Source organism: Microlunatus spumicola (genome assembly GCF_039536445.1).
Lineage (GTDB): Bacteria > Actinomycetota > Actinomycetes > Propionibacteriales > Propionibacteriaceae > Microlunatus > Microlunatus spumicola.
Window position 1 is genome coordinate 470529 of the sequence record NZ_BAAAYR010000001.1, and the last position, 57671, is coordinate 528199.

Annotated in this window: 51 protein-coding genes, 3 pseudogenes and 1 riboswitch (2 of these 55 cut by a window edge); of the genes and pseudogenes, 28 read left to right on the top strand and 26 right to left on the bottom strand. The window is 72.7% G+C overall.

Going from position 1 to position 57671, the window contains the following annotated elements; genetic code table 11:
* Positions 1-921, top strand: partial view of a substrate-binding domain-containing protein gene (locus tag ABD665_RS02135; RefSeq protein ID WP_204912452.1) — the 3' portion only. 285 nt of this gene lie to the left of the window's left edge; the window shows 921 of its 1206 coding nt (coding positions 286-1206); its start codon lies off the left edge, out of view; its stop codon occupies positions 919-921.
* 110 nt (positions 922-1031) lie between these two features.
* On the opposite strand, the gene ABD665_RS02140 is transcribed toward ABD665_RS02135, so the two are convergent.
* Positions 1032-2081 carry an SDR family oxidoreductase gene (locus ABD665_RS02140; protein WP_344740877.1) on the bottom strand — a complete coding sequence of 350 codons (1050 nt, stop codon included), beginning with the start codon at positions 2079-2081 and terminating at the stop codon, positions 1032-1034.
* A 99-nt stretch (positions 2082-2180) separates the two neighbouring features.
* Between ABD665_RS02140 and ABD665_RS02145 the strand changes: the two genes are divergently transcribed.
* Together ABD665_RS02145 and ABD665_RS02150 are read left to right on the top strand one after the other, a co-directional pair.
* On the top strand, positions 2181-2492 hold the full coding sequence (locus ABD665_RS02145) for an ArsR/SmtB family transcription factor (protein ID WP_344740879.1): 312 nt from the start codon (positions 2181-2183) through the stop codon (positions 2490-2492).
* A gap of 348 nt (positions 2493-2840) precedes the next feature.
* Positions 2841-4313, top strand: a complete 1473-nt coding sequence (locus ABD665_RS02150; RefSeq protein WP_204912449.1) for an FG-GAP repeat protein — start codon at positions 2841-2843, stop codon at positions 4311-4313.
* Positions 4314-4390: 77 nt separating this feature from the next.
* Here ABD665_RS02150 and ABD665_RS02155 read toward each other — a convergent pair whose 3' ends face one another.
* The 3 genes from ABD665_RS02155 to ABD665_RS02165 are packed head-to-tail and all read right to left on the bottom strand — an operon-like array spanning position 4391 to position 7052.
* Positions 4391-5266, bottom strand: a complete 876-nt coding sequence (locus ABD665_RS02155) for an MBL fold metallo-hydrolase (protein ID WP_204912448.1) — start codon at positions 5264-5266, stop codon at positions 4391-4393.
* A gap of 47 nt (positions 5267-5313) precedes the next feature.
* On the bottom strand, positions 5314-6567 hold the full coding sequence (locus ABD665_RS02160) for an MFS transporter (RefSeq protein WP_204912447.1): 1254 nt from the start codon (positions 6565-6567) through the stop codon (positions 5314-5316).
* Positions 6564-7052, bottom strand: coding sequence for a nuclear transport factor 2 family protein (locus ABD665_RS02165; RefSeq protein WP_204912446.1), 489 nt, complete (start codon positions 7050-7052; stop codon positions 6564-6566). Before ABD665_RS02165 ends, ABD665_RS02160 begins: the two co-directional genes overlap by 4 nt.
* Positions 7053-7268: 216 nt before the next feature.
* On the opposite strand from ABD665_RS02165, the gene ABD665_RS02170 reads away from it, so the two are divergent.
* The gene (locus ABD665_RS02170; RefSeq protein ID WP_204912445.1) at positions 7269-8297 is read left to right on the top strand and encodes an Atu2307/SP_0267 family LLM class monooxygenase; all 1029 of its coding nucleotides are present in this window, start codon (positions 7269-7271) and stop codon (positions 8295-8297) included.
* Positions 8298-8351: 54 nt separating this feature from the next.
* On the opposite strand, the gene ABD665_RS02175 is transcribed toward ABD665_RS02170, so the two are convergent.
* From ABD665_RS02175 to ABD665_RS02190, 4 genes are all read right to left on the bottom strand, one after another.
* Complete coding sequence (locus tag ABD665_RS02175; protein WP_204912444.1) at positions 8352-8951, bottom strand: hypothetical protein; 600 nt, start codon at positions 8949-8951, stop codon at positions 8352-8354.
* Entirely contained in the window at positions 8948-9853 is a 906-nt protein-coding gene (locus ABD665_RS02180) for an ANTAR domain-containing protein (RefSeq protein ID WP_204912443.1), read from the bottom strand. The genes ABD665_RS02175 and ABD665_RS02180 overlap by 4 nt, the downstream gene beginning before the upstream one ends.
* A gap of 97 nt (positions 9854-9950) precedes the next feature.
* A complete protein-coding gene (locus ABD665_RS02185; protein WP_204912442.1) occupies positions 9951-10376 on the bottom strand; it encodes a BLUF domain-containing protein in 426 nt (141 codons plus the stop codon).
* 87 nt (positions 10377-10463) lie between these two features.
* A complete protein-coding gene (locus tag ABD665_RS02190) occupies positions 10464-10868 on the bottom strand; it encodes a nuclear transport factor 2 family protein (protein WP_204912441.1) in 405 nt (134 codons plus the stop codon).
* Between the two features lie 106 nt (positions 10869-10974).
* On the opposite strand from ABD665_RS02190, the gene ABD665_RS02195 reads away from it, so the two are divergent.
* The 4 genes from ABD665_RS02195 to ABD665_RS02210 all read left to right on the top strand — a co-directional run bounded on the left by ABD665_RS02195 (position 10975) and on the right by ABD665_RS02210 (position 16910).
* Entirely contained in the window at positions 10975-11589 is a 615-nt protein-coding gene (locus tag ABD665_RS02195) for a TetR family transcriptional regulator (RefSeq protein ID WP_204912440.1), read from the top strand.
* 199 nt (positions 11590-11788) lie between these two features.
* On the top strand, positions 11789-13333 hold the full coding sequence (locus ABD665_RS02200; protein WP_204912439.1) for a GMC family oxidoreductase N-terminal domain-containing protein: 1545 nt from the start codon (positions 11789-11791) through the stop codon (positions 13331-13333).
* Positions 13330-14103, top strand: coding sequence for an alpha/beta fold hydrolase (locus tag ABD665_RS02205; protein WP_204912438.1), 774 nt, complete (start codon positions 13330-13332; stop codon positions 14101-14103). Before ABD665_RS02200 ends, ABD665_RS02205 begins: the two co-directional genes overlap by 4 nt.
* Positions 14104-14216: 113 nt before the next feature.
* Entirely contained in the window at positions 14217-16910 is a 2694-nt protein-coding gene (locus ABD665_RS02210; protein WP_204912437.1) for an AAA family ATPase, read from the top strand.
* Between the two features lie 97 nt (positions 16911-17007).
* Here the strand turns inward: ABD665_RS02210 and ABD665_RS02215 are convergent, their stop codons facing one another.
* Positions 17008-17550 (bottom strand): helix-turn-helix domain-containing protein, encoded by a 543-nt coding sequence (locus ABD665_RS02215; protein ID WP_204912436.1) that lies wholly within the window; start codon positions 17548-17550, stop codon positions 17008-17010.
* 46 nt (positions 17551-17596) lie between these two features.
* On the opposite strand from ABD665_RS02215, the gene ABD665_RS02220 reads away from it, so the two are divergent.
* The 5 genes from ABD665_RS02220 (at position 17597) to ABD665_RS02240 (ending at position 23919) form a co-directional block, all read left to right on the top strand.
* Positions 17597-18844, top strand: a complete 1248-nt coding sequence (locus ABD665_RS02220) for a benzoate/H(+) symporter BenE family transporter (RefSeq protein ID WP_204912435.1) — start codon at positions 17597-17599, stop codon at positions 18842-18844.
* A 104-nt stretch (positions 18845-18948) separates the two neighbouring features.
* Positions 18949-19887, top strand: a complete 939-nt coding sequence (locus tag ABD665_RS02225; protein ID WP_204912434.1) for an alpha/beta fold hydrolase — start codon at positions 18949-18951, stop codon at positions 19885-19887.
* A 146-nt stretch (positions 19888-20033) separates the two neighbouring features.
* Positions 20034-21278: a sensor domain-containing protein gene (locus tag ABD665_RS02230; protein ID WP_204912433.1), complete on the top strand. Its 1245-nt coding sequence runs from the start codon at positions 20034-20036 to the stop codon at positions 21276-21278.
* Between the two features lie 4 nt (positions 21279-21282).
* Positions 21283-21927: a response regulator gene (locus tag ABD665_RS02235; protein WP_204912432.1), complete on the top strand. Its 645-nt coding sequence runs from the start codon at positions 21283-21285 to the stop codon at positions 21925-21927.
* 318 nt (positions 21928-22245) lie between these two features.
* On the top strand, positions 22246-23919 hold the full coding sequence (locus ABD665_RS02240) for a ribonuclease J (RefSeq protein WP_344740890.1): 1674 nt from the start codon (positions 22246-22248) through the stop codon (positions 23917-23919).
* Positions 23920-24030: 111 nt separating this feature from the next.
* On the opposite strand, the gene ABD665_RS02245 is transcribed toward ABD665_RS02240, so the two are convergent.
* Positions 24031-24345 carry an SMR family transporter gene (locus ABD665_RS02245; protein WP_204912431.1) on the bottom strand — a complete coding sequence of 105 codons (315 nt, stop codon included), beginning with the start codon at positions 24343-24345 and terminating at the stop codon, positions 24031-24033.
* A gap of 10 nt (positions 24346-24355) precedes the next feature.
* Positions 24356-24420: riboswitch (guanidine-III (ykkC-III) riboswitch) on the bottom strand.
* A 170-nt stretch (positions 24421-24590) separates the two neighbouring features.
* A pseudogene (locus tag ABD665_RS02250) lies at positions 24591-24929 on the bottom strand (DsbA family oxidoreductase); the annotation flags it as partial.
* 50 nt (positions 24930-24979) lie between these two features.
* Between ABD665_RS02250 and ABD665_RS02255 the strand changes: the two are divergent.
* Positions 24980-26428, top strand: coding sequence for a GDSL-type esterase/lipase family protein (locus tag ABD665_RS02255; RefSeq protein ID WP_204912430.1), 1449 nt, complete (start codon positions 24980-24982; stop codon positions 26426-26428).
* A gap of 28 nt (positions 26429-26456) precedes the next feature.
* Here the strand turns inward: ABD665_RS02255 and ABD665_RS02260 are convergent, their stop codons facing one another.
* The gene (locus tag ABD665_RS02260; RefSeq protein ID WP_344741898.1) at positions 26457-27440 is read right to left on the bottom strand and encodes an AraC family transcriptional regulator; all 984 of its coding nucleotides are present in this window, start codon (positions 27438-27440) and stop codon (positions 26457-26459) included.
* Between the two features lie 40 nt (positions 27441-27480).
* Between ABD665_RS02260 and ABD665_RS02265 the strand changes: the two genes are divergently transcribed.
* Positions 27481-28215 (top strand): SDR family NAD(P)-dependent oxidoreductase, encoded by a 735-nt coding sequence (locus ABD665_RS02265; protein ID WP_204912429.1) that lies wholly within the window; start codon positions 27481-27483, stop codon positions 28213-28215.
* 560 nt (positions 28216-28775) lie between these two features.
* Here the strand turns inward: ABD665_RS02265 and ABD665_RS02270 are convergent.
* Both ABD665_RS02270 and ABD665_RS02275 read right to left on the bottom strand, forming a co-directional pair.
* Positions 28776-29441, bottom strand: a pseudogene (locus ABD665_RS02270) (NADPH-dependent F420 reductase); the annotation flags it as partial.
* Positions 29442-29683: 242 nt separating this feature from the next.
* Positions 29684-30907 (bottom strand): MFS transporter, encoded by a 1224-nt coding sequence (locus ABD665_RS02275; RefSeq protein WP_204912427.1) that lies wholly within the window; start codon positions 30905-30907, stop codon positions 29684-29686.
* 63 nt (positions 30908-30970) lie between these two features.
* Between ABD665_RS02275 and ABD665_RS02280 the strand changes: the two genes are divergently transcribed.
* Positions 30971-31345 carry a MerR family transcriptional regulator gene (locus ABD665_RS02280; RefSeq protein ID WP_204912426.1) on the top strand — a complete coding sequence of 125 codons (375 nt, stop codon included), beginning with the start codon at positions 30971-30973 and terminating at the stop codon, positions 31343-31345.
* A gap of 491 nt (positions 31346-31836) precedes the next feature.
* On the top strand, positions 31837-32148 hold the full coding sequence (locus ABD665_RS02285) for a hypothetical protein (protein WP_204912425.1): 312 nt from the start codon (positions 31837-31839) through the stop codon (positions 32146-32148).
* A gap of 78 nt (positions 32149-32226) precedes the next feature.
* On the opposite strand, the gene ABD665_RS02290 is transcribed toward ABD665_RS02285, so the two are convergent.
* Both ABD665_RS02290 and ABD665_RS02295 read right to left on the bottom strand, forming a co-directional pair.
* Positions 32227-32814 (bottom strand): hypothetical protein, encoded by a 588-nt coding sequence (locus ABD665_RS02290; RefSeq protein ID WP_204912424.1) that lies wholly within the window; start codon positions 32812-32814, stop codon positions 32227-32229.
* A 74-nt stretch (positions 32815-32888) separates the two neighbouring features.
* On the bottom strand, positions 32889-36617 hold the full coding sequence (locus ABD665_RS02295; protein ID WP_344740898.1) for an efflux RND transporter permease subunit: 3729 nt from the start codon (positions 36615-36617) through the stop codon (positions 32889-32891).
* Between the two features lie 238 nt (positions 36618-36855).
* On the opposite strand from ABD665_RS02295, the gene ABD665_RS02300 reads away from it, so the two are divergent.
* Both ABD665_RS02300 and ABD665_RS02305 read left to right on the top strand, forming a co-directional pair.
* On the top strand, positions 36856-37638 hold the full coding sequence (locus ABD665_RS02300) for a polysaccharide deacetylase family protein (RefSeq protein ID WP_204912423.1): 783 nt from the start codon (positions 36856-36858) through the stop codon (positions 37636-37638).
* Between the two features lie 48 nt (positions 37639-37686).
* Positions 37687-38082 (top strand): universal stress protein, encoded by a 396-nt coding sequence (locus ABD665_RS02305; protein WP_204912422.1) that lies wholly within the window; start codon positions 37687-37689, stop codon positions 38080-38082.
* Here ABD665_RS02305 and ABD665_RS02310 read toward each other — a convergent pair.
* Positions 38066-39283, bottom strand: coding sequence for an MFS transporter (locus ABD665_RS02310; RefSeq protein WP_204912421.1), 1218 nt, complete (start codon positions 39281-39283; stop codon positions 38066-38068). The two genes, ABD665_RS02305 and ABD665_RS02310, sit on opposite strands and share 17 nt — an antisense overlap.
* 45 nt (positions 39284-39328) lie before the next feature.
* Here ABD665_RS02310 and ABD665_RS02315 point away from each other — a divergent pair, with 45 nt between their 5' ends.
* Positions 39329-39880 (top strand): ABATE domain-containing protein, encoded by a 552-nt coding sequence (locus tag ABD665_RS02315; protein WP_204912420.1) that lies wholly within the window; start codon positions 39329-39331, stop codon positions 39878-39880.
* 21 nt (positions 39881-39901) lie between these two features.
* Here ABD665_RS02315 and ABD665_RS02320 read toward each other — a convergent pair whose 3' ends face one another.
* On the bottom strand, positions 39902-42820 hold the full coding sequence (locus ABD665_RS02320) for an AAA family ATPase (protein ID WP_204912419.1): 2919 nt from the start codon (positions 42818-42820) through the stop codon (positions 39902-39904).
* A 232-nt stretch (positions 42821-43052) separates the two neighbouring features.
* On the opposite strand from ABD665_RS02320, the gene ABD665_RS02325 reads away from it, so the two are divergent.
* Positions 43053-43229: a hypothetical protein gene (locus tag ABD665_RS02325; protein WP_204912418.1), complete on the top strand. Its 177-nt coding sequence runs from the start codon at positions 43053-43055 to the stop codon at positions 43227-43229.
* A gap of 163 nt (positions 43230-43392) precedes the next feature.
* On the opposite strand, the gene lpdA is transcribed toward ABD665_RS02325, so the two are convergent.
* Positions 43393-44793, bottom strand: a complete 1401-nt coding sequence (gene lpdA, locus ABD665_RS02330; RefSeq protein ID WP_204912417.1) for a dihydrolipoyl dehydrogenase — start codon at positions 44791-44793, stop codon at positions 43393-43395.
* Positions 44794-44931: 138 nt separating this feature from the next.
* On the opposite strand from lpdA, the gene ABD665_RS02335 reads away from it, so the two are divergent.
* Complete coding sequence (locus tag ABD665_RS02335; protein ID WP_204912416.1) at positions 44932-46455, top strand: UDP-N-acetylglucosamine 1-carboxyvinyltransferase; 1524 nt, start codon at positions 44932-44934, stop codon at positions 46453-46455.
* 159 nt (positions 46456-46614) lie between these two features.
* Here the strand turns inward: ABD665_RS02335 and pdxY are convergent, their stop codons facing one another.
* Together pdxY and ABD665_RS02345 are read right to left on the bottom strand one after the other, a co-directional pair.
* Positions 46615-47469 (bottom strand): pyridoxal kinase PdxY, encoded by an 855-nt coding sequence (gene pdxY / locus ABD665_RS02340; RefSeq protein WP_204912415.1) that lies wholly within the window; start codon positions 47467-47469, stop codon positions 46615-46617.
* 10 nt (positions 47470-47479) lie between these two features.
* Complete coding sequence (locus tag ABD665_RS02345; RefSeq protein ID WP_204912414.1) at positions 47480-47791, bottom strand: antibiotic biosynthesis monooxygenase; 312 nt, start codon at positions 47789-47791, stop codon at positions 47480-47482.
* Positions 47792-47982: 191 nt separating this feature from the next.
* Between ABD665_RS02345 and ABD665_RS02350 the strand changes: the two genes are divergently transcribed.
* Genes ABD665_RS02350 through ABD665_RS02365 form a run of 4 tightly spaced genes read left to right on the top strand, consistent with a single transcriptional unit; the run spans position 47983 to position 51012 of the window.
* Positions 47983-48426: a PGPGW domain-containing protein gene (locus tag ABD665_RS02350; RefSeq protein ID WP_204912413.1), complete on the top strand. Its 444-nt coding sequence runs from the start codon at positions 47983-47985 to the stop codon at positions 48424-48426.
* Positions 48427-48462: 36 nt separating this feature from the next.
* On the top strand, positions 48463-49245 hold the full coding sequence (locus ABD665_RS02355) for a glycerophosphodiester phosphodiesterase family protein (protein WP_204912412.1): 783 nt from the start codon (positions 48463-48465) through the stop codon (positions 49243-49245).
* Positions 49242-50582: an MFS transporter gene (locus ABD665_RS02360; protein WP_344740909.1), complete on the top strand. Its 1341-nt coding sequence runs from the start codon at positions 49242-49244 to the stop codon at positions 50580-50582. Before ABD665_RS02355 ends, ABD665_RS02360 begins: the two co-directional genes overlap by 4 nt.
* A gap of 46 nt (positions 50583-50628) precedes the next feature.
* Positions 50629-51012, top strand: a complete 384-nt coding sequence (locus tag ABD665_RS02365; RefSeq protein ID WP_183338155.1) for an RNA polymerase-binding protein RbpA — start codon at positions 50629-50631, stop codon at positions 51010-51012.
* A 289-nt stretch (positions 51013-51301) separates the two neighbouring features.
* Here ABD665_RS02365 and ABD665_RS02370 read toward each other — a convergent pair whose 3' ends face one another.
* The 5 genes and pseudogenes from ABD665_RS02370 to ABD665_RS02390 form a co-directional block, all read right to left on the bottom strand.
* Positions 51302-51814 (bottom strand): FxsA family protein, encoded by a 513-nt coding sequence (locus ABD665_RS02370; protein WP_344740915.1) that lies wholly within the window; start codon positions 51812-51814, stop codon positions 51302-51304.
* Positions 51811-52640 (bottom strand): annotated as a pseudogene (locus tag ABD665_RS02375) (polyprenol monophosphomannose synthase). Before ABD665_RS02375 ends, ABD665_RS02370 begins: the two are co-directional and overlap by 4 nt.
* On the bottom strand, positions 52637-54223 hold the full coding sequence (gene lnt / locus ABD665_RS02380; RefSeq protein WP_344740917.1) for an apolipoprotein N-acyltransferase: 1587 nt from the start codon (positions 54221-54223) through the stop codon (positions 52637-52639). The pseudogene ABD665_RS02375 and the gene lnt overlap by 4 nt, the downstream one beginning before the upstream one ends.
* A gap of 35 nt (positions 54224-54258) precedes the next feature.
* Positions 54259-55812: an amidohydrolase family protein gene (locus tag ABD665_RS02385; RefSeq protein WP_204912410.1), complete on the bottom strand. Its 1554-nt coding sequence runs from the start codon at positions 55810-55812 to the stop codon at positions 54259-54261.
* Between the two features lie 382 nt (positions 55813-56194).
* Positions 56195-56632 (bottom strand): AsnC family transcriptional regulator, encoded by a 438-nt coding sequence (locus ABD665_RS02390; protein ID WP_204912409.1) that lies wholly within the window; start codon positions 56630-56632, stop codon positions 56195-56197.
* Positions 56633-56676: 44 nt separating this feature from the next.
* Here ABD665_RS02390 and ABD665_RS02395 point away from each other — a divergent pair, with 44 nt between their 5' ends.
* Together ABD665_RS02395 and ABD665_RS02400 are read left to right on the top strand one after the other, a co-directional pair.
* Entirely contained in the window at positions 56677-57633 is a 957-nt protein-coding gene (locus ABD665_RS02395) for a 5'-3' exonuclease H3TH domain-containing protein (protein ID WP_204912408.1), read from the top strand.
* Positions 57634-57667: 34 nt separating this feature from the next.
* Positions 57668-57671, top strand: partial view of an SDR family NAD(P)-dependent oxidoreductase gene (locus ABD665_RS02400; protein WP_204912407.1) — the 5' end (the start) only. It continues 1403 nt past the right edge of the window; 4 of the gene's 1407 nt are visible here — the first part of the coding sequence; its start codon is at positions 57668-57670; its stop codon lies beyond the right edge, outside the window.

Here is a 57671-nt window from a genome sequence, read left to right on the forward strand (position 1 = left end):
CCCGGGGCGACCATCGCCTTCGTGGCCGGCGACCTGTCCAACGGCGGCCACAACTCGACGTCCAAGGCCGTGACCGAGGCCGCGACGGTGATCGGCTGGAAGGTCTCGGTCTACGACGGCAAGGGCAACGCGCAGGGCAACTCCGACGCGATGAACCAGGCGATCACGGCCAAGCCCGCGGCGATCATCCTCGGCGGGCTCGACCCGACGGAGCAGGCCCCCGCGATCAAGCAGGCGACCGAGGCGGGCATCCCCGTCATCGGCTGGCACGCCGGTGTGCTCACCGGCCCCGGCAACGGCATGGTCACCAACGTCTCCACCGACCCGCTGAAGGTCTCCCAGCTGGCGGCGGCGTACGCGGTGGCCGACTCGAACGGGACCGCCGGCGTCGCCATCTTCACCGACGGCCAGTACGAGCTGGCGGTCACCAAGGCCCGCGCGCTCGAGGCCTACGTCCAGGCCTGCACCGGCTGCTCGGTGCTGACCTTCGAGGACTCGCCGATCGCGACCGCCGACCAGCGCATGCCCGGCCTGGTGTCGAACCTGCTGCAGCAGAACGGGGACAAGCTGAGCTATCTCCTCGCCATCAACGGCAACTACTTCGGCGGCGCGGCCCGCGCCCTGGAGGACGCGGGGAAGCCCAAGGACGGTCCGCCCAAGTCGGTGGCCGCCGGTGATGGCGACGCCGCGGAGCTGCAGCGGATCCGCACGAGCAACTACCAGGCCGCCACCGTCGCGGAGCCGATCACCCTGCAGGGCTGGCAGCTGGTCGACGAGGTGAACCGCAAGCTGGCGGGGGAGGACCCGTCCGGCTTCGTGGCCGCACCGGGCCTGATCACCAAGGAGAACGTCCCCAGCGGCGACGTCTTCGACCCGTCGAGCGGGTTCCGCGACGTCTACAAGCAGGTCTGGGGCAAGTAGCCGCACTCCTGCACGAAGGGCCCGGTCGGACGAACGACCGGGCCCTTCGTCGTGCCCGCCCCGCGCTGCGCGTGATCGATCCGTGCGCGCTCCGAGGGGCGCCCGACCGCTCAGGGGATCAGGCGCGCGTCGCGGAGCTGCTGGAAGATCGACAGGAACATCGCGTCGGTCTGTACGTACGCGTGGAACCCGGCCCGGCGGGACTTGGACGTGTCGGCGATGACGTCGTAGTCCCAGCGGAAGACGAAGTCGCCGAAGGCCCAGGACGAGACCTCCTCGTACGTCGTGGGGACGAGGTCGTGCTGCCGGACCATCTGCTCCCACAGCACGGCCTTGTCCGCCATCACCTCGGTCAGGCTCATCGTGAGGGGCGGGGCGACGGGGAGGTCGAAGAAGGCCGCGATCCTGGGCCACATGGCCGACCAGCGGAACAGGTCGCCGTTGGTGATGTTGTAGGCCTGGTTCGCGCTCGCCGGGTCGGTGGCGGCCCAGACCGTCGCCTCGGCGAGCAGGCCGGCGTCGGTCATCTCGATCAGCGAGTGGTAGGCGCCCGGTGACCCCGGGAAGCGCAGCGGGACCCCCAGCTGCTTGCTGATCGAGGCGTAGACGGCGATCACCATGGCCAGGTTCATGGGGTTGCCGAGCCCGACGCCGGCGACCACGGACGGACGGATCGCCGACCAGGTCCAGCCGGCGCCGACCTGGCGGGCCTCCAGGAAGGCCTGCTGGTCGACGTTGAACTCGGGCGGCATGTGCGGCGGGTCGTCCTCCCGGGCCGGGGTGGCGAACGGTCCGAGGTGGGCCCCGTAGACCTTGTAGCCCTGCATCAGGCTGATGTGCTGCAACCCGGGGGACACCGGCTCGATCGCGTCGACGACGTTGGTCAGCATCGCGAGGTTCGGGGCGACGAGCTCGGCCCAGCGGGGCCGGTCCTGGTACGCGGCGTAGAAGAGGTGGGTCACCCCGTCCAGGTCCGCCAGCCGTTCCCTGGTCTGCTCGCGGTCGAGCAGGTCGACCGAGCGGTGCCGGACGACCCCGTGGTCCTCGCCCCCGCGGCGGGACAGCCCGATCACGTCCCAGTCGCCGCTCTGCACCAGGTGCTCCACGAGGTTGCCCCCGATCACCCCGCGAGCACCCACGACCACCGCTGTCTTCCGCATCTCCACCTCATCCTCCTAGATCGGCTTTTGCCGATGAATGGCACCGTATCCCAACATCGGCATATGGCGATGAGCCGATGCACCAGTAGGCTGCTGCGCGTGGAGCTGACGGCGGAGAACCTGACGAGAGCGTTCAAGGCACTTGGGCACCCCACCCGGCTCGCGATCCTGGAGTGGCTGAAGGAGCCCACGTCCTTCCCGCCCCAGGACCAGCCGGCCGAGCAGGTCGGGGTCTGCCTCAAGCACATCCAGGCGCGGGCGGGCGTGTCCCAGTCGACCGCGTCGCAGCTGATGGCGACGCTGCAGCAGGCCGGTCTCGTGACCTGCACGCGGGTGGGGCAGTGGTCGCACTACCGCCGCGACGAGGCCGGCATCGCCGCCGTGGCCGAGGCCGTCCAGCTCCGCGTGTAGGCCGCGGATGAGCCGCAGACCACCCCGGGTGGCGGTCGGCGACGTGCCGGGCGTGGTTGGCAGGACGACGCGCTACGCGCCGCGGGGCCGAGGAGGGCTGCCCGGAGACGTCCGCGGGTGCCTCCGACGCTGGTCGACCGAGATCGTGAACGTCCCTGTGCCGTCAGCCAGGCAGTTTGCTCCCGAGCCTGCAGCGGTCAGGAAGGACCGACCACCGCTCGCCAGCACGTGCTCGGCGTACGTGTCCCCTCGGACGTCGTCCGTACGGGTGACAGGGTGTGCCGATGCGACAGCGGCACCGTCCGGTGTGTGACGTTGTCCACCTGTCTCCTGGATGGTGAGGTGCTCGTGAAGGTTCGTGCCGGTCTCCCGCTCGTCGTCGCCGTGGCGGCGGGCCTCGTGGTCTCGGGCCTGGCGGCACCGTCGGCCCTGGCCTCGACCGACTGCGCCTTCGACGCCGCCGCGGGCACCACCGCGGACGTGCAGGTCTTCGGCCTGCCCCGTACGGCCACCGGTGCGGTCGAGGTCCGGGCGCACGCAGGGGTTCCCGCGCAGCGGATCCCGGGCACGGCAGGGACGGGGTTCGGCACGTCCCTGGCGACGGCGTTCGTCGACTCGGACCACTGCGCCGACCTGGCCGTCGGTGCTCCGACGGCACCCGGCGGCGGAGCGGTCCAGGTGTTCCTGGGCGCAGCGGACGGCTACGCGACGACACCCGCCCTCACCCTGCGCGCCTCGTCGGCCGCCGACCGGTTCGGGTCGGACCTCGCGCTCCGCGAGCGCAGCACGGGTGGGGTGGACGTCTGGGTGGGCGCCCCGGGACGGACCGTGGCCGGCCACGCGCGTGCGGGAGCCGTGGACCACTTCCTCATCACCGCTGACGGCGGGGCCCGGCGGCTCGAGACGATCACGGCGGCGGACGCCCGCCACGGGCAGGTCCAGTCGTCGACCGGGTTCGGTGGCGTGCTCGCCGCGTCCGGCGAGGGGCTGCTCGTCGGCGTGCCCGGCCACGACGTCGGCCGCAAGAAGGACGCCGGTGCCGCGTACTGGTACCCCCTCGACACCTCCACGGGCTCCACGCGCGGCGGGACGATGTGGACGCAGTCGAGTGCCAAGGTGCCCGGCTCGCCCGAGGGTGGTGACCACTTCGGTGCGGCCGTCGCCGTCTCTCGCGCCGGCAGCCCGCGCTGGGTGCTGGTCGGTGTGCCGGACGAGGACCTCGGCAAGAAGAAGGACACCGGTTCGGTGCAGACGTTCGCCCTCGACCCTGTGCAGCGGGCGTTGATCCCCAGGTCGGCGGTCGACGAGACGCACGCGGACGCCGCGACGCGCAACACCGCGGGCGACCGTTTCGGGGCTGCGGTGGCCGTCGACGACGGGACGTGCCTCGGCGGGGGCTGGCTGGTCGGCGCCCCCGGGCGCAACGCCGGGAAGAAGGCGGACTCGGGCGCCTTCTTCAGCGTCCGCGTGCCCGGCAGCAGCTGCACCTCGGTGCGCTACACCCAGCGCGACCTGTCACAGCACGACGAGAAGGGCGACCGCTTCGGCAGCGCGATCGCCCTGCTCGGGCGACCCGCCCCCGACCTCGACCCGGTCCCGGTGTCGCAGACGGTGCTCGTCGGCACCCCGGGGGAGGACAGCGCGTCGGGCGTGAGCAACAGCGGCAGCGTCACGAGCTGGGCGCTCGCGGAGCAGCGCGACGAGGACGGCAGGCCCGCGCTCGCGCCCTTCTACCAGTTCTTCTCCGCCTCGGGTGCCGCCACCCGTAGCCTCGCGTTCGGCAGCGTCCTGCCCGACGCCGACACCTTCGTCCGCCACTGACCCGCGGGCGTCCCCGGCTTCTCATGTGAGGGTTTGCCAGGGCCACGGCGAGCCGGGGTCCTGCCCCGGCCGAGGCGTCAGCGACCGCGTACGGGGATCAGGGACGGCGTCGCGGACGGGTCGTACCGGCGGAAGACGACGTCGGGGAAGTGCGGACCGACGAGCACGGTCCCGTCGCGACCGGCACGGTCGGCCAGGCCGGTCCGGGTGCGGACGGCCGCCGTCGGGTCGTGGTCGCCCACCCACTCCAGCTCCGGGTGCAGGATCTCGGCCGGGCAGTGCACGGCGTCCCCCACGACGAGCGCCCGCCGGTCGGTCCCGCGGACCGAGAAGGCGACGTGCCCGGGGGTGTGCCCCGCGGTTGCGACGGCCTTCACGCCGGGCACCGGCTCGGAGCCCTCGACGAGCCGACGCCGGCGTCCGTCGATGATCGCGAGCTCGTGCGGGCGGGGCCCGACGACGTCGCCGCGGTGCTCGGGGCGCGCCCAGAAGTCCCACTCCTCGTCGCTGACCCAGTAGTCGGCGTTCGGGAACGTGGGGACGCCGCCGGCGGACTCGTCGCCGATCCAGCCCACGTGGTCGGCGTGCAGGTGCGTGAGCAGGACGGCGTCGATCCGGTCGGGCTCGACCCCCTGCTGCCGGAGACTCTCGAGCAGCGTCCCGCCGCGCATGTACGCGTCGCGAGTCGTCCCCGGTCGGACGAGGGGGATGGTCCGGGCGCCGATGCCGGCGTCGACCAGGACGCGGTGGTCGCCGCTGACGAGTAGGAGCGCACCGACGCTGAGGACGACCATGCCGTCCTCGTCGACGACGTCGAGGCCGTCGCCGAACAGCCGGTCGTGACCGTGCGGGTACGCCACGGCGGGCTCGGCGCGGAACTCGCCGTCCGGCAGGTAGGTGAGGGTGACGCCCCCGAGCTCGAGGGTCGCGGTGGGGGCGGGCGAGGCGGTCACAGCTCTCCGGACAGGTTCGGGGCCAGCGGCCAGGGGGGACGGCGGCATCAGGCGAGCGGCGTCGCGGTCGCGACGCTCTCCCGGTCCGGCGAGGCGTCCGGCGTGCTCACCGCGGAAGCCGTCGCCCTGCGCCGGGAGCCCAGCGCGACGAGCACGACGGCGCCGACGAGGGCGAGCGCGCCCGCGAGCCGGAAGTCCGTGGCGATCCCGAACGAGCTCACCACGGCGCCGCCGAGGACGGAGCCGATCGCGAGGGCGAGCTGGATCGTCGTGACGAACAGGGCGAGCCCCGTCTCCACGCCGGCCGGCGAGGCCGTGGACATCCACGTCTGCAGGGCCAGGGGGAGGCCGCCCCACGCGAAGCCCCACACCGCGACGAGCACCAGGACGGCGGGGGTCGGGTGCACCAGCGAGGGCAGCAGCACGACGGCCGCCGCGAGCACGACCTGGGCCGTTGCCGCGGTGCCCAGCACGCTGCGCCCGAGCGTCCGGCCGGCCACGAAGTTCCCCGCGATCCCGGCGACGCCGAACAGCAGGAGCGCCAGGGTCACGGTCGCCGGACCGGCGGCGACCAGGTCCTGCAGATAAGGGGTGACGTACGTCGACGCGGCGAACTGCGCGGCAAAGAGGATGCCGGCGCCGACGAGGCCGACGCGGGCGCGCGGCACCCGGAGCAGGGCTCCGAGCGTCGAGAACCGTACGCGGCCCGCAGCCGGGACCCGCGGGAGCGCCACCAGCTGCAGGGCGAGGGCGACCAGTCCGACCAGGCCACCGATGACGAACGCGACCCGCCAGGTCGTCAGCGCGGACACCGCGGCGCCCAGCGGCAGGCTGACCACGGTGGCGACCGAGATCCCCGCGGTGATGAGCGCCGTCGCACGGATGGTGTCCGCCGGCGGTACGAGCCGCCCGGCGATCCCGGCGCCGATGGCCCAGAACCCGCCGAGGCTGAGGCCGAGGAGCACCCGGGCCAGCAGCAGGACGGGAAAGGTCGGCGCCGCGGCGGCGAGGGCGTCGGAGACGACCAGCAGCCCGCTGAGACCGACGAGCACGACCCGACGGTCGAGACGGGCGGCGGCCACCGTGATGGCCGGCGCGGCGACCGCGGCGAAGAGCCCGGTGACGACGACCATCAGGCCGGCCGTCCCGACCCGGACGTCGAGGTCGGAGGCGATCGCTGGGAGGAGCCCGACGGGCAGGAACTCCGAGAGGACGATCGCGAACGACCCCAGGGCGACGGAGGAGACGCTGAGCCGGCCCCGGCCCGCCGGACCGGTCTCCGGCTGGTGCGGCCCGGTCATGCGAGGGCGGCCAGGAGGACGGACGGGTCGCCGTCGATCCAGCGACAGTCCATGGTGAACCGCGCGACCCGCGGTCCCGCCGGGGTGGGGCGCACCCGGAAGGTCCAGGTGTTGCCCATCAGGCAGTGCCTCGTCCTGGTGCTGTCGGGACCCTCTCCGGGGAGGAAGTGCTGCGCCAGCGCGTACGCCGCGACGAGCCAGCCGTCGCCGTCGGCGCGGTAGGTCACGTTGGTGACCATGTGCGTGGTGTCGAGCGGACCGACCGCGCCGATCATCGTCGGGACGACGGTGTCGCGGCCGGTCAGGACCGGGAAGTCGAGCCCGATCTTCGTCGTCGCGGGGGTCATGTCGACGACGACGTCGTCGGTCAGCAGGTCGGTCAGGACGTCGGCGTCGCCCTCGTCGAGGGCTCTGGCCCACAGCAGGGGCAGGGGCGCGAGCTCGCGCTCGGTCTCGAACGGGACGGACGTGGTGCGGTCGGGCACGGGGTGGCTCCTTGGTACGACGGGTGGGTCGGGCACGTGACACGCGGCGGCGGGCCGCTGCTCACGGTCACCACCGTCCTGCGCACCACCGGCCGCGACATCGGTGGAACTACTGACCTCGAGGACCACGCCTGCACGACGGACAGGTCCGCTCCACCCACCGGGGTGACGGGCAGCTCGGGGAGCCCGGGCCGGGCCCGTGAGAGGCTGACGCCCATGCACATCGGCGTCGACAGCTTCGTCTCGGAGGTGACCGACCCGAAGACCGGTCACGTGGTCGGCCCCGCCGAGCGGATGGCCCACCTGCTCGAGGAGATCGCGCTGGCCGACCGCGTCGGCCTCTACTCCTTCGGCATCGGCGAGCACCACCGCTCCGAGTACTACGACTCCGCGCCGCCGGTCATCCTCGCCGCCGCGGCCGCCCGTACGGAGCGCATCCGGCTCGGCAGCGCGGTGAAGGTGCTGAGCGCCGACGACCCGGTGCGCGTCTTCCAGCAGTTCGCGACGCTGGACCTGATCTCGGGCGGGCGCATCGACCTCGTCGTCGGGCGCGGGTCGTTCACGGAGTCGTTCCCGCTGTTCGGCCTCGACCTCGCCGACTACGACGCGCTGTTCGAGGAGAAGCTCGACCTGCTCCTCCAGCTGCGCGACAACGTCGAGGTGACGTGGTCGGGCCAGTTCCGTCCGCCGCTCGTGCGGCAGGGCGTCTTCCCGCGCCCGGTGCAGGACCCGCTGCCGATCTGGGTCGGCGTCGGTGGGACGCCGCAGTCCTTCGCGCGCGCCGGGCTGCTCGGGCTGCCGCTGATGGTGGCGATCATCGGCGGCGAGCCGCGCCAGTTCGCACCGTTGATCGACCTCTACCGCCGGGCGGGCGCGCACGCGGGTCACGCCCCCGAGCGGCTGCAGGTCGGGCTGCACGTCTTCGGCTACGTCGGTGAGAGCACGCAGGCGGCCGCCGACACGATCTACCCCGGCTGGCACAAGATGTTCACGACCGTCTCGCGGGAGCGCGGGTTCGCCCCGCCCAGCCGGCCGCAGTTCGACGCGACGGCCGGTCCCGACGGGGCGTTCTTCATGGGCGACCCGCAGAGCGTCGCCGACAAGATCCGGCGCATCAGCGAGCAGCTCGGTGGCGTCGACCGCCTCTCGCTGCAGATGACGAACCCGCTCCTGGCCCACGAGGACCTGCTGCGCGGCATCGAGCTGCTCGGCACGGAGGTCGCGCCGCTCGTCGCCGACGTCTGACCCGCCGGAACCCCACCCCGTACGCCGTCGACCACCGGCCGTGGAGCCGGGGCGTCAGTGGTTCGTCGACGCGAGCAGGGCGTACGCCGCCGCCGTGAGGTCGCTCTGCTCGGCGCGGCTGCCGAGCTCGACGCGGGCCGTGTCGAGGGTGTGACCACGGTTGAGCAGGACGCCGAGCGCGCGGTTGACCACGTTGAAGTCCTGCAGGCCGTCGGCGCGCGGGACCACGGGGGCGCTGGGCAGCGGCGGCTCGGGATCCATGGTGCGCGGGTCGAGCTGGAGCGCTCGGGCGAGCTCGGGGACGAGGGCGCCGAAGGCGCCGGGCTGCGTGGCGTACAGGGTGATGCGCGCCGTGCGCGGTGCGGGCAGCCCCGGGAGGGGCAGGACGAGTGCGGCGCCGATCTCCTGGGGGTCGAGGGCGCGGCTCGCGAAGTGGACCACCACGGGCACGTCCGGCGCCGAGGCGGTGTCGAGGGTGACGCTGGCGCCGAGGATGGAGGGTACGGTCCGGCGGAGCTCCCGTTCGATCAGCGCCAGGGTGGTGCGGTTGTAACCGTCCGCGGACAGGTCGACCACGAGGTCGCGCAGGTCGGCGGCGAGAGTTCGGGGAACCTCCCTGCGGCGGGCCCCACCTCTGGTGGCCCGGACGGTCATGCGTCGCCCGTCGTGGCGCCCGGTCCTTCGAGCCCCGCAGCGTCGACCACCGCGTCGGCACCGGCACCCGTGAGCGTCCGGGCGGCCGCGGCGTCGCTGACGCCGTCGTGGAGGGCGAGCTGGCCGAGCAGGGTGCGGGCCTGGTTGGCGTTCATGAGGTAGCGGTCCATGAGGAGCCCGACGGCGTGCTCGGTGACGGCGCGGTCGTCGAGCGCGTCGGTGAGGCGCCGGACGCCGGTCCCCGCGAGCGCGAGGAGCCAGGCGCGGCTCAGCGCGTCCTCGGCGGCTTGCGTGAGCCGGTGCAGCACCCGAGGCGGGACCGCACCGAGCCCGTACGCCGTGCGGGAGTACAGGTTGACCGAGCCGATGACCCGGTCCTCGTGGGTGATCGGGGCTGATCGGACGCTGCGCAGCTCGAGCGCCGCGGCCTGCGGGGTGAAGCGGGACCACCTCCGCTCGGTGGTACCGATGCGGGTCGAGCTGACGATCCTCCCCGACGCGACGGCGGTCAGGCACGGTCCCTCGTCGAGGTCGTACTGCACCTCGTCGACGGCGTCCGTGAACGCGTTCGCGCCGACGAAGACCGACTCGCCGTCGACGACCAGCGTCACCCCCACCCCGTCCACCCCGCCGTGGTCGTCACCCTCGACCAGGGGAGTGGTGGCGGTCGGCCGCTGCGGGCGGCCCAGCGACCGGGCGTCGGCGAGGGTCCGCTCCGCCGCCCCGCGCAGGGACGCTCGTAGCGCGGCGTGCTGGTCGGGCTGGGCCGTCGTCGTCATGCACGCCTGTCCGGTCGTGGAGCTCTGCCCGGAGGTGGACAGGATCCCGGCCAGGTCCCACGGCTGGTCGCCCTGCTGGGCGACCGGCTGTCGGGACCGGACGAGGACGCTCGGATGTGTCACTGGTCACCCCAGTACCCATCAGTGAGCGGATGAACGCGCGAACGCTTCGGCGGTCGCCACGAGGTCCGGCTCCGAGGACGGTGCCGGCGTTGGACGGTCAGGCGCGTTCGAGGTTGCGCTTGAAGGTCCACAGCAGGCTGCGGCAGGCGGTGGCGACGGCGTCGTCCCGGTCCGGCGCCCAGCGGCGGGTGAGGAAGTCGGCGTAGTCGCCGCAGCAGGTGCCGTCGATGTCAGCGTCGCCGTAGGCCATGGACCAGTCCCCGAACTCGCGCTCCGGCGCCACGCCGCGGAGCAGGACGACGATGCCGCGGTGGCGAGCGTCCATCCCGACCCGGTGGAACGTGTCGACGACCGCCTGCTGCGGTCCCTCGAGGACCTGGAGGAAGCTGCCGCCCTTGTAGAGGAGCGCGCCCGTCAGGTCCTGCGCGGCGTTCTTGCGCTGGCTCCGGGCGAGGATGTCGGCGATGTCGTCGGCGCGGAGCTCGCGCGTGGCGGAGCTCGCGTAGGCGAGGTAGCTGATCATTTCGGACATCGTAATAAAGGGGTGCCGACGGAGGCAAACCGCGCGCCCGCTCTCGTCGGCCACCCGGCCGTCCGACCTCCGTGCGCATCAGCCGCCCGAGGCGGGGTGCAGGGGGGTGATGAGCCGGCGACCGATGCGCCACCGGCCGTCGTGGAGACGGAACGTGTCGTCGTACGTCACCGCGCGCAGCTCCCCGTCGTGCATGATCATCAGGCCTCTCGACCGGACGGCGGCCGTGCCGGCGTCGTGCTCGTCGATGACGACGTTCGTCACGAAGTGGGCGGTCGGGGCGTGGCCGCTCGCACGGAGCCCGGCAGCGGCGGCACGGATGGCCTCCACCCCCTCGAAGGCCCCCATCCCCACCCGGCTCATGTCGTAGACCGCGTCCGGGACGAAGAGCTCGTCGAGGCGGTCCAGCTGGTCCTCGTCGCTGACGTACGCGTGGAGCGCGAGGGCCTGCGTGATCTGGTGACGGTCGTCGGCGTTCAACATCGGACTCTTCTTCCTTCTCGTCCACCTACGTCCGTAAGTGGTACTCAGTACCGTAACAGACTCAGTACCACGTGAGACCAGGGTTGTCCCGGGATAGGGTCCGACCATGACGCCCGAGCCCACCGCCCCGACCTCGGCGCCCTCCACGCTCGTCGAGCGCAAGCGGCAGGTCGTGCGCCAGCGCATCATCGAGGCCGCCGACGAGCTCTTCGCCGCCCGGGGGTTCAGCGACGTCTCGGTGACCGACATCGCCGCCCGGGCCGACGTGGGGCGCTCGACGTTCTTCCGGTACTTCGGGGACAAGACCGAGGTCGTGTTCGCGAAGGAGCAGGCCGTGCTCGACGCGATCGCCGCGGCCGAGGGAGACAGCACCGTCGGAGCGGCGCGAACCTCCACGGAGGCCGTCGAACAGCTGCGCCCGCTGGTCCTCGACCTGTGCGAGCAGGCGGCGGGGGACCGCGACGCCTACCGGCGCCATGACGCCCTGCTCGAGCAGCACCTCGAGCTCCGCGCACGCGACGCGCTCAAGACCCAGCAGATCGCCGGCCGGCTCAGCGACGTGCTGCGCGCCCGCGGCACCGAGGAGACCCTCGCCGTGTTCGCCGCCCAGATCGCCCTGGCCTGCTACCAGAGCGCCCGGCAGCGCGCGAGCACGGCGGGGAGCCTGACCCGGGCGGCGCAGGACGCGTTCCGAGAGGCGCTCGAGCTCGGCCGCGGCTGACGGAACCCCTGGACGTGGGCGTTCCGAGGCTCGGTGCGTCGCGACTGCGCCGGCGGCTGAGCCACGCGCACCGATCACCGGTCGGTGCCACGTCATCTGACGTACGCGAGGGCGGGGTCCGTCTTTCTACGGTCGATCTGTCAGCGCGGTGGTGGCCGAACCCGGTCGTCCCGGACGCTGCGGATCGAGGGGAACGACCATGACCGTGCCGATGCCAGACCTGTCCGGGAACGACCGCTACGACTACGTGGTCGTCGGCGCAGGCTCGGCGGGCTGCGTCCTCGCCGCCCGTCTGTCCGAGGACCCGGCGGCCCGGGTGCTGCTGCTCGAGTCGGGTCCGGCCGACACCAGGCCGGAGCTCGCGGTGCCGCCCGCGTGGCCGGCGCTGTGGGGGACCGAGGTCGACTACGCCTATGCGACGGTCCCGCAGGCCGGGACCGGCGGGGTCTCCCACAGCTGGCCGCGGGGTCGCACCCTCGGCGGCAGCAGCAGCATCAACGCGATGGTCTACCTGCGGGGGCACCGCAACGACTTCGACCAGTGGGCCAAGGCCGGGTGCGTCGGCTGGGACTACGACTCGGTCCTGCCCTACTTCCGGCGCATGGAGACCGTCACCGGACGCGACCCGAACTACCGCGGCACAGACGGGCCGATGCGGCCGGCACCCGCGACGGACCCCAACCCGCTCTCCCAGGTCTTCCTCGACGGGGCCGCGGCGGCCGGGTTCCCGGCCACCGACGACTTCAACGGCGCTCGGGCCGAGGGCGCGGGCTGGCACGACCTGTCCATCACGGGCGGGGTGCGTCAGAGCACCGCGGTCGCCTACCTCCACCCGCTGGGCGGCACGCGGCCCAACCTCACCGTCGCCACCGGGGCCCGGGTCCGGAGGCTGCGGTTCGACGGGAACCGCTGCGTGGGCGTCGAGCTCGAGCACGGCGGCCGGCTCGTCACCGCGTACGCCGACGCCGAGGTGATCGTCAGCGCGGGCGCGGTGGACTCGCCGCGGCTGCTGCTCCTGTCCGGGGTCGGGCCGGCCGACGAGCTCCGGGCCGCCGGCGTCGACGTCGTGCACGACCTGCCGGGGGTGGGCCGCAACCTGCACGACCACCCGTTGTGCGGGGTCGTCTACGAGGCGGCCCTGCCGATCCCCGCGGGGCGGACCAATCACGCCGAGACCTCGATGGTGTGGCGCAGCGACGCGTCGCTGGGCGGCCCCGACATGCAGCTGATGTTCATCCACGTGCCGTTCCACCCGCCGCACCTGGCCGCCCCCGCGAACAGCTTCACCCTGGCGGTCGCGACGGTTCCCGACGCCCGCGGCTCGATCCGCCTCGCGGGTCCCGACCCCGGGACCCCGCCGTTGATCGACCCGAACTACCTCGGCGTGGACGCGGACGTGCGTCGGCTGGTGCACGGGGTCCGGGTGGCCCGCGAGATCGCGGCCACCGACCCGTTCGCACCCTGGCGCGCCCGCGAGGTGCTGCCGGGGCCAGACGTGACCGACGAGGCGGGCCTGCGGGCGTTCGTCGCCCGCGGGACCGGCACCTACTACCACCCCGTCGGCAGCTGCGCGATGGGCGTCGGCCCCGACGCGGTCGTCGACCCGGACCTGCGGGTGCACGGCCTGGGGGGTCTGCGCGTCGCCGACGCCTCGGTCATGCCGCGGCTCGTCCCCGTGAACACGAACGCCGCGACGATCATGATCGGCGAGAAGGCCGCCGACCTGATCAGGTCGGCGGCGTGACCACCACAGGGGTGCGGCTCGGGGACCTCGTGGCGGACCTCACGGGGACCGACGACGGCAGGCCGCCCGTCGTCCTGCTGCACGGTCTGACCTTCGACCGCGCCATGTGGGCGCCGGTGGTGGAGGCGCTGGGGGGCCGACGGGCCGTGGCCGTCGACCTGCCCGGTCACGGCGACTCGCCACCGCGCGCCTCGTACGCGCCGGCGGAGGTCGCCGACGTCCTGCACGAGGCGGTCACGGCGGCCGGGCTGAAGGCACCCGTGCTGGTCGGCCACTCGATCGGGGCCGTGCTGGCCACCGCGTACGCGGCCCGCCACCCCGCGCGAGCGGTGCTGAACATCGACCAGCCGCTGCTCGCCGGTCCCTTCGCCGACCTGCTGCGCTCGGTGGAACCGGTGCTGCGCGGACCGGGCTACCTGAGCGTCTGGACGACGCTCTCCGACGGCATGGGGACCGAGGAGCTGAGCCCTTCGCAGAGGGCGCTGCTGCGGTCGACGCCGCGCCAGGACCTGCTGCTCGGCTACTGGAAGGAGGTCCTCGAGACGTCGCCGGAGGAGCTCCGCCGGCAGCGGACGGACGAGCTCACCACGTTGCGGGAGCAGGGGACCGGCTACCACCACGTCAGCCGCGCCCCCCTGCCCCCGGCCTACGTGCGGTGGCTGCGTTCGCTCCTGCCGTCGGCCGGGACCACGGTCCTGCCGGGGAGCGGGCACTTCCCGCAGCTCGCCCGCCCGGCCTCGCTGGTGGAGATCCTCTCCGGCTGGGGGTGAACGTGCTGCTCGGTCCGGTCCAGGACCGGTGAGCACGAACCTCTACCCTTGCCGACCACGAGGTGGCCAGCCGCAGCGAGGCCGGTCGGTGACGGGCTTTGAGGGGCGCGGAGATGACGACGGTCGGCGTGGTGGGCCGGGACGCGGAGATCGCCGCGCTCGACCGGCTGATCGGTGACGTCCAGCGTCGCGGTGCCGCCGTCCTCGTCCGCGGCGAGGCCGGGATCGGCAAGTCCGCGCTCCTGGGCCTCGCGTGCGGAGCCGCCGCCGGGCGCGGGCTGCGGGTGCTGCGCGCGACCGGCGTGGAGTCCGAGATGACCCTCCCGTTCGCCGGGCTCCACCAGCTGGTCCGGCCCCTGTTCGGCCGGCTCCCCGCGCTGCCGGCCCCGCAGCGGCGCGCGCTCGCCGCGGCGTTCGGCATGAGCGACGACGCCGCGCCGGAGCTCTTCCTGATCGGCCTGGCCGCGCTGAACCTCCTCAGCGACAGCGCCGCCGACCAGCCCCTCGTGCTGGTGGTCGACGACGCGCACTGGCTCGACCGGCCCAGTGCCGACGTCCTCGGCTTCGTGGCCCGGCGGCTGGAGTCCGAGGCGGTCGTCCTGGTGGCGGCCCAGCGCGACGGCTTCCCGCCCGTCCTCACCGGACCGACGGTGGAGGAACGGCACCTGGAACGCCTCGACCGTCGCTCCGCCGAGGAGGTGCTCACGCGTCGGGCGCCGCAGCTCGACCCGGTCGCCCGGGGGCGCCTGCTGGACGTGGCCGCGGGCAACCCTCTCGCGCTCGCAGAGCTGCCCCTCGAAGGCCCGGAGGACGACTCCGGGCACCTGACGCTGACGGCGCGGCTGGAGCACGCCTTCGCGGCCCGGCTCCCCGGGCTGCCCGACGTCACCCGGGACCTCCTGCTCGTGGCGGCGCTGGAGGACGAGGGCGCCCTGGGGGAGTCTCTGGCCGCAGCGTCCGCCCTCCGCGGCGAGCGGGTGACGGCGGAGGCCCTGGTCCCGGCCGTCGAGGCGGGGCTGGTCGCCGCCGACGACGGGAGGCTGGAGTTCCGTCACCCGCTGGTCCGCCACGCGATCCGCCAGCAGTCCACCCTGCCCGAGAGGCAGCGTGCCCATCTCGCGCTCGCGCGGACGTTGCCCGAGCCCGACCGGCAGGTCTGGCACCGCGCAGCCGCGGCCGACGCGCCGGACGACGCGCTGGCCGCAGAGCTCGATGAGGCGGGTGCCCGGGCCCTGCGCCGCGGCGGGGTGCCGGGGGCGCAGGCGGCGCTCGAGCGCGCCGCCCGGCTCAGCACGGACCCGACCCAGCGGCTGCGGCGCTACCTGCGGGCGGCAGAGCTCGCCTTCGAGTGGGGGCGCCCCGACGTCGTCGACCGTCTTCTGCAGGAGACCACGGCCCTCGACGTACCCGACCGCGAGCGGATCCGGATGACGGTGCTCCGCGAGAGGTCCGAGGAGGGCATCCAGGGCGCGGGCACCCGCAGGCTGACCGAGGTCGCCGCCGCGGCCGCCGCTGACGGCCGCACCGACCAGGCGCTGCTGTTCCTCCACGCCGCGGCCCTGCGGTGCATGTGGGCCGGTGCCAGCGACGCGGCGCGCGTCCGCGTCCTCGAGGTCGTCGAGGAGGCCCTCGACCCGGACGACGTGCTCGCGCTCGAGGTGATCGGCTACGCGGCACCCCTCGCCCGCGGCGCGGTGCTCCACGAGCAGCTGCGCGCACGTGCCGCCGGCCCGCTGGACCCGGACCGGACGATCGCCGCCGGGATGGCGGCGAGCGTCATCGGTGACCTGCCGCTCTCCATCGCGCTGCTGGGGTCGGCCGTGGCGGGCCTGCGCGCCGACGGCCGGCTCGGACTGCTGAGCCGGGTCCTCATGGTGGAGGCCTGGGACGCGCTCGTCGTCGGACGGTTCGACCTGGCCTCCGCGGCGGCGGACGAGGCCGTCCGGCTCGCCGCCGACACCGAGCAGCCGTTGGTGCGGGCCATCGCCCTGGTCGTCCAGGGAGCGGTCTCCGCGGTCCGCGGCGCGGGGGACGTCGAGGAGCGCGTCGCCGAGGCGGCCCGGCTCGGGCTGCAGGTCGAGTCGAACGGTGTCCTCGCGGTGGTGCAGCTCAGCCGGGGCATGGTCGCGCTCAACCAGGGACGGCACGAGGCGGCCTGGGACGAGCTGGCGCGGCTGTCCGACCCCAACGACCCCTCGTACCACCCGGTGGTGCACAGCTTCAGCGTCGGCGACCTCGTCGAGGCGGCCGTCAACAGCGGCCACCGGACGGAGGTCGAGCCGATCCTGGCCGACCTCGAGGCGCTCGCGGCCGTCACACCCTCCGCGCCGCTGCACCTCGGGCTGCGGTACGGCCGCGCGCTCCTGGCCCCCGAGGACGAGGCCGAAGAGCGGTTCGACGCCGCCCTGGCGGCTGACCTGAGCTCCTGGCCCTTCGCCCGTGCCCGGCTGCAGCTGGCGTACGGCGCCTGGCTGCGGAGGCAGCGCCGCGCGGCGGAGTCCCGTGCCCCGCTGCGGGCCGCCCGGGACGCCCTCGACGCCCTGGGCGCCGTCGCCTGGGGCGACCGCGCGCGGCAGGAGCTGCGCGCCTCGGGGGAGCAGAGCAGGCCGCGGACGCCGGAGGCGCGCGACCAGCTGAGCCCGCAGGAGCTGCTCATCGCGCAGCTCGCCGTGGAGGGCCTCACCAACCGGGAGATCGGTGCGCGCCTCTACCTCTCGCACCGCACGGTCGGCACGCACCTGCACCGGATCTTCCCCAAGCTGGGAATCACCTCCCGCGCGGCCCTGCGCACCGCGATCGGTCAGTGACGGCTGATCCCGCTGCCGACGGTGACGGCAGCTGCGTGCGCGCGTACCGGAGCTCGGTACGCGATCGTCGAGTGCTCGGCCGTCCTGCGACTCGACGTCAACGCGTCGAGGTGATGACGAGGACCGCCGAGCAGCCCTTCCCGTCGAGGGCCCGGTAGCGGTGCGCGTCGGCGCTGGAGAACGACAGGGACTCGCCTGCGACGAGCACCGCCGTCCCGTCGCGGTGGTGCACCTCGAGCCGGCCGACGGTGACCAGCACGTGCTCGCGTACGCCGGGCCCGTGGGCGGGGGAGCGGCGGTCGGCGCCCGGTCGGAAGGCGAGCCGGTAGATCTCCACGACCGTCCCGTCGGCCGCCGTCTCGGTGCTGAGCAGGGTGGCGGTCAGCCCGTCGGCCGACACCTCGGTGCCGGGTTCGCCCGCCAGCAGCGTGGCCAGCGGCACCGCGAGCGGAGCCGCGAGCGCGTAGAGGGTGGCGAGCGTCGGGTTGCGCTGCCCCGCCTCGATCTCCGAGAGCGATCCCTTGCCGATCCCGGCCGTGGCGGCGAGGGCCGAGAGGCTCAGGCCCCGCTCGCCGCGCAGCTCGCGCAGGCGGTTGCCGAGCGCCGGGAGATCGAGCGCTCGGCCGTCGGCGGGACTCATGCGGCCAGGCTATCGTTCTGTTTACAGAACGATGAAGGAGGCGCAGATGTCCGACCACCTCCGTCCGGTGGTGGCCGGGCTGGTGACCGCCCTGGTGGGCTCGACCAGCTCGTTCGCCGTCGTGCTCTCCGGGCTCCGCGCCGTCGGTGCGTCTCCGGCGCAGGCCGCGTCGGGCCTGCTGGCGCTCTTCCTCACGATGGGCCTGGCGACCGTGGTCGTCTCGGCGCGGACCCGGCTGCCGATCACCTTCGCCTGGTCGACGCCGGGAGCAGCGCTGCTCGTCGGCACCGGAGGGGTCGTCGGCGGCTGGCCGGCGGCGATCGGGGCGTTCCTGGTCACGGGCCTGCTGATCACGGCCACGGCGGTCTGGCCCGGGCTGGGTCGGCTGATCACCCGCATCCCGGCCCCCGTCGCCCAGGCCATGCTCGCGGGGGTGCTGCTCTCGTTGTGCCTGGCCCCGGCCCGGGCCGCCGTCGCGACCCCGCTGCTCGTGCTGCCCGTGGTCGCGGTCTGGCTCGTCCTGCTGCGACTGGCCCCCCGCTGGGCGGTGCCGGCGGCGTTCGCCGTGGTGGTCGCGATCGTCGTCGTGGCCACCGCCGGCCTGCCCGGCGACCGCGAGCTGCTGCCCACGCCGGTCTGGACGACCCCGACGTGGAGCACCCAGGCCTTGATCGGGCTCGCCCTCCCGCTCTACGTCGTCACCATGGCCTCGCAGAACGTCCCGGGCGTCGCCGTGCTCGCCTCGTTCGGCTACCGGACGCCGTGGCGCCCGGCGATGGCGGTCACCGGGGTGAGCACGTTGCTGGGCGCCCCGTTCGGCGGGCACGCCGTCAACCTGGCCGCGATCAGCGCCGCGCTGTCGGCGTCGCCCGACGTGCACCCGGACCCGCAGCGGCGCTGGGTGGCCGCGCAGACCACGGGGTGGGCGTACGTCGTGCTCGGCCTGGTCTCGACCGGTCTGGTGCAGCTGGTCGCGCTGGCGCCCGCGGGGCTGGTGGAGACGGCCGCCGGGCTCGCGCTGCTGCCGACCCTCGCCGCCTCCCTGGCGGGTGCGCTCACGGGAGCGGAGCACCGGATCCCTGCGGTGGCGACGTTCCTCGTGGCCGCCGGCGGCACCAGCGTGCTGGGGATCGGACCCGCGTTCTGGGCCCTCGTCGTCGGCCTCGTGGCGTGGTGGGTCGTCGCCGCCCGCCGCACGCCGGCACCTCGTCGAGCGCTTCCGGCGACGGCGGGCACCGGGACAGCTGATCCTGCCGGACGCCGGCTCGCGGGCGTCGATCGACGAGGAGCGTGACCACGCCAGCTTCGTGACGGGCACCGGCGCGGGGGAGAACCCCCGGCCCACCCGGGTGGTTAGCAGGATCGATCGGCACGGCCTGCTCGCCAAGACTGTTGATCATGATCACACCGAAGAAGATGCCCTCCCGGCGCCGGTCCGCCCTCGCCCTCCTCCTGCCCGCCGCGCTGATCGGAGCGCTCGCCGCCTGCGGCGCGCCAGAGGGGTCGAACCCGCCGACCTCGACCTCTCCGGCTCCGGCAGCCCCGACGACCGCGGCGGACCCGGGCCCGGTCCCCTCGGCCGGTCTGCACCTGATCGACAGGGACGGGCGCCGACTGGCCTTCCACGTCACCCCCGGCACTTCTCCCACCATCGTGCTCGACGCCGGCGGCGGCGAGGACAGCTCCTCCTGGGACTCTCTGGTCCCTCGGCTGTCACGGGCGACCGGTTCGCGCGTCATCACGTACGACCGGGCCGGCATGGGCGCGAGCGACGAGGTCCCGGGTGCGTGGGACCCGCAGGCCGCGGCGGGCGACCTGCAGGCCGGCCTGCGCGAGCTCGGGGTCACCCGTGACGTGGTCCTGGTGTCGCACTCCCAGGCAGGAGAGGTGACCACCTACTTCACCCGCGCGAACCCGGGCGTGCTCGCCGGGTCGGTGCTCGTGGACGCGAACGTGCCGCCGTTCTTCACCGACGACGAGGTCCGGCGCCTCGTCGCGCTCACGACCCCGCAGATCGAGGAGCTCGAGAAGCAGCCGTCCACGAAGGCGAACCGCCAGCTCATCGCCACCGCCGACGGCTTCGGCCCCACGCACCAGGCGTACCACCGGGTCGCCTGGCCGGACGACGTCCCCGTCACGTACGTGGTGTCGGAGAAGACGCCGTTCGACGGGTCGCCCCAGGACGCCCGGCGCTGGCGCGACGCGGCCGCCGCGTTCGTCGGCGACGGACCCCGCCGGACCCTCGTGACGGCCCGGGGGAGCTCGCACGACATCCCGCGGGACGCACCCGCCGTGGTGCTCGAGGAGGTCGAGAAGATGACGGCCGCCGCCCGGTGACCGCCGCCGTACGTCAGCCGTCGGAGGCACCGCGCAGGGGGGATAACCCCCCGACGAAGACGCCCGGCAGCCCCGTGCCGCGGACGGCCGCGAGAGACGACGGTTGGACCATGACGCAACCAAGCACCGTGACCGACAATGACCGCGTGGGTCTCCTTCCCGACGCAGGCCGCCGCTTCGCGGTCCTCGTCGGCATCTTCGCTCTCCAGCTGGCCGCCTTCGTCGTCTGCGTGGTCCTGCTCAGCCTGGGCGCGGGGACGGCCGTCCTCGTGGTCGGGTTCCTCGTCCTCGCGGCCGGCCTGCTGGCTGCGGGCTGGGCCGCCCGGATGCAGCGGCTCCTGCTCGCCCACGCCGGGGTCGACCTGCCCCCGACCCTCCCCAGCGCACCCGCCCCCGGCTGGCGCGGACGGTTGCGCCCGCTCACCCGCCCGCAGTCCTGGCGCGACCTGCTGCACGTGCTGGTCGCCTTCCCCGTCTCGATCGTCACCTTCGCGCTCGCGGTCACGTGGGTCGTCGGCGGGCTGGGCGGGGCCACCTTCTGGCTGTGGAGCCGCGCGCTGCCGGGCGACAGCCAAGGGCTGATGGCTCTGCTCGGCCACCCCGGCCGGTTCGCGGAGGTCGCCTTCAACACCGTGACGGGCGTGGTCCTCCTCCTCACCGCGCCCGTCGTCCTCCGCGGCCTCGTCGGGCTCCACGCGGCGATCGCCACCGCTCTGCTGGTCGACGAGACGCCCGAGCTGCGCGAGCGGGTGACGGCCCTCACCGAGAGCCGTACGGCGGCGGGCCAGGCCGAGGCCCACACCCTGCGGAGGCTCGAGCGCGACCTGCACGACGGACCCCAGCAGCGCCTGGTCCGGCTGGGCATGGACATCGCCGCGGCCGGCCGCCGCCTGGAGACCGACCCGGGCGGCGCCCGGACCCTGCTCGACGAGGCGCTGCAGCAGTCCCAGGACGCCCTGGCCGAGATCCGCAACCTCTCCCGGGGCATCGCGCCCCCCATCCTCGACGAGCAGGGTCTGGCGGCCGCCGTCACCGCGCTCGCGGCGCGGGGCTCCGTGCCGACGACCGTCGACGTCGATCCCGTCCGGCTGTCCGGGCCGGCCCGGCACGCGGCCTACTTCGTGGTCGCCGAGGCCCTGACGAACGTCGAGAAGCACAGCGGCGCCACCCGCGCCGCCGTCGAGGTCCGGCCGGTCGACCAGGGCTGGGGCCCGGCCGTCGCCGTGATCGTGAGCGACGACGGGCTGGGAGGCGCCTCGACCGCTCGCGGCCACGGCCTCGCCGGGCTGGCCGACCGCCTCACCGGGGTCGACGGGACGCTCGCCATCACCTCACCCGCGGGCGGACCGACCCAGCTCACCGCCGTGCTCCCGCAGCAGGCGCAGGACTGACCCGGTGCGCGTGGTGCTCGCGGACGACTCCGTCCTGCTGCGCGAGGGGCTCGCCCGGCTGCTGGCAGAGGCCGGCTGCGAGGTGCTCGCCGCGGTCGGCGACGCCCCCACGCTGCTGGAGGCCGTCCGCGTGCACCGGCCGGACGCCGCGGTCGTGGACATCCGGATGCCGCCCGGCATGACCGACGACGGGCTGCGGGCTGCCGTTGCGGCGCGGGCCCAGCAGCCCGGCCTCGCCGTGCTCATGCTGTCGGCGTACGTCGAGCTGTCGTACGCGGACGTGCTGCTGTCCGATGGCCGCGGCGGCGTCGGCTACCTGCTCAAGGACCGGGTGGCGTCCCTCGACGTCCTGGTCGACGCGCTCCGGACGATCGTCGCCGGCGGCAGCGTGCTCGACCCCGAGGTCGTCGCCCAGCTGCTGGTCTCCCGGCGCGCCGACCCGCTCGACCGGCTGACCCGGCGTGAGCGGGAGGTGCTCGCGCTGATGGCGGAGGGGCGCAGCAACGCCGCCATCGCGGCGAGCCTGGTCGTCAGCGGCGGGGCGGTGGAGAAGCACATCTCGAACATCTTCACCAAGATCGACCTGACCGAGGACGGGACGGACAACCGCCGCGTGCTCGCGGTGCTCGCCTGGCTCCGGTCGCGCTGACCCGGCGACTCGCCGGCGGCCGCGACGGTGGCGGAGCCGTCGCTGGTCGTCGAGCCCGCGCGGCGTACGCCCTGGCGGTCCACCCGGAGGCCCTGGCCTGCACCGCTCGAGGGGGTGCTGGACGTCGAGCTCGAGAGGTCCCGACCCGGCAGGTGACCGGTGTTCCCGACGGCAGGACGGCCAGCACTATCCTGGAGGCCTTGCCCAACGGCTCCGTGGCCTGCGCACGAGGACACGTAGAACCCTGTCGCGCACGAGGCTCGACACCGGGGCACCAGCTGACTCGATCCATCAGACCACCGAGAAGAAGGCTTCACCTTGACCCCACCTGCGTCCAGCACCGCTCTGCCCGACCTCGACCGCGCGGGACTCCGCGTCGTCGCCTTCGGCGGTCTGGGGGAGATCGGCCGCAACATGACGGTCCTGGAGTACCGGGGCCGGCTGCTGGTCATCGACTGCGGGGTGCTCTTCCCCGAGGAGCACCAGCCGGGGATCGACGTGATCCTGCCCGACTTCACCTGGATCCGGGACCGTCTCGACCGGGTCGCGGCGATCGTCCTCACGCACGGCCACGAGGACCACATCGGTGGCGTTCCCTACCTGCTACGCGAACGGCCCAGCATCCCCGTGGTGGGGTCCCGCCTGACCCTGGCCTTCGTCAAGGCGAAGCTCGAGGAGTTCCGCATCCGTCCCAATACCATCGAGGTCGAGGCGGGGCGCAGGATCGACCTGGACACGTTCGACTGCGAGTTCGTCGCCGTCAACCACTCGATCCCCGACGGCCTGGCCGTGGCGGTGCGGACCGACGCGGGGATGCTGCTGCACACCGGCGACTTCAAGATGGACCAGTTCCCCCTCGACGGTCGGATCACCGACCTGCGGGCCTTCGCCCGCCTGGGCGAGGAGGGGGTCGCGCTCTTCCTCACCGACTCCACCAACGCCGAGGTCCCGGGCTTCACCACGTCCGAGCGCGAGCTCACGCCCGCCATCGAGACGGTCTTCCGGACCGCGCCGAAGCGGATCATCGTGTCCAGCTTCGCCAGCCACGTGCACCGCATCCAGCAGGTCCTCGACGCGGCGCAGGCCAGCGGGCGCAAGGTGGCCTTCGTCGGGCGGTCCATGGTCCGCAACATGGGCATCGCGCGTGACCTCGGCTACCTGACCATCCCCGACGGTCTCGTCGTGGACCTCAAGCAGCTCGACCGGCTGCCCGACCGTCGGGTGACCCTGATCTGCACCGGGTCGCAGGGCGAGCCGATGGCGGCGCTGGCCCGCATGGCCAACCGCGACCACATGGTCCGCGTCGGTGAGGGCGACACCGTGCTGCTGGCCAGCTCCCTCATCCCGGGCAACGAGTCGGCCATCTACCGCCTGATCAACGGGCTGTCGCGGCTCGGCGCGAACGTCGTGCACACCGGGAACGCCAAGGTCCACGTGTCCGGGCACGCCAGCGCCGGCGAGCTCGTCTACTGCTACAACATCGTGAAGCCGGCCAACGTGATGCCCGTGCACGGCGAGTGGCGCCACCTGCAGGCCAACGCCGCCCTGGCGGAGCGCACCGGCGTCCCGCACGACCGGATCCTGGTGGGGGAGGACGGCATGGTGGTCGACCTCGTCGCCGGGCGTGCCTCGATCGTCGGCAAGGTCCCTGCCCAGCACATCTACGTCGACGGCCAGACCGTCGGCGGGGCCACCGAGGCCTCCTTGGCCGACCGGCGGACCCTTGCGCAGGAGGGAGCCGTGACGGTCGTCGGGATCGTCGAGCTCCGCACCGGACGGCTCGCCGAGGACCTGGACTTCATCGTGCACGGCTTCACCCAGGACCCGTCCGACTTCCACGACGTCACCCCGGCCGTGCGCACCACCCTCCGCAAGGCCGGACCGCTGACCCAGGAGGACGCCGAGGGCATCGTCCGCGACACGGTCTCCCGCTGGATCAACAAGCGGTTCCGTCGGACGCCCCTGGTGATCCCGGTCGTCGTCGAGGAGTGACCGCGGGCGCCCTGCTCGCCTGACAGGACGTCGCGTCGAGCGTCGCCATGGTGCACGGCAACCATCGGACGGTTGCCGTGCGGCGTCGTACCTGGCGCGTACGGGTCGGGATCAGTGGAGCACCTTGAGCCCGATGACGCAGCCGACGATCCCGGCCAGCAGGAGGACCTTCACCAGCGACGCGGCCTCCTCGCCGGTGACCATCGCGTAGGTGACCGTGAGGACGGCGCCGACGCCGACCCAGACGGCGTAGGCGGTGCCCACCGGCAGCGACCGCATCGCGTACCCCAGCCCGGCCATGCTGCAGGCCAAAGCGACGAAGAACACGGCGCTCGGCGCGAGCCGGGACAGCCCCTCGGACTTGCCCAGGGCGGTCGCCCAGACGGCCTCCAGCACCCCGGAGACAACGAGAACGAACCAGGACATGACGTCTCCTCGAAGGCCGTCTTGTCGCGTGCCGGGTACAGCTCCCTCGTCCGGGGCCCTCTCACAGGCCTGGGCACAACGGTGTCACGCCTCCACGCCGGCGGCAACTCAGCCCGACGAGGATGCCGTCCACGTGTCGAACCAGGCTCGGCATACGCCCGGTCCTGCTCGGCGCGGGCCTGCCGGAGCACCTCGGCGAACGCAGCACGCTCCTGAGCCCCGGACACGCTGTACTTCCCGTCGATCACGAAGAACGGCACCCCCTGGATGCCGTACGCCGCCGCCTGGGCGACGTCGGCCTTCACGTCGGCGAGGAACGTCTCCGCCTCGAGTGCCGTGATCACCTCGGCCCGGTCGAGCCCGATCTCGGCGGCGAGGTCCGCAAGGTTGTCGACGCGCCCGACGTGGCGTCCCTCGATGAAGTACGCCTTCAGGAGGCGCTCCTTCATGTCGAGCTGGCGACCCTTGCTCTTCGCGAGGTGGATCAGCTCGTGCGCTTTCACCGTGTTGGTCTGGTGGACGTGCGGAGCGACACCGATCCGCTCGAAACGGGCACGAGCCGAGCTCGGCCCTGCTAGCGTCACCGAACTCTCGTGGGGAGCAGCAAACAGCGCAACTTCTGAAGGCGAACACCGTGTCCGATCATCTCCTCGCGCGGACGAAGAGCACGAGCAAGAACGTCGCGCACGTTCTCGCCCTCGGTCTGCTCCTGGCCCTTCTCGGCCCCACGCCGGCAAGAGCCGCCTCGCCCGCTCTCGTCCTCCCGCAGCACCCGAAGGTGCTGCTGCTCGGCGACTCCTACACGAAGGGGATCGGTGCGACCAGCAGGTCGAAGGGCTACGCCAACCTGATCGCCGAACCACTCGGCTGGGAGCTGACGATCGACGGGAAGTCGGGGACCGGCTACATGGACCCCTCGGGCGACGGCGCCGACACCTACGCCGAACGGATGTGGCAGCGCGCACACAGCCTCGACGACGCCCCGTACGACCTCGTGGTGATCCAGGGCAGCTCGAACGACCGGAAGTACACCAAGGCCGAGGTGGCGGGAAGGATCAACCTGACCATCCGCACGAGCAGGAGATTCTGGCCGCAGGCGCAGATCATCCTGATGGGCCCGACGAACCCGTGGGCCAACGTCGCGGAGTACGCCATGGTCGACGAGAAGCTCAAGGCGGCTGCTGCCGCGAACGGCATCCCCTTCATCGACCCGATGGGGGAGCAGTGGTTCGTCCCGGGGGACGGCGTGCGCTACGCGAACCCGGAGAACGGCCACCCCAACGACGCCGGTCACGAGCTGATGGCCCGTTGGTTCGTCGCGGACGTGAAGAAGCTCTCCGGCGGACGCTCGCACTCCTACTGGTCGATCACGCACGACTCCGGGGTCGCCGATCGCGGTGACGACATCACCTGGGCGGTCCTGGACCACAAGATCATCGCCACGACGCCCGACGAGGTCGTGGTGCCGTTCGTGTACACGTGCGGCACCCAGGCCGACCCGAAGAGCGTGCGGTACGACCCGGCCGTGTTCCAGACCGTCTACGCCGACCAGAGCGCGGCCGCGTTCACGGACGTGGAGGACACCGACGAGGGCGACTTCCCGACCTTCACCTGCGACGGCACCCAGCACGTCACCGAGGTCGCCCTCGAGAAGCAGGAGGGCGACGGCTTCGAGCACGGCAACATCGAGGTCGGCCTGATCGCGGCCGACGCCGCTCCGAAGGCGGAGCCGACGTTCGAGCACGCGACCATCGGTCACGACCAGCTCCACGACCCCCGGGCGGAGGTCGCGGTCACGGTGAACGCCACACCGGAGTCGACCGCGGCCGGCTCGATCATCACCGTCAAGGGCACGGTGAAGCGCGACGGCAAGGCCTACAAGGGCAAGGACGCGACCCTGTACTTCCAGACCAGGGCGGGCGAGCCGGCCGTCAAGATCGGCAGCGCCACCGTCAGCAGCAAGGGCAGGCTGTCGACCAAGGTGACCGTGACCGGGCCTGGGACCTACTTCTGGACGACGACCTCGACCAGCAAGACCCAGGCCGGCGCCACCTTGCGCGGCGACTACGCGGCCGCAGCCTGAAGGCTTCGGACGCGGGTGCGCTTGGGGCTCAACGGTCGTCCGCGGTCGACGGAGCGGTCCGGTCGCGGAACTGCTTGGGAGACGCGCCGGCCACGCGGCGGAAGGCGGTGCTGAAGGCGCTCTCGGACTCGTAGCCGGTGGCCAGGGCGAGCTCGGAGATCGACCGGGTGTTCCGGCGCAGGGCGTCACGGGCCAGGCTCATCCGCCACTGGATCAGGTAGTCCAGAGGTGCGGTACCGACCTGCTTCTTGAAGGAGGCCGCGAACGCGGATCGTGACATGTGGGCGATGTGGGCGAGCTCGCCGACGGTCCAGCGGTGGGCGATGTCGGCGTGCATGGCGCGCAACGCGGCACCGATGTCGTCGTCGTTGATCGCGCCCAGCCAGCCGGCGGGATGGTCGCTCTGCTCGGCGAAGGCGCGCAGCGCCTGCACGAACAGGATCTGGACGAGATGGTCCAGGACCAGTGAGCTGCCGACGGCCTTGTTCTCGACCTCGGCGACCAGAAGCTTGCTGACGCTCGCGAGCAGCTCGTTCCGTGGGTCAGCGGCCTGGACGTGCACGAGGGGCGGAAGGACGTCGAGCAGGATGCCGCCGTTCGAGTCGTCGAACCAGAAGGTCCCACCGCACAGGTACGTGTCCTCGTCGCCCTCCGGCCCGATCCGTACCGCGCCGTCGGCGCCGCCGTCCCACAGCTCCTCCGCCATCAGTGGTTCCACGGTGAGATCGCTGGCCAGCGCGTAGCCCGGGGGGTTGACCAGGAGATAGATGTCGCCCTGCCGGAGGTGCACCGGTTCGTGGCCGTCGAGGGCGAGCCAGCAGTCGCCCTGCTCGACGCCTCCGATCTTCACGTATCCGAACGCCTCGAACCGCACCGCCCAGCGGCCGGCCGCGTGGAACCCAGGGTCGGCCACCGTGCGGGGCCGCAGCAGGGCAACAGCAGTAGCGATCGGGTCGCTGGAGGCGAGAGAAGCGTTCCGGCTGGACGATCCGTAAGAAGAGCTGGACGACACGTTATGGATCGTACGTAAGCGCGAGGGCAGCATCGACACCATGACCACGACCAAGCAGACAGCACTGATCACCGGCGCCAACAAGGGCATCGGCTTCGAGACAGCACGACAGCTGGCCCATCAGGGCTTCACCGTCTGGATCGGCAGCCGCGACCAGGCGCGTGGCGAAGCGGCCGTGAAGGAGCTGTCCGTCGACGGGGACGTCCGGATCGTCGGCCTCGACGTGACCGACGCCGACAGCGTGCAGGCCGCGGCGGCTCACGTCGGCGACGCGACCGGCCCGTTGGACGTGCTGATCAACAACGCCGGCATCGCGCTCGGGGCGGAAGACGGGCCGCCCAGCACCATCGGCCTGGACACGATCCGGCGGACGTCGGACGTGAACTTCTACGGGGTGCTGCGGGTCACCCAGGCGTTCCTGCCGCTGGTGCGGCAGGCCCCGGCCGGGCGCATCGTGAACGTGAGCAGCACGAGCGGGTCGATCACCGCCCTGGTGGACCCCGAGAGCCCGTTGGCGCAGTTCCCTCTGTCGGTCGCCTACTCGTCCTCGAAGACCTTCCTCAACGCGCTCACCGCGTCGTTCGCGGTCGAGCTCCGGGGCACGCCCATCAAGATCAACTCGGTCTGCCCGGGGTTCAACGAGACCGACATCAACGGCAACACGGGTACCCAGCACCCGTCCGAGGGCGCCAAGATCGTCGTGCGTGCCGCCAGGCTCCCGGCCGACGGGCCCAGCGGTACGTTCTTCGACGAGCACGGGGTCGTGGGCTGGTGACCCGGAAAGGTCGCTCGAGTGCTTGTCAGCAGCACACGCTCGGATGACAGTGTGCGTGCAACGGGATCCGATGACCTGTGTCGATCACGTTGTCAGCAGGCGGATTCGGTGTCGCACGAGTTGTCAGCAGCCGGATGATCTTGGTTCCCGGATCGTCGTCCTGAACCACAGCTGACTTGCACAGAGCGCGAATCGGAAGCTAGCCATGGGGGAGTGCTCCCCACTGCCTGTAGAGATCGCGCGAGGAGTGCAGCTCTGTGGCGCGCGGCGGGGAGGGAGCAGGTTGGTGCCACCGCTGGACGGACTCCTTCCGGGACCTCATGAACCGACCGCGTGCCGGGTCCCACTCTCGTCGTCTCGTGCAGGTTCATCAACGACGGGTTGCGCAGCCTGGTCTGACTCGCGCGGTGCCCGGAGGTCGCGAGAGAGGCTTCTGCTGCGGGCAGCGCTGACGTTGTGCCGACACTCGGTCCAGCGTTGTTCGATGTACGCGATGAGCCTCGACATAGCCAGAGCCAGAGCCTGTCGTGCGCTTGGCCAGCCACAGGGGGCTGGTGTTGTTACATGGCGCGACGTCGGCGGGCTTGGGAGAGGTGAGCTGCGAGCTCGGGGGCGGTGTCGTAGACGTCCCATCCGGGTGTGTCGCGCTGCAGGCGCCAGCCCTCGGCCAACTCTCCTGCGTCGAGGGGGTCGAAGCCCCAGGTGTCGATCAGGGCAGCGACCTCGCCGCGAGCCTTCGGGTCGTCGCCGAAGACAGCAAGTGCGCGCCGCTCCGGATCACCGTTCGCCTTGTTGTCGGTGTTGAGCTGCGGCGCGTAGATGTGGTTGAAGGCTTTGATCACCCGCGAGGTCGGGAGCTTCTCCGCCAACAGCTCGCTGGACGTCGTTGATTCGTCGACGAGCTCAGCGATGACGCCGTCGCGTTGTGGCGAGTAGTTGTTGACGTCGACCACGATCTTGCCGGCCAGACCAGACACCGGCAGGGTGTCGAGTGCCGACCAGGGCGTGGCCACGAAGATGATGTCGCTGGAGCGGGCCACGTCCTCGCGGGTCCCCGCTCTCGCTCGGGCGCCGAGACGGTCCACGAGGCCGGCGAGGCTCTCCGGGCCGCGGGAGTTGCTCAGCACGACCGTGTGGCCGTGCCGGACGGCCAGCTCGGCGATGTTGCTGCCGATGTGGCCGGCCCCGATGATCCCGATGACCTGCATGACTGCTCCTCGACCTTCTCTTCGATCAGTGGTGGAACTGTTTGCTGCTAGGCGCGTTGGCGCGTTCGGTTGTGGGCGTGTCTCGCCTTCTCGCCTTCTCGCCTTCTCGCCTTCGTCCGGTGCACTGTCCGACCGCGCGGGGTCTTTGGCGAGCGGGACCGGTCTCTACCGTGAATCGACGAGCCGTCGCGCTGGTTGACCAGACCCTGCGTTGCGGTCGGTGCGGAATCGCCGACCGACACCCTGGCCCTCGACCGACGTCACGGGGCCGGCTGCCGTGTTGCTCGGCGCTGCAGTGTCGGGAAGGCATGCGTGCGGGCGGAGAGCGCGATGCCCAGGCTCACCGTCAACAGCCCCGCGGGTACCCATGCCAGCGCGGTTGGCCCCGCACGGCTGAGCAGGATGCCGCCGAGTATGGCGCCCGCTCCGATACCGAGATTCCACGTGGTGACGATCATGGACTGGATCACGTCGACGACGTCGTCGCCGCCCGCCTCGGCGGCGGCGGTCTGCAGCAGCGGCGCTGCTCCTCCAAAGGCGAACCCCCAGGCCGCTACCGCCACGTACACGACCCAGGCGAGCCCGCTGAACACGGCCAGCGTCGTAGCCGCGACGGTGAACAGCACGATAGAGCCCAGGACGAGCGGTCGCAGGTGCCGGTCGATGAGGACGCCGGTGAGCCAGATGCTGATCAATGAGCTGACGCCGAAGGCAAGTAGCACGGTGTCGACACGGCTGCCGGGTCTGGTGCCGGCCAAGAACGGGGCCATGTAGGTGTAGAGCACGTTGTGCGCCAGCACGAACGCGAGGGCCGTAGCGAGTACCGGCACCACTCCGGGGCGCGCGATGGCGCCAGCTAGAGACGCCCGGCCTTGGCGGGCCTGGCCGGGTCGATCGGGGACACCAGCGACGACCCACGCGATCAGCAGGAGCGTGAGGGCGCTGATCGCCCCGAGCGTCCAGCGCCACCCCACCAGGCCGGCAGCGAAGGTCCCGACGGGAACGCCGACCGACAGCGCCACCGGAGTGCCTGCCAAGGCGATGGCCGTGGCACGGCCGCGTTGCTCGGGGCGGACGAGGCGCTGGGCGTACCCGGCCATCAACGACCACAACATCCCAGCCGCTACGCCGTTGACGAAACGGGCCGACATCGTCAGCGAGTAGCCCGTCGAGAAGGCCACCACGGTATTGGTCAGCACGAAACCGGCCAGTGCGGTCAGCAGGACCCGCCGTCGATTCCAACCCACACTCGCCGCGGTCAGGGGTACTGCGCCGAGAACCGACCCCACCGCATAGATCGTCACGATTTGGCCTGCCGCCGCTTCGGAGACACTCAGGCTTCGACTCACAGCGGGCAGGATTCCCGCCGGCAACGCTTCGGTCATGATCGCCAGGAAGGCAGCCGAGCTCAACGCCAGGAGCGGCCCGATCGGCAGACGGGGCGCAGGCGGGGCCTGGGGCACGTCAACGGAAGTTTGCGTCACCCTACGATCATCAAGATTGACATCAGTGTGAACGTCAAATCCGAGCCTGTGAAGGGGACGACCGTGCAGATCGGAGAGCTGTCTCGACGTACGCAAACACCCACGCGGCTGCTGCGCTACTACGAAGAGCAGGGACTGCTGGTTCCGGACCGCCTACCCAACGGGTACCGGGACTACGACGACGAGGACGAGAACCGCGTCCGTCAGGTCCGGGGGCTACTCGAGGCAGGCGTGTCCACTCGAGTGATCGGCCAGATCATCCCCTGCCTAGCCCCTCGAGGCCTACTCGTCCCCTACGCATGCGCAGAGACCTACGCAGCACTGGTCGAGCAACGCGACCGGCTCAACAACAAGATCAACGACCTGACACGCCACCGCGACGCCATCGATGACTACCTCCACGACGTGCGCTCCTCCGAACTGCCGGTGTCTCCCTGACAGCGTCAAGTCGAGCCCGGCACACCAGGGGGAGGGCGAGAGCGGACGGGACGTCCGCTGGGGTGTCCTCAGTCCAGCGGGATCGCGCCAACGCGCGGGACCGGCAGCGGCAGCGGCAGCGGCAGAAGACGTGAACGGTCAGCTCGGTCGAGCTAGGCGTACAGCAGCCGATCCATGCCGCTCGTAGCACCTGTTCCGCAAGACGGTCGCCTTGTGCGTGCCCCACGCGACGGTCGGCCTCGATGCAGCCCGACTGACAACTCGAGCGAGACAAAGACTTGGAAGCCGTCGAGTGACAACTCAACTGGGACGACTGACACGATCACGCCGATGGGAGAGGGACTCGAGGAGGAGAACACCTCATGGTCGGCGAGCGTGATGTCATAATGCGGCTTATCGGACAGGTGCTGAGGCTTACGTCTCCGGCTCTTCGATCCGCTCCATGACACTCTTCACGCTGAGAGACGCCGTCCGAAAGGCTGGGCATCAGGTTGAGGTACCAGCTGGTCCTGCAGTGGTCGGCGACGTCGGTGTCGGACCTCGATGCTCTGGTGTCCATGGAGGACGTTCTGGAGAGCTCGCTACCGCCGTCTCTCGCGTTCGTCGACGGCCACGACGTCGGGGCCGACGAGATGAACATCTTCGTCTACACCGACGACCCGCTCAGGGGCTACGAGGCGGCGGCCGAGCTGCTCGGCGCCCATGCAGGATGGCCCGGCGTCAGGGCGGCCTACCGCCTGGAGGACGAGGAGGCCTACGTGACCGTCTGGCCCGAGGGGCTCGAGCACTTCTCGGTGACGTGAGGTCACCCTCCGTCTGATCGGCCGCGCCTTGTCATAACGTCTGACTGGCGAGGAGGTCCAGGTCGCGCCGCAGACCCGTCACGACGCGGGCTTCTTCGACAGGTGCGGTGCGCCGTCACGGAACCGCCCGGGCCGGGTGCCGAGGTACTGCTGGCCCAGGAGCCAGGTGCGCTGCCACTCGGGCTCGCTGATGGTCGCCTTGCGGCCCTCGACGCGGCTGCGCTCGGCGGCGACGAAGTCGGCGATGACGGGGTGGAAGTTCGACCAGGTCTGCGACGCCCGCGGGCCGCGGACGATGTCGGACGCGGTCGTGCCGCCGGAGAAGTACGTGTTAATCGTCAGCAGCCGGCTGCCGACCTGCAGCGGGACGTCGACGGGACGCGGGTCGAAGCGGAGCACGACGACGGCGTCGAAGTCGTCGCTGTAGGCCGCGACCAGCAGCGGCTCGATGCTGAGCACGACGGCGGCCCGGCTGTCGCCGTTCCACAGGTGGGCGCTCAACGTCTTCCGCGCCACAGCTCGCGACGGCAGAAGGCTCCCGGCGCCGAACAGCGACGGCGAGAGGGCCTTGAGACGGTCGGGGGCGATCGTCACTCCCCCGGGGTCCGAGGCGAGGGCACGGTCGCTCATGTACGGGCTCGGACGCGGCTGCACGGGTTCGGTCACGGAACCATCCTGCGCCCAGAAAGACGCCGCCGGACGGGTTGTCCCCAGGTCCGGCGGCGCCTTTCTCGTACGACCTACGAGACGACGGTCGGGGTGTCCTCTTCCCGACGCGGCGGGGTCGGCGACAGCTGCGCGCGGGCCTTCTTGCCGGCGACCCGGGCCACGAGGCCGTACAGGACCGGGACGAGCAGCAGGGTAAGCAGCGTCGACGACACGAGGCCGCCGATGACCACCACGGCGAGCGGCTTGCCGATGAACCCGCCGCCGGCACCGGTGAGCCCGAGGCCCATCGGCAGCAGGGCGAACACCGTCGCGGCCGCGGTCATGATGATCGGGCGCAGCCGGAGCCGGGCGCCGTCGATGATCGCGGTGAGCGGGTCCTCCCCGCGCAGGCGGTAGTGGTTGATCAGGTCGATCAGCACGATCGCGTTGGTCACCACGATGCCGATGAGCATCAGCAGGCCGATCATCGCGGGCACACCGAGCGGCGTCCCGGTGACGAGCAGCCCGCCGAGCGCACCGGTGGCCGCGAACGGGATCGCCACCAGCAGGATCAGCGGCTGCACGAGGCTCTTGAACGTCGCCACCATGATGATGAAGACGAGCACGATCGCGAGCCCCATGGCCAGGCCGAGCTGCGAGAACGCCTTCGCCTGGTCGGCGGACGCACCGCCCTGGACGACCTGCACGCCGGGCGGCGGGCTGAACTCGGCGACCTTCGCGGTCAGCGCCGTGTTCACGGCGCCGAGGTCGGTGCCCCCCGGGGTCCCGGTGATGGTGACGGCCTGCTTGCCGTCCTCGCGCCGTACGGTCGACGGCGCGTCCTCGGTGCGCACCTTGGCGACGTCACCCACGGTGATGGGGCGCGCCTTCAGGTCGGCGAGGTCCTTCTGGTCGTCGGCCAGGTCCTTCTGCTCGTCCTGCAGCGACTTCTGCTCGTCCTGCAGGGCGTCGCCCTCGTCGCTCAGCCGGTCGCCCTCGTTGCTGAACTCGTCGGACTGCGCCTGCTGCTCGGCCGAGTCGGCCAGCTGCTCGTTCGTGCTCTTGACCTGGTCGTCGAGCTGGTCGACGCCGGCCTCGGCCTGCTTGACGCCCGCCTCGGCCTGCGCGATCGCGTTCTGCTTGCCGGCGACCTTGCCCTGGTACGTCTGCAGCGCGACGAGGTAGGCCGCGCCGATGGCGGGGTTGGTCGGGTCCGGCGGGACGTAGGCCGGCGGCTCCCCGACGTCGATGCCGCGCGCCTTCGACAGCGCCTTCTTCGCCTTGCTTACCGCGTCCCGGGCGTCGTCGCGGGAGTCCAGCAGGTCGTTCTTGCCGTCCTGCGCCTTGGCGTTCGCCTTGTCCTGCTGCTCCTCCCCCGCCGCCTTCTGCCGGTCGGCGAGGTCCTTCTGCTGGTCGCTGAGCGCGTCGGAACGGTCCGACAGCGCGTCGCCGCGCTCGGTCAGGTCGTCGGCACGCGCGTCGAGCGCGTCGCTGGCCTTGTCGACCGCGAGCTGCTGCTGCAGCTGGCTGATCGGCAGCTCTAGCGCGGCGATCTGCTTCGGCGTCGCGTCCGGCGCGTGCGTACGGATGACGACGTCGGTCGTGTCGCTGTTCAGGGTGATCGTGCCGGCCTTGGACCCCTGCAGGGCGGTCGAGACCGCGGAGCCGATCTCCGCCTGCGTGAACCCCAGCTCGGCCGCCCGCGTGCGGTTGATGGCGACCCGGAGCAGCGGCCGCTCGTCGGCCAGGTTGGACGTGACGTCGGTCAGCTGCGGCACCTGCTTGACCAAGGTCAGCAGCTCGTCGGAAGCCGTCCGCAGCGTCTTCTCGTCGTCGCCGCTGATCGTGACGGTCAGGTCGTTGCTCGAGTACGCGGCGCTGCCGGGCTGGACGACGATGTCGCCGCCGTCCGGTGTCTCGGCGAGCGAGCTGCGCAGGTTGTCGGTCGCCGCTTCCGCGTCGACCGTGTCGCCGAGGGTGATGTAGTACTGCACGACGTTCGGCGAGCCGGGCTGGCCGACAGTCGCCTGGTAGTTCTTCACGTCGCTGTTCGAGGACAGCGCCGTCTCGACCTGCTCGGCCGCCTTGGCGCTGGCCTCGAGCCGGAGGCCGGCGGGCAGCGTCTGGGTCACGAGCAGGGCGCGGTCGTCGCCGAAGGAGCCGAGGAAGTCGGTCTTGAGGAACGACGTCGCGCCTACCGTGCCCGCCAGGATGGCCACGGCCACGCCCAGCACGACGATCGGGTGCCGCAGCGAGAAGGTGAGCAGCGGGAGGTAGCCGCGCTGCAGCCGCGTGACGTGCTCGGCCTCGTCGGCGACCGCCGCCGGGTTGCCGTCGGCGGTCTTCTTGCCGCGCATGAACCAGTACGCGAGCAGCGGCACGATCGTCAGCGCCACGAACAGCGAGGCGACCAGCGCGATGGCCACGGTGACGGCGAACGGCCGGAACAGCTCGCCGGTGGAGCCGGAGACGGTGGCGACCGGGATGAACACGGCCACCGTGGTCAGGGTCGAGGCGGTGACCGCGCCACCCACCTCCTTCACGGCCGCGACGATGTCGTCCATCGACGGCCGTCGCGTGTGCCCGGTCCGTCGTTTGATGTTCTCGATGACGACGATCGAGTCGTCGACCACGCGGCCGACGGCGACGGTGAGCGCGGCCAGGGTGAAGAGGTTCAGGGAGTAGTCGGCGGCCCAGAGCCCGACCATCGCGATCAGCAGCGACAGCGGGATCGAGATCGCGGTGATCAACGTCGAGCGCACGGACAGCAGGAACACCAGGATGATCAGCACGGCGAAGCCGAGGCCGAGCGCACCCTCGACGGCCAGGTCGTGCAGGGACTCCTCGATGAGCGGCGACTGGTCGAAGACGGTGGTGAAGGTGGCGTTGTTGCCGAGGTCGCGCGCCAGCTCGGGGGTCAGGTCGGTGACCGCGTGGGAGACGGCGACGGCGTCGGCGTCGGAGCTCTTGAGGACGACGAGGCCGAGCGCGGGACGCCCGTCCGCGCGGGAGATGGACGTGCGCTCGATGGCCGAGACCTTGACGGTGGCCAGGTCGTCCAGGCGCTTGGCGCCGTGCTTCTCGGTGGCGATGGGCAGTGCGGCCACGCTCTTGACCGAGTCCGGCGCGGACCCGACCTCGACCGACAGCGCGGAGTCGCCGTCGTAGCTCGTGCCCGCGGGCAGGGCCGTGAGCTGGCTCTGCACCGACTGGGTCACCCCGGCGACGGTGAGGTCGTACTTTTCGAGCTGCGAGGCCTTGGTGGTGATCTCGATCCGCGTGGTGTCCTCGCCGGTGACCTGCACCGTACGGACGCCGTCGACGGCCTCGAGCTTGTTGACGACGCGGTCCTCGACGAGCGGTCCGAGCTTCTCGAGCGACAGGTCGGACGCGACCGCGAGCTGCAGGACGGGGATGTCGTCGGTGCTGCCGGCCTGGACGTTGGTGACGACCTCGTCGGGCAGCGTCGACTTGACCGAGTTGATCGCGTTCTGGATGTCGGCGAGGACCTTGTCGTCGTCGTTGCCGTAGTCCCACTCGACGGTGATGTTCGTGGAGCCCGTGGTCGAGCTCGAGCTGACCTTGGTCACCCCGGTGACGCTGCGGACGGCCTGCTCGATCGGGTCGGCGACCTCGTCGGCGACGATCTGCGGCGAGGTGCCTGGGTAGGTCGCGTTCACGACGGCCTGCGGGGCCTGCGTGGACGGGATCAGCTCCTGCTTGAGGGACGTGATGGCGACGATGCCGAAGATCACCACGGCGATCGACAGCAGGGCCACGACCAGCCGGTTGACCAGGCTCAGTCGGGTCAGGAGTGACACGGGGTGGGGCTCCATTCACTTGCCGGCCGGGCTCGGGCAGACGCGTCCCGCGCCCTCGACCAGCGCCAATGGTATTCAGCCTCCGGGGCTCAGGCCTCCGGCACAACCCGCCCTCAGGCCCCTGACAGGACCCTGAGGCAGGACCTCCGCCGCCCTCCCCGTACGCGGTGCGCCACGCGACGGGGCGGTGGCGACGGCACCGGGCGGGGCGTGACCCGCGCGGTCCTAGAGTGTCGGGGTGCGGGCGGCGGCGGGCGGGACGGTGCTCGCCGCCAGTGCCGCCATCAGCGCCGCCTGGTGGGCGGGGTTCGGTCCCCGGACACAGCTGTGGGGCTCGTTCCCGTACGAGGCGCAGGCTCCGCGGCTCCCCCGTCCCACGGGACCGGACGGTCGGCCGCCGGCCGTTGCTGGCCAGGAGGAGAAGGTCGTCGCCCTGACCTTCGACGACGGGCCCAACGAGCCCTGGACGAGCCGGCTGCTCGACGTGCTCGCCGCCAGGCAGGTGCACGCCACCTTCTTCCAGGTGGGCCGCTGCGCCGAACGCTTCCCCTCCACCACGCGCCGCGTCGTCGACGAGGGCCACGTCCTGGGCAACCACAGCCTCGACCACGCGTTCACCAGCTATCTCCGGGACCCGCGCCAGCACGACCAGGTGGCGCGGGCCCAGGAGGTGCTGCACCGGGTGTCGGGGGTCGTGCCCGGCCTCTACCGGCCGCCGTGGCTCTGCCACTGGCCCTGGGTGCTGCGCACGGTCGAGGGCGCCGGGCTCCAGGTCGTCTCCGGCACCTTCGGCCACCCGTTCGAGGTCTTCCAGCCGCCGGCCGCCCGGATGACCGCGGGCGCGGTGCGCCGGGTCCGGCCGGGATCGATCCTGATCATGCACGACGGGCGCGAGGCCCGCGGCGGCGACCGGAGCCAGACGGTGGCCTCCGTCGGCCCGCTGATCGACCGGCTCCGAGCCGACGGCTACACGTTCACGACCGTGGACCGGCTGCTCGGGGTGCCGGCGCACCTCGCCTGACGGCCCGGCGCGGGTGCGACCGCGGCCCGCGATCCCTACAGTGACCCCATGAACATCGTCGTGGGCTACATCCCCACTCCTGCTGGCCTCGCCGCCGTCGACTGGGCCATCGCCGAGGCGCAGGAGCACCGCGCCAACCTCTTCGTGCTGAACACGGGCAAGGACGGCAACTACGCCGACCCGCAGTTCGCCTCCGCCGAGGACATCGACGCGCTGGACGCCCAGCTCGCGGCGTCGGGCCTCACGCACACGATGCTGCGCCCCACGGACGGGGTGAACGCGGCCGACAGCATCCTCACCGCGGCCGAGCAGAACGCGGCCGACCTCATCGTCATCGGCCTGCGCCGCCGCTCCCCCGTCGGCAAGCTGATCACCGGCAGCACCGCGCAGGCCATCCTGCTCGGCGCCGACTGCCCGGTGGTGGGGGTCAAGGCCGCGCGCTGACCCGACGGTCGACGACGGTGGCGAGCGCGGCGAGCAGGACCGCGCCGCCACCGACGACCAGCAGGAGCGACGGGCCGAGCACGACGAGGAGCCCGGCCAGCGCGGTGCCGCCGGAGGCCGCCGTGATCTTGAGCGCGGACAGGGTGACGAACACCTGGCCGCGCGCGTCCCGCGGGGCGTACGTGTTCCGTGCGGCGAAGGTCGCCGTCACGAAGGGCGCCGTCGCCGCGCCCATGGCCACGAAGGCGACGACGCCCCAGCCGAACGTCGGCGCGAGCGCGCACAGCCCGAAGCAGCCCGCCACCACGGCCACCTGCCGCGTGGTGAGCCGGTCGGGGTCGCCCGTCAACGGACGGGCGCTCAGGAGCAGCGCGGCGACCAGGTTCCCGGCGCCCATGACCGCGAGCAGCACGGCGGCCGTGCTGGGCTCGACCCGGTAAGGCCCGGCCAGCTGCACGACCACCACCGCCAGACCGGCCTGGGCGGCGGCCGTGACCATCGTCGCGTAGTTCACGCGCCGCAGCGGCGGGTCGCGCAGCACCAGCGGGAGCACGTCCCGCACGCGCGGCACCGACGCCGGTTCCGGTGCGGTCGGGCGCGGCAGGAGCTGGACGACGACCGCGGAGACCAGGGCGAGACCTCCGAGCACGGTGACGGCCGCGCTCGGCGACCACCAGCCGCCCAGCGCCGCGACCACGGCCGGACCGGCCGTGGCTGCGACGCCATAGATGGTGGCGTCTAGACCCTGCGCCCGCCGCTGCGCGACCTCGTCCGCCGGCACCAGCGCGGCGAGGCGGCTGCTGAGCCCACCCACGAGGAACGGCCCGCCGAGGCCCGCGAGCAGCACGAGGACCGCGACGACCCCCACCGGCAGCCGGCCGAGCGTCCACGCGGCGGTGGCCAGAAAGACCCCGACGAGCCCGTACGCGACCCCGAGCAGCCGGCGGTAGTCGCGGGCGAGGTCCAGACGGCGCGCCAGCAGCGGGCCGGCCAGGTGCGGCAGCGTGTAGAGGGCGACGAGCAGTCCCCCGGTCCGTGCGGCCGTGCCGGGCTCGAGCCGGTGCGCCGCGACGAGCAGCAGCCCGACCCCGGCGCCCGCGTCGAGCATCCGGACCCCCACCGCCGCCAGGCCGTAGCGGACCAGGGCGCGCGTACCCGCCGTCACGGCCGGGGCCGTCACCACTTGGACCGGTGATGTCATGCGCTCACCCTTGCACCGGCTCATGTCACCGGTCAAGATGGTGACGTGGCGTTCGCGATCAGCTCCGGCAACCTGGCCCTGGACTTCGTCGCCACGCTCGGCGAACGTCGCGACACGCGGACCGAGCACCTCCACGAGGGCGCCGACGTGGCGGCCTGGCTGGTCGAGGCGGGCGTCCTGGACGCGGCCCCCGAGACCGACGAGCGGACCCTCGCCGAGGCGGTCGCGCTGCGCGAGGCGCTCTTCGCGGTGGTCGAGGCGCTGCTCGACGCCGACGGCGACCTCCCCCGCGCGCCGCTCGAGCTCGTGAACGCCGCGGCCGCCGGCCCCGTGCCCGAGGTCGCCCTGCGGCCGGACCGCCGCCTCGCCCGGTCGGGCTCGTGGCGGGCCGGGCTGAGCGCGGTCGCTCGCGACGGCCTCGCCCTCGTCGACCCCGGGGACGCCGAGCTCAAGTGGTGCGCGGACCCGGTCTGCACGCACCCCTTCCTCGACCGCTCGCGCGGTCACCGTCGGCGCTGGTGCGAGATGTCCGGGTGCGGCGACCGGGCCAAGGCCGCCGCGTACCGGGCGCGGCGTCGCGCGCAGGCCGACGTCTGAGCCGGGCTCCCCGAACCGGCCTCAGTCGAGGAGGCCGCGCCGCCGCGCGATCGAGACGGCCTCCGTCCGGCTGCGCGCCCCCAGCTTGGCCAGGATGTTCGAGACGTGCACGCTCGCCGTCTTCGTGCTGATGAACAGCCGCAGGCCGACGTCGCGGTTGCTCGCCCCGTCGGCGACCAGGCCGAGGACCTCCGCCTCCCGCGGGGTCAGGACGTCGCCGCCCGGGCCGCCCGCACCGGAGGCAGCCGTCCGGCCGATGAGCGGGCGGACCTCGTCCAGCAGCGGCCGGGCGCCGAGGGACCGGGCGACGGCGAGGGCGGCGTCGGCGGCCGCGGCGGCCTCCGCCTCCTGGCCCGTCGCCCGCAGCGCGACGGCGAGCCGCGCCTGCGACCGGGCCGTCTCGAACACGTGCCCGTACGCGGCGAACGCCTCGACGCTGCTGCTCCAGGCGATGCGGAGCTCGTCGGCGTCGGCCGGGCGTGAGGACAGCCAGCCGAGCCGGAGCCGTTCCGCCCGGACCCGGGCCAGCCACGCCCGGCCCTCCGGGCCCGGCACGCGGTGCCGTCCCATCTCGGTCGCGTCCTCGGCCTCGGCCGCGAGGCGGTCGCCGAGGTCGAGCAGCGCGGCCCGGCGCTCGGGGACCAGCCCGGCGACCAGCGGCGCGAGCTGGCCGAGCAGCAGGCCGGTCAGGCGGATCCGTCCCTGGAAGGCGGGCGTGCGCCAGAGCGCGGTCATCGCACGGACGACGGCGTCGTGCACGGCGAGCGCCCCGTCGAGGTCGCCCGCGTCGCCGTGGAGGTCGATCGCGGCCGCCGCGCTCTGCACCGCGACCATCCCCTCCGCCGACCACTCGGGCCGCGTCCGCTCGAGCAGCGCGGGCCACCCGTCCCGGTCGCCCCGGCCGGCCCGGACGAGGAGCTCGACGGCGGTGAGCGCGGCGGCCGGCAACGACGGGGCCTGGTCGACGTCGGCGCGCGCGATCGCGAGGGCCTCGTCCCACCGCCCGAGCTGGTAGCCGACCAGGCCCGCGAACGCCCGCGCCTCGCCGCCGTACGGGGCGAACGGCCGGCCGAGCGCCGCGCTCTGCTGCGCGGCGAGGCGGTACGACTCGAAGGCCTCGGGCATGCGCCCGAGCTCGAGCAGGACGCCGCCGAGCTGGTGCCGGATCCGGAACTCCGCCGGGTCCCCGGCCGCGTGCGCAGCGGCGGCGAGCTCCCCGAGGATGCGCTCGGAACCGGCGCTGTCGCCGCGACGTTCGGTGGCCTTGGCCAGCACGGACCGCAGCTTGACCGTCGTCTCGCCCGGGCGCAGGTCGGGCGGCATCGCTAGCCCCTCCTCGGCCCAGCTGACCGCCGCGTCGGTCGACCCCTCGGAGACCAGGACGACGGCCAGCGCCGCGACGGTCCGGGCCCGCAGGGCCGTCGGCGGCTCGACCGGCACGAGCCGTTCGGCCTCGCCGGCCAGCGCCATCAGGTCGGCGGTCGTCTCGTACGCCTCCGCCGCCTCGAGCAGCGCGACGAGCAGCCGGGCGCGGTCGGTCGGCGGGGCGTCGAACGGCAGCGCGTCGAGCTCGGCCGCCGCGAGGGCCTCCGCCCGTCGCGCCATGCCCGCGGCCGACGTCGCCCCGACGGCGCGCTCGACGAGCCCGACCCGCTCGACGGGCGGCTCGACCGCGGCCGGGTCCACCCGGCCCGCCGCAACCAGGTCGAGCGCGCGGGCGTAGTGGCGGGCGGCCTCGTCGGGCCCGCCGACGGCCGCGGCCTCGTCGCCGGCGTGGACGCTCGCCAGGAAGGCCTCCGGCAGCCTGCCCGCCGCCAGCGCGTGCCGGGCGAGGTCGGCGGACACGCCGCGCTCGGTGCGACCGGCGAGCGCCCGGACGAAGGCGTCGTGGAGGCGGGCGCGCTCGCCGGGCAGCAGGTCGGCCTCGACCGCCTCGCCGAGCATCGAGTGGCGGAAGCCGTAGCCGTCGCGGTCGCTCAGCAGCACGTTGCGGTCGAGGGCGGCGCGGACGGCGACCTCGAACCGGTCGGGACCGAGCCCGGTGACCTCGGCCAGCAGCGCGTCGGCGAGCCGGTGGCCGCCGACGGCGAGGGCTCGGGCCACGAGCCGGGCGTCGGGGTCGAGCTGGTCGACCCGCAGCAGCAGGAGGTCGGCCAGGTCGCGCGGGGTGTCCGAGGTGCCGATGGCCGCCACGAGCTCCTCGGCGAAGAAGGCGTTCCCCTCGGCCCGGTCGATCACGTCCTGCAGCTGGGTCGCGCTGGTGGGGCCCGCGCGCAGCGACCCCACGAGGGTCCGGACGTCGTCGTCGGGCAGCGGCCCGAGCTCGAGGCGGCGCACCCCGGCCAGCCGGTTCCAGGCCGCCAGCAGCGGGCGGAGCGGGTGCCGTCGGTGCAGGTCGTCGCTCCGGTAGGAGCCGACCAGCCCGACGGGCGCGCTGAACCCGCGGGTCAGCAGGAAGGTCAGCAGGTCGTACGTCGACTGGTCGGCCCAGTGCAGGTCCTCGACCACGACGAGCAGCGGCTGCTCGCCCGCGAGGGTCGAGAGCGTCGCGTGGACCGCCGCGAAGAAGATCCCGCGGTCGGCCGGCTCGACGGACGCGGTCGCGGTGCCGGACGAGACCAGCCGCCGCAGCGACGGGTGCTGCGCCACGAGCTCGGCGACCGGGCCGGGGCGTACGGCGGCGAGACGGCCGGCGAGCTCGGTGAACGGCAGGTAGGGCACGGGGCTGCCGCCGAGGTCGAGGCAGTGGCCGACGGCGACCTCGCGGCCCGCGCCCACGGCGCGCTCCCCCAGCGCCGTCAGGAGCCGGGACTTCCCGATGCCGGCGTCACCGCCGAGCAGCACGACACCCGGGTGCGGCGGTTCGACGACGCCGGCCAGGTCGGCCAGCTCGTCGAGCTCGTGGGCCCGCCCGACGAGCGGGGCGGCGGCGGTCGGCACGAGCGTCATCATGGCAGCCGCCACCGACGGCGGACCGGCGTACGAGGCCTCGCCGCGCCCCCGGTCGAGATCTGAGGTACCTCAGATCGGCAGGGCGCCCACCTCAGACCTCATGAGCCTGTCGAAGTCGTCCCTGGTCAGGGCGAAGACCCGATGTGCCGGTCCCGGCTCACGACGAGATTCGTCCGTGTCGAGAGGCCGGGAGGGCCTCCACCCGATCGAGGAGAACGTCATGGGACTCAACGAGTACGAGAACAGCGCCCGCATCGCCGAGCTGCAGGACATCGCGGCTCTGGACCGCCTGGCCGGCGAGGGCCAGCCGCCCTCGGTCCTGAACCGCTGGGTCACCCGCGAGCACCGCGAGCCCAGGAGCGGCGGCCTCCGCCGGCTGCTCCACCTGGCGCACTGAGGCAGCGGAAAGTGGTCGCTCAGCGACGCAGAACGGCCGGCGGCAGCGTCCTCGCTGGCCACTTTCCCTTTCGGCCCGGTCGACTGCCGGGTCGGGCGGGAAAGTGGTCACCGAGGGGGTGGCCGCCCAGCGTTCTGCCTCGCTGAGCGACCACTTTCCGCCCCTACAGGTTGATCATGTGGCCCGAGATGCCGTGCGCGACCTCTTTCAGGGCCTCGGACAGCGTCGGGTGGGCGTGCACGTTGCGGGCGACCTCTTCGGCGGTGAGGTCCCACAGCTGGGCGAGGGTGAGCTCGGGCAGGAGCTCGGTGACGTCCGGGCCGATCATGTGCAGGCCGAGGATCTCGCCGTACTTGGCGTCGGCGACCAGCTTGACGAACCCGATCGCCTCGCCGAGGCCGTGGGCCTTGCCGTTGGCGGTGAAGGGGAACTTGGCGACCTTGACGTCGTAGCCCTTGTCGCGGGCCTGCGCCTCGGTGTAGCCGAAGGAACCGATCTGCGGCTGGCAGTAGGTCGCCCGCGGGATCATGTCGTAGTTGATCGGGAAGGTCTCGGCGCCCGCGATGGTCTCCGCGGCGACGACGGCCTGCGCCTCGGCGGTGTGGGCGAGCAGCAGCTTGCCGGTCACGTCGCCGATCGCGTAGATGTGCGGGACGTTCGTCCGCATGTGGTCGTCGATCTCGATCGCGCCGCGCGCGCCGAGCTGCACGCCGGCCTTCTCGAGCCCGTAGCCCTCGGTGCGCGGCGCGAACCCGATCGCCTGCATGACCTTGTCGGCCTCGAGGATCTGCGTGTCGCCGCCCTTGGCCGGGGAGACGCTCACCTTGACCTTGTCGCCGGAGTCGTCGATGCCCTCGACCTTGGTGCTGGTCAGCACCTTGACGCCCAGCTTCTTGTACTGCTTCTGCAGCTCGGCGGAGATCTCCGGGTCCTCGAGCGGGACCATCCGGTCGAGGAACTCGACGATCGTCACGTCGACGCCGTAGTTGGCGAGCACGTACGCGAACTCGGTCCCGATCGCGCCCGACCCGGCGATGATGATCGACCCCGGGAGCTCCTCGGTGAGGATCTGCTCCTCGTAGGTCACGACGCGCTCGCTCAGCGAGGTGCCCGGCAGAAGCCGCGTGGTCGCACCCGCCGCGATGATCAGGTTGTCGAACGTCACCTGCTGGTTGCCGCCGGCGTTGAGCGCCACGTCGAACGTGTGGTCGTCGACGAACGTCGCCCAGCCGTCGATCTCGGTGACCTTGTTCTTCTTCATCAGGAAGTGGACGCCCTTGGCCATCCGGTCGGCGACCGTGCGGCTGCGCTTGAACGCCACGCCGAAGTCGAAGCTGACGTCGCCGCTGATGCCGAACGTCTTCGCCTCGTGCGTGAACAGGTGGGCGACCTCGGCGTTGCGCAGCAGCGACTTCGTGGGGATGCACCCCACGTTGTTGCAGACCCCGCCCCAGTACTTCAGCTCGATGATGGCCGTACGGAGACCCAGCTGCGCGGCGCGGACGGCGGCCACGTAGCCGCCCGGTCCGGCGCCCAGCACGACGAGGTCGTAGTGATCGCTCATGCCGCTAGCCTAGGGGTGCTGCCTAAGGACCGCCGAGGTGGTCCGAGGCTCGTTCCTGGGCCGTCGTCGACCTCGACGCACGACGCGACACGGCCGGTGGTTCACGGAAAATCTCACATGTGAGTTATCGTCGGTCGTGTGACCACCACAGATCTCGACCGGATCGGCGGCCTGATCAGGAGCGCGCGCAAGCACCGCGGCCTGACGCAGACCCAGCTCGCGGAGGTGCTCGGCACCAGCCAGAGCGCCGTGCACCGCATCGAGGCCGGCAACCAGAACCTCAGCCTCGAGATGGTGAACCGCATCGCGGCCGCCCTCGACGCGCCCCTGATCTCGGTCGGCCAGCCCGCGCCGCAGCACCTGCGCGTGCAGGGCGGGGTCAAGCTCAACGGCACCATCGAGGTCCGGTCGTCCAAGAACGCGGCCGTCGCCCTCCTCTGCGCCAGCCTCCTGAACCGCGGCCGCACCGTCATCCGCGGCATCGCGCGCATCGAGGAGGTCAACCGGATCCTCGAGGTCCTGACGAGCATCGGCGTCCAGGCCCGCTGGCTGAACGGCGGCGCCGACCTCGAGCTGAACCGCCCCGAGGAGCTCGACCTGGACGCCATGGACGTCGAGGCGGCGCGCCGCACGCGTTCGGTGATCATGTTCCTCGGCCCGCTGCTGCACTCCTACCCGAGCTTCGCGCTCCCGTACGCCGGCGGCTGCGACCTCGGCGCCCGGACGATCGAGCCGCACCTGCAGGTGCTGCGCCGCTTCGGCCTCGACGTCGTCCCGACCGAGGGCTTCTACCGCTGCTCGGTCGACACGGTCCACCCGGCGCGCCCGATCACGCTCACCGAGCGCGGTGACACCGTCACGGAGAACGCGCTGCTCGCCGCCGCGCTGTCCCCGGGCGTCACGGTCATCCGGAACGCCAGCCCGAACTACATGGTCCAGGACCTCTGCGTCTTCCTGACCCGCCTCGGCGTCGAGATCGACGGCATCGGCACGACGACCCTGCAGGTGCACGGCGTCGAGAGCATCAACACCGACGTCGAGTTCGCGCCGTCGGAGGACCCGATCGAGGCGATGAGCCTGATCACCGCAGCGATCGTCACCCAGTCGGAGCTGACCATCCAGCGCGCGCCGATCGAGTTCCTCGAGATCGAGCTCGCCGTGCTGGAGGAGATGGGTCTCGAGTTCGACCTCGGCACCGAGTACGTCGCCGCGAACGGGCACACCCGCCTCGTCGACCTCACGGTCAAGCCGTCGGTGCTGCACGCGCCGATCGACAAGATCCACCCGATGCCGTTCCCGGGCCTGAACATCGACAACCTGCCGTTCTTCGCCGTCATCGCGGCGAGCGCCGAGGGCAAGACCGTCATCCACGACTGGGTCTACGAGAACCGCGCGATCTACCTGACCGAGCTCAACCGGCTCGGCGCCCGCGTGCAGCTCCTCGACCCGCACCGGGTGATCGTCGAGGGCCCGACCCGCTGGCGCGGCACCCAGGTCGTCTGCCCGCCCGCGCTCCGCCCGGCCGTCTGCATCCTGCTCGGCATGCTCGCCGCCCGCGGCGAGTCGGTCCTGCGCGACGTCTACGTCATCAACCGCGGCTACGAGGACCTCGCCAACCGCCTGAACATGCTGGGCGCGGACATCGAGGTGTTCCGGGACTGAGAGAGGCCTTGACCCTCGGTCGGCAGGGCCAACATCCCGGAGCAGGCCCGGGCGATAACGCCCCCTGAGCCTGTCGAAGGGCCCCGAAGGGGTTGGCACCCGAGCGACTGGTGCCGGACCTCTGCGAGGCCCTTCGACAGGCTCAGGGGGCGTTCTGGCCTAGTCCAGGCGGACAGCCTCGAAGCGGTGCGTCGGGTCGACCAGCTCGTCCTGCGCGGTGACGAGCTGGAGCTCGCGGCGGCCGGACCGGCGGGTGACGTCGAGGACGCCGAACACCACGGAGGCGGTCCAGGCGGCGGCGTCGGCGGGGTCGTCGGTCTGCAGCAGCCGGGCCAGGAAGACGGCGGCGGTCAGGTCGCCGGCCCCCTGGAAGATGCCGTCGAGGCGGGGCGTCGTCACCCGCCAGGTCCCGTCACCGGTCGCGACGACGAGGTCGAGGGTCCCCGGCGCGACGTCCTCGACGTCGACGCTGGTCACGAGAACCGTGCCCGGACCGAGGTCGCGGGCCGCGCGAGCGGCGTCCACGACCTCGGCGAACGTCCGCACCGTACGGCCGGTGAGGAACTCCAGCTCGAACTGGTTCGGCGTGATCACCTGCGCCTGCGGGACGACCGCGTCACGCATCAGCTCGGGGATGCCGGGCGCGACGAAGAACCCGCGCCCCACGTCGCCGAGCACCGGGTCGCAGCAGTAGAGCGCGGCCGGGTTGCGCTCCTTGACCAGCGCAACGGCCTCGAGGATCGCCGTGCCGCTGTCGGCCGCGCCCTGGTAGCCGGACAGCACGGCGTCGCACTCCCCCAGCACGCCGAGGTCGTCGATGCCGCGGACGACGTCGCGCACGTCGTCCGCGGTCAGCAGCGGGCCGCGCCAGGACGCGTACCCGGTGTTGTTGGAGAAGTGCACCGTGATCACCGGCCACACCTCGACGCCCATCCGCATCAGCGGGAAGGTCGCCGCGCTGTTGCCGACGTGGCCGTACGCGACCGACGACTGGATCGACAGGATGCGCTTCACGCGGTGGGCCTCAGAGCTCGCCCAGCGCGGCGTCGCCCACCGGGACCGGCGTCATGCGGACGACGGTCGCGGGGCCGGCGAGAAGGTCCTTGGTCGCCGCCTGCAGCGCCACCACCGCCTCGCCGGACCCGTGGGCGTCCAGGTCCGCGACCGACTCCCACTTCTCGATCATCGTGATCGTGCCGTCCTCGGCGTCGTGGATCGCGTAGAGCAGGCAGCCGGGCTCGGCGTGCACGCCGGGGATCGTGGACCGGAAGGCCTCGACGAGCGCGTCCTTCTGGCCGGGCGCGGGGTGGAACACAGCGGTGACGACGACGGGCACGGGACCTCCGGAGGACGGGTGACGGGGAGAAGCAGGGACAGTCTGGCCCTTCGAGCGGCTCCGGGGACGAGCGGTCCGCGGAGCCCCGGGAAACTTGACGGGGACCGCCCGCGTGTCTTGCTTGACGCCCGTATGGTGGGCCCATGTCCGGCGGGGTCGACGAACAGGCTCCACCGCGACCCCCTGAGCAGGTGCCGCACACCGGTGCCCACGCCCACCACGTCCTGCGCACCGGCGAGGACCGCTGGGCCTGGCGGCGCCGCATCCGGGCCAACCCCCACCAGCTCCGTGTCTACCGCTGCGTCGTCGGTGCCGTCGGTCTCCTGCTGATCCTCCTCGGGCTCGCTACCGGCTGGCTGCCCGGTCCGGGCGGCATCCCGCTGGTCCTGGGCGGCCTGGCCGTCTGGGCCAGCGAGTTCCAGTGGGCGCACCGCCTGATGCTGCGGCTCAAGCACGCGCTGCACGTCTACCAGGGCTGGACCCGCCGGAAGAAGGTCGTGTTCTGGCTCGTCTTCCTGGCGGTCTGCGGCCTGCTCGGCTGGGCGTACCTCGTCGTCGTCGGGCAGCCGTCGTGGTTCCCCTTCGAGGTCGACCGCGTGCTGGCCTACCTCCCTGGCGTCGACCTGCCCGTCTGACCCCCGGTCCGACCCTGCGCCTGCCATGATGACGGCGTGCGCGCCGACGAGTACGCCTTCTTCGACGCGCCGTTCCTCGCCTTCGCCCACCGCGGCGGTGCGGCGTACGCCCCGAACGTCGGCCGGGAGAACACCCTGCACGCGTTCGGCGAGGCCGTGGCGCTGGGCTACCGCTACCTCGAGACCGACGTGCACGCGACCGCGGACGGCGGGCTGCTCGCCTTCCACGACCCGCTGCTCGACCGGGTGACGAACGGCACGGGTGCCGTGGCGAGCCGGTCGTCGGCCGAGCTGGTCGACGTCCTGATCGGCGGCCGGGACCGCATCCCCACCTTCACCGAGCTGCTCGAGGCCTTCCCGGACGCGCGCTTCAACGTCGACGCCAAGGCCGACCCGGCCGTCGACCTGCTGGCCGCTGCGATCGCCGACCACGACGCGTACGACCGCGTGTGCGTGAGCTCGTTCTCCCCCGCCCGGCTCCACCGGCTGCGGCGCCGGCTCGGCGCCCGCGTCCCGACGGCGGTCAGCTCGCGCGGTGTGGTGCTGCACCGCTTCCTCCCCTGGCTCACGCGCGTCCTCGACTCCCCCGCCCCCGCGCTGCAGGTGCCGCTGGCGACGCGGCTCGGGCGCCGTACGGTGCCGATCACCACGTCCGGCCTGGTCCGCGCCGCGCACCGCCGCGGCAAGCAGGTGCACGTGTGGACGATCGACGACCAGCCGACGATCGAGCGCCTGGTCGACCTCGGGGTGGACGGCATCTTCACCGACCGGCCGAACACCCTCAAGACCGTCCTCGAGGACCGGGGGCTCTGGTCGTGACGGCCACCGAGGACCCGACCACCCTCCCCGCCGCCGGGGCAGCTCCGGTCGCGCGCGGCCGGGTGCTCGCCTGGGCGCTGTGGGACTGGGGCTCGTCCGCCTGGAACGCCGTCATCGTCTCCTTCGTCTTCGGCCCGTACGTCGTGGCCGGCGTGGTCGGCGACGCCCGGCCCGGCGGCCTCACGGCGAACACGTGGATCGGGTTCAGCACGGCGGCCGCAGGGCTGCTGATCGCGGCCGTCGCCCCCGTCACCGGCCAGCGTTCCGACGCCGGCGGGCACCGTCGGCGCAACCTGCTCGTCTGGAGCGCGCTCGTCTTCGCGGTCATGGTCGCGATGTTCGCGGTCAGGAACGAGCCGTCCTACCTGTGGCTCGCCCTGGTGCTGCTCGCCGCGGGCGGGGTATTCAACGAGTTCGCCGGCGTCTCGTACAACGCGATGCTGCCGCAGGTGTCGACGCCGGCCACGCTCGGCCGGGTCTCCGGCTTCGGCTGGTCGATGGGCTACTTCGGCGGAATCTTCCTGCTGCTGATCTGCTACTTCGGGTTCATCAAGCCTGACGTCGGCTGGTTCGGCGTGACGAACGCCGGCGGCCTCGACATCCGGGCCGTCGCGGTCTTCTCGGCCGTCTGGTTCCTGGTGTTCGGCTCGGCCGTGTTCTTCGCCGTGCCCGAGGTCCCGCCCGGGCCGGCGCAGCGCCGCGTCGGCATCGTCGGCTCCTACCGGCTGCTCGTGCACGACGTCCGCGCGCTGTGGCACCGCGACCGCAACGCCGTGCGGTTCCTGATCGCCTCCGCGCTCTACCGCGACGGCCTCGCCGCCGTGTTCAGCTTCGGCGCCATCCTCGCGGTCAGTGTCTACGGCATGGCCCCGTCGACGGTCCTCGTCTTCGGGGTGGCCGCGAACGTCGTCGCCGCCCTCGGCGCCCTCGTGCTCGGCCGCGTCGAGGACGTCGTCGGGCCCAAGCGGATCATCATGCTGTCGCTCGTCGGGCTGGTCGTCGCCTGTCTGGTGCTGCTCTTCGTCCAGGGCACGACGCTGTTCTGGGTCTTCGGGCTCGCGCTGTGCCTGTTCGTGGGGCCGGCGCAGGCCAGCTCGCGCTCGTTCCTCGCCCGGGTGGCGCCGAAGGGCCGCGAGGGCGAGATGTTCGGGCTCTACACGACGACCGGACGGGCCGCCTCGTTCCTCGCGCCGGGCTTGTTCGCCGTCTTCTCAGCACTGTTCTCCGACCGGGTCGGTATCGTGGGCATCGCGTTGGTGCTGGCGGCGGGGGCCGTGGCCATGACGCGGGTCACTGCACCACGCCCGGCGGAACATCTGGCCGCCCCCATCAGTTAGACCCCGTGAGGCCGGTTCGGGCTCACGTTCTTCAGGAGGTTGCACCATGGCCGATCGATCACTGCGCGGTACCGGGCTCGGTTCCAAGAGCTTCGAGGACGAGGCCGGCGTCGAGTTCGCCGCCCGTCAGGAAGTCGGGTACGACTGCGCCCGCCAGCACCACTTCACGATGGTGTTCTCGTCCGAGGCCGAGATCCCGGCCCTCTGGGAGTGCCCCCGCTGCGGGGCCGAGTCGCTCCGTAGCGACGGCATCCGCCCGGAGGCCAAGGAAGAGAAGCCGGTCCGTACGCACTGGGACATGCTCCGTGAGCGTCGTTCCATCGCCGAGCTCGAGGAGCTGCTGGCCGAGCGCCTGACGCTCCTCCGTGCCGGCGAGCTGGGCTCCACCGCCTTCACCCGCTCGGCGCGTCCGTCCAAGAAGACCGCCTGAGCCTCCGCTCCACCACACGAACCGCTCCGGACCTCGTCCGGGGCGGTTCTTGCGTTCCCAGGCGGCCTGCCCTCCTGCGCCCCGCCCCTCCTGCGTCGCCCCTCCTGCCCCCGGTCTTTCACGTAAACGTGAAAGACCCGTACCTTGCCCGGCAGATCTGCCGTGGTGAGTACCGGACTTTCACGTAAACGTGAAAATCCTGTGACTAGTGGGACGCGGCGCGAGGGCGAGACTTCTGGCGGCGCTGCGGTTACGTGACGCGCCGGCGGCGGGCCGAGGCCCACGGAACCTACGGGCGGCCGGACTCGATCTGGTCGGGGGTGACGGTGACGGTCGAGCCGTCGGGGACGACCTCGCCCTCGACGACCGTGCCGGTGCGGCCGTACGGGCTGTGGGCGCCGGGGACCAGGCCGGCGCGGCTGAGGCGGCGGGCGACGAAGAAGGCGACGACCTTGCGCGCGAAGGGACGCGTGAAAGGGATCAGGAAGAACAGACCGAGGACGTCGGTGACGAAGCCGGGCAGCATCAGCAGCACGCCGCCGACGAGCACCAGGGCGGCGTCGGCGAGCTCGCCGGTCGGGACCCGGCCGCCGCGGAAGGCGCCCTCCAGCGCACGCCAGGCGCGCCCACCCTCACGCCGGGTGAGCCAGGCGCCGACGACGGCCTCGACGACCAGGATCAGGACGGTCCAGACGACGCCGATGCGCTGGCCGACCTGGACGAGGACGTAGACCTCGAAGATCGGGATCGCGATCAGCAGGACCACGAACAGGGCCAGCGGCCACCCGCTCCGCAGCTTCACCGTCGGCTCCTCCGCTCGCTCACGTCAGCTCGGGCTGCTTGTGCCGCCGGACGAGGCCCCGCACCTGCTGGGCCCGGTGCTTCACGCCCCACGCGGTGGTGAGCAGCAGCGCCTCGACGACGATCTTCTGGCTCATCTTCGAGTCACCGTACTGCCGCTCGACAAACGTGATCGGCACCTCGACGACCCGGAACCCCTTGCGCACGGCCCGCCAGACCAGGTCGACCTGGAAGCAGTAGCCGGCCGAGGCGACGTCGTCGAGGTCGATGCCCAGGAGGGTCCCGCGGTCGAACACCCGGAACCCGCCGGTGGCGTCCTTGAGCGGCACGCCGAGCGCCATCCGCGTCCAGAGGTTGCCGCCGCGCGACAGCACCTCGCGCGAGCGGGGCCAGTTCACGACGCGGCCGCCGCGGACCCAGCGCGACCCGAGGACCAGGTCGGCCTTACGCGCGTCCTTGGGCCCGAGCGCGGCGAGCAGCTTGGGCAGCTGCTCCGGCTGGTGCGACCCGTCGGCGTCCATCTCGATGAGCACGTCGTAGCCGCGCTCCAGGCCCCACTGGAACCCCGCCAGGTAGGCGGCCCCGAGGCCCTCCTTGCCGAGGCGGTGCAGGACGTGCACGCTCGCGTCGCGGGCGGCGAGCGCGTCGGCCATGAGGCCGGTGCCGTCCGGGGAGTTGTCGTCGGCGACGAGGACCTCGGCCGCGGGCACGGCGCGGCGGAGCCGGCCGACGATGGTGTCGATGTTCTCCGACTCGTTGTAGGTCGGGATGATCACGAGCACGCGCCCGTAGTCAGGACCGGCGGCGGGTGCGGTCGGTTCGCTCAACGGATCGGCTCTTTCGTCGGGGAGGGTTCGGCAGGAGTGGGGGCGGTGCCCTCCGGGCGCGGACCATTGTGGCGTACGGGACGGCGGCGGACCGCGAGCGCGACGGCCGCGAGCGCCAGCAGCGTCAACACCCACGCGGGCCAGGCACCCGCGACGACCGCCGGGGTGAGCGCGGACCGCAGCGGCATGGTCTCGACGAAGCCGGCCGAGGTGAACTCCGAGGTGCGGTCGACGACCCGGCCGTCCCGGTCGATGTAGCCGGAGACGCTGTTCGTCGTCGCGACGGCGATCTCGCGGCGCGACTCCATCGCCCGCGCCCGCGTGATCGCGAACTGTTGCTCGATCTGCCCGGTGCCGCCGTACGTGGCGTTGTTGCTCTGGACGACGAGCACCTGGGCGCCGTTGGTCATCGTCTCGTGCACGGTGCGGTCGTAGGCGAGCTCGAAGCAGATGACGTCGCCGACCTTGAGGGTGCGGCCGCCGACGGGGACGCTGAGCACGCCGGGCTGGGTGCCGGGGACCGACTGCGACCCGACCTCGCGCAGGATCGGCACGAGCGGCAGCAGCTGGTCCCGGAACGGGATCCATTCGCCGAACGGCACGAGGTTGCGCTTGTGGTAGCTCGCCAGAGGTCCGCGCAGCGGGTCCCACCACAGGGCGGTGGTCTGCCGCTCGTCGGGCCCGGGGCCCTCGGTGACGGCGCCGACGAGGATCGGCACGCCGGCCACCGCGGCCGCGCCCGCGACCGTGCCGCGGGTGACGCCGTCGAGCAGCGGGTCGATGTCGGTGGAGTTCTCGGGCCAGAGCAGGAAGTCCGGCACGGGCGTCTGCCCGAGCCGCGCGCGGGCCATCAGGTCGACGCTCTCGGACAGGTGGTTGTTCGTCACGGTCCGGGCGCGGCCGAGGGCCTCGATGCCGCGACCGGGCACGTTGCCCTGGACGACGCCCACCGTCACGGAACCCTCGCGGCCCGCCAGCGGCTCGACCTGGAACGACCGCAGCCCGACCCCCGCGGCCAGGAGCGCGACGAGGACCAGCACGGCCGGCAGCACGCGGGGGAAGACCCGCGGGCGGCGCTCGCGCAGGAGCAGCACGACCCACGCGACGACCTGCCCGACGAGGGCCACGAGGAAGCTGACGCCGGCCACGCCGACCAGCGGGAACCAGCCGTTCAGCGGGGTGTCGACCGCCGCGTACGCGAGCCGGGTCCAGCCGAAACCCCCGAAGGGGACGGACGAGTAGGCCAGCTCCACCGCGACCCAGCAGGCCGCGGCCGGGACCGGCCACCAGCGCAGCCGGCCGACGAGCGAGAGGGCCACGCCGAGCACGCCGAAGAAGAGGGCCACGAAGGCGATCAGCAGCGCCGCGACCCACCAGCCCAGGACGTGGACCCAGGAGATGGTGACGGTCAGCAGGGCGAGGCCGAAGAGGTAGCCGACGCCGAACGCGCCGCGGGGACGACGCCCGCGCGCCAGCAGCGTCAGCGCCGGGACCCCCACGAGCAGTAGCGGCCAGAGCGCGAACGGCTGCCACGCCAACCCTGCCGCCACCCCGGCGAGCACCGCCCCGATCCCCCGCCGCACACCGCGAGGGTACCGGGGACCACCGACAGGGCGGCTCAGCCGCGCAGCGCGGGGAGGCCGTCGGCGTGCACGACAGTTCCGTCGGCCAGCGTCGCTGCGCACCGCGGGAGGGCGTCGCCCGGGTCCAGCCGGGGCAGCCCCGTACGCGGGTCGAGCAGCTCCGGCTCGACCTCCCAGACCGCGAGGTGGGCGGGCGAGCCCGGCGCGAGGGTGCCGGCCTCGTCGCCGGCGGCCCGGTGGCCGGCGACGGTGGCGCAGGCGAAGGCCTCGGCCACGCCGATGCGCTCGTCGGGGCGCCGGTGGTCGACGGCGTCGCGCACCATCTGCCAGCCGGCGACGGCGGTGACCGGCGTGTCCGTGCCGAAGGCCACGGGCACCCCGGAGCGGAGCATGGAGGCGAACGGGTTCATCGTCCGGGCACGGTCGCCGACCCGCTGCGCGTAGAGCTCGTCCGGCCCGCCCCACGCGGCGTCGAACCCCGGCTGCACGCTGGCCGTCACGCCCAGCCGCGCGAGCACCGGCAGGTCCGCGGCCGCGACCATCTCGACGTGCTCGAGACGGTGGCGGGCGGCGCGGACGCGGTCGGCCCCGAGCTCCCGCTCGACCCGACGCAGGCCCTCGACCGCGGTCGCGACCCCAGCGTCGCCGATGCAGTGGAACCCGCCGCTGACCCCACGCTCGGTGCAGGCCCGGAGGTGGTCGACCACGGCGTCGAGGTCGAGGTACTGGGCGCCCCGGCCCGGTCCGTCGGTGTAGTCGTCGACGAGCGCGGCGGTCCGGGACCCGATGGCCCCGTCGACGCACAGGTCGCCGGCGAGCCCCCGTGCACCGACCTCGGTCATCCGGGCGAAGGCCTCGGCCCCCGCGGACTCGCCCCAGTAGCCCACGACGCGCACGCCCAGCGCGCGTCCGGCGTCGACGACCCGCGTGAGGTCGGCCAGCGGCCCGAGGTGGGGCCCGCCGAGCTCGTGGACCTCGGCGACGCCCAGGGCGGCGGCCTCGCGCAGCGTCACCTCGGCGGCCGTGCGCCGGGCCGCGTCGGTGGTCAGCTGGTCGAGCCGGCCCCGGCACACGTGGTGGGCGTCCTGGGTGAGCAGCCCGTCCGGCCGGTAACCGACGAGCCCCTCGACCCCGGGCAGGGCGTTGAGCAGCGCGGTCGAGACGACGGCCGAGTGCACGTCGACCCGGGCGAGGTAGACCGCGTGGCCCCGCCCGGCCTCGTCCAGCTCCGCCCGGCTCGGCGGACGCGGGTCGGGCCACGACCGGTCGTCCCAGCCCTGCCCGAGCACGATCCCGCGGCCCGGGTCCCGGTCGACGTACACGCGCAGGCGCGCCAGCAGGTCCTCGACCGAGGTGACGTCGTGCAGGTCCAACCCCGCGGCGACCAGCCCGTTCTGCACCGCGTGCACGTGGGCGTCGACGAACGCCGGGGTCACCAGCCGCCCCTCGAGGTCGACCTCGCGGCCGCCCGGGTCCGCGGCCCGCACCTCCTCCAGCGTCCCGACCGCGGCGACGCGCCCGTCCCGCACCGCGACGGCGGCGACCGGGGAGCGGTCGGGGAGGACGACGGTTCCGCCGTGCAGGATCACGCGCTCAGCCTGCCAGGCGCCGGCCGTTCTGCTCATTTCGTCGCCCGAGATCGCTCCGGAGAGCGGTGTGAGCGCTCGAACGGCGATCTGGGGCTCCGGATTGAGCGGATCCTCCGGAAGAGGCCGACCCGTTCCGGGCCCTTCGACAAGCTCAGGGAGCGTGAAGACGCAGGCATCGGGCGACGGCAGGGTCCCAGCCCAGGCTGATCGGCACGGGGTCCCAGCCCAGGCCGATCGGCGCGCCGCCGCCTGGACGACTGGACCGTGACGGCGCCGCCGACATCGGGAGCAGAGCCGCGGTGCGAACCGGCGGCGGCGTCACGGGGAAGGAGGAAGGGGGCGGGTCAGAGCGCCGGTCGCGTCCGAGCGGAGCGAGGACAGATCAGAGAGGCGCGCGGTCCTCGTACGGCACCGACAGCACCGTGGTCGTGTGGGTGGAGACCCCGGCGTCCGCGCGGATGCGGGCGAGGAGGGACTCGAGGTCGTGCATGCTGCCGACCTGGACCTTGAGGAGATAGCTCGGCTCGCCGGCCACGGAGTAGCAGGAGACGATCTCGTTGATGTGCGAGAGGCGCTGGGGCGCGTCGTCGGCGGCGCTGGGGTCGAAGGGCTTGATCGCGACGAACGCGGTGACCTGCAGCCCGAGCTCGGCGGGCTCGAGCACGGCCCGGTAGCCCTTGATCACCCCGCGCTGCTCCAGCCGCCGCACGCGCTGCTGCGCGGCCGAGGTGGAGAGGCCGGTCTCCTTGCCGATGTCGGTGTAGGACATCCGGCCGTCCCGGGCCAGCAGCGCGAGAATGCGCTGGTCCAGCTGCTCCATGGCGTCATCGTGCCAGGATCACTCGTGTGCGGACGCGAAAAATTTTGCTTTTGGACACGGCCTCGCTCTACTTCCGCGCCTTCTACGGCGTCCCCGACTCCCTGAGGGCCCCCGACGGGCTGCCGGTGAACGCCGTGCGGGGCCTCCTGGACTTCATCGCCCGGCTCGTCGACGTCTACTCCCCCACCCACGTGGCGTGCTGCTGGGACAACGACTGGCGTCCGGCGTGGCGCGTCGCGCTGCTGCCGTCCTACAAGGCGCACCGGGTCCTGGGGGCCACGCCCGACCAGGCCGGCTCCGGCGTGATCGCCGAGATGTCCAGCTCGGCCGACACCGACGGCGAGTCGGCCCCGGACGACCTGGCCGTGCAGGTGCCCTGGATCCGCGAGGTGCTGACCGCGCTGGGGATCCGGATGGTCGGCGCGGACGGCTACGAGGCCGACGACGTCATCGGCACGCTGGCGACCACGCTCCCGCTGCCGGTCGACGTGGTGACCGGCGACCGCGACCTCTTCCAGGTCGTCGACGACGCCCGGGAGGTCCGCGTCCTCTACATCGCGCGCGGGGTCGGCAGGCACGAGCAGGTCGACGACGCGTGGGTCCGGGCGCGCTACGGGGTGCCGGCGGCGGCGTACGTGGACTTCGCCACGATGCGCGGCGACGCGTCCGACGGACTCCCGGGCGTGTCGGGCATCGGCGACAAGACCGCCGCCAGCCTGATCACCTCCTACGGCGACCTCGCCGGCATCCTCGCCGCGGCCAGCGCCCCCGAGACGCGGGTGAGCCCGTCGGTGCGGGCCAAGCTGCACGCGGCGATCGACTACCTCGCCGTGGCGCCGGAGGTCGTGTCCGTCGCCCGCGACCTGGACCTCGGGGTCACCCTCGACGACCTCGTCCTGCCCACCGAACCCGCCAACCCGGAGCTGTTCGCCGCGCTGACCGAGCGCCTGGGGCTCGGCACGAGCGCCACGCGGGTGCTGGCGGCCATGGCGCGTCCGTGAGGACCGCGGAGGCCTGACGGCCTAAGGTCGGCCGGTGG

Excerpts from the sequence above, each read along its gene's own strand:
- ABD665_RS02215 (WP_204912436.1), bottom strand. The coding sequence starts at position 17,550 with ATGAGTCCCGCCGACGGCCGAGCGCTCGATCTCCCGGCGCTCGGCAAC.
- ABD665_RS02140 (WP_344740877.1), bottom strand. The coding sequence starts at position 2,081 with ATGCGGAAGACAGCGGTGGTCGTGGGTGCTCGCGGGGTGATCGGGGGC.
- ABD665_RS02190 (WP_204912441.1), bottom strand. The coding sequence starts at position 10,868 with ATGTTGAACGCCGACGACCGTCACCAGATCACGCAGGCCCTCGCGCTC.
- ABD665_RS02210 (WP_204912437.1), top strand. The coding sequence starts at position 14,217 with ATGACGACGGTCGGCGTGGTGGGCCGGGACGCGGAGATCGCCGCGCTC.
- ABD665_RS02200 (WP_204912439.1), top strand. The coding sequence starts at position 11,789 with ATGACCGTGCCGATGCCAGACCTGTCCGGGAACGACCGCTACGACTAC.
- ABD665_RS02310 (WP_204912421.1), bottom strand. The coding sequence starts at position 39,283 with ATGACATCACCGGTCCAAGTGGTGACGGCCCCGGCCGTGACGGCGGGT.
- ABD665_RS02160 (WP_204912447.1), bottom strand. The coding sequence starts at position 6,567 with ATGACCGGGCCGCACCAGCCGGAGACCGGTCCGGCGGGCCGGGGCCGG.
- ABD665_RS02390 (WP_204912409.1), bottom strand. The coding sequence starts at position 56,632 with ATGGAGCAGCTGGACCAGCGCATTCTCGCGCTGCTGGCCCGGGACGGC.
- ABD665_RS02220 (WP_204912435.1), top strand. The coding sequence starts at position 17,597 with ATGTCCGACCACCTCCGTCCGGTGGTGGCCGGGCTGGTGACCGCCCTG.
- ABD665_RS02175 (WP_204912444.1), bottom strand. The coding sequence starts at position 8,951 with ATGACCGTCCGGGCCACCAGAGGTGGGGCCCGCCGCAGGGAGGTTCCC.
- ABD665_RS02170 (WP_204912445.1), top strand. The coding sequence starts at position 7,269 with ATGCACATCGGCGTCGACAGCTTCGTCTCGGAGGTGACCGACCCGAAG.
- ABD665_RS02305 (WP_204912422.1), top strand. The coding sequence starts at position 37,687 with ATGAACATCGTCGTGGGCTACATCCCCACTCCTGCTGGCCTCGCCGCC.
- ABD665_RS02365 (WP_183338155.1), top strand. The coding sequence starts at position 50,629 with ATGGCCGATCGATCACTGCGCGGTACCGGGCTCGGTTCCAAGAGCTTC.
- ABD665_RS02245 (WP_204912431.1), bottom strand. The coding sequence starts at position 24,345 with ATGTCCTGGTTCGTTCTCGTTGTCTCCGGGGTGCTGGAGGCCGTCTGG.
- lpdA (WP_204912417.1), bottom strand. The coding sequence starts at position 44,793 with ATGAGCGATCACTACGACCTCGTCGTGCTGGGCGCCGGACCGGGCGGC.
- ABD665_RS02325 (WP_204912418.1), top strand. The coding sequence starts at position 43,053 with ATGGGACTCAACGAGTACGAGAACAGCGCCCGCATCGCCGAGCTGCAG.
- ABD665_RS02265 (WP_204912429.1), top strand. The coding sequence starts at position 27,481 with ATGACCACGACCAAGCAGACAGCACTGATCACCGGCGCCAACAAGGGC.
- ABD665_RS02225 (WP_204912434.1), top strand. The coding sequence starts at position 18,949 with ATGATCACACCGAAGAAGATGCCCTCCCGGCGCCGGTCCGCCCTCGCC.
- ABD665_RS02195 (WP_204912440.1), top strand. The coding sequence starts at position 10,975 with ATGACGCCCGAGCCCACCGCCCCGACCTCGGCGCCCTCCACGCTCGTC.
- ABD665_RS02185 (WP_204912442.1), bottom strand. The coding sequence starts at position 10,376 with ATGATCAGCTACCTCGCCTACGCGAGCTCCGCCACGCGCGAGCTCCGC.